At 43.3% G+C, this 57,671-nt stretch carries 61 protein-coding genes (2 of these 61 running past the window's edge); 18 read left to right on the top strand and 43 right to left on the bottom strand.

The genetic code is table 11. The features are described from left to right. Window positions 1–103, bottom strand: partial view of a response regulator gene (locus NST94_RS08885; protein WP_076179645.1) — the beginning only. It extends 1,541 nt beyond the left edge of the window; 103 of the gene's 1,644 nt are visible here — the first part of the coding sequence; it begins with the start codon at window positions 101–103; its stop codon lies off the left edge, out of view. Beyond that, window positions 96–1,958 carry a histidine kinase gene (locus NST94_RS08880; RefSeq protein ID WP_076184355.1) on the bottom strand — a complete coding sequence of 621 codons (1,863 nt, stop codon included), beginning with the start codon at window positions 1,956–1,958 and terminating at the stop codon, window positions 96–98. The genes NST94_RS08885 and NST94_RS08880 overlap by 8 nt, the downstream gene beginning before the upstream one ends. A 197-nt stretch (window positions 1,959–2,155) precedes the next feature. On the opposite strand from NST94_RS08880, the gene NST94_RS08875 reads away from it, so the two are divergent. Both NST94_RS08875 and NST94_RS08870 read left to right on the top strand, forming a co-directional pair. Then, window positions 2,156–3,046, top strand: coding sequence for a sugar ABC transporter permease (locus tag NST94_RS08875; protein WP_036684044.1), 891 nt, complete (start codon window positions 2,156–2,158; stop codon window positions 3,044–3,046). Further along, a complete protein-coding gene (locus tag NST94_RS08870; protein WP_036684045.1) occupies window positions 3,046–3,879 on the top strand; it encodes a carbohydrate ABC transporter permease in 834 nt (277 codons plus the stop codon). Before NST94_RS08875 ends, NST94_RS08870 begins: the two co-directional genes overlap by 1 nt. 968 nt (window positions 3,880–4,847) lie before the next feature. On the opposite strand, the gene NST94_RS08865 is transcribed toward NST94_RS08870, so the two are convergent. The 5 genes from NST94_RS08865 to NST94_RS08845 all read right to left on the bottom strand — a co-directional run bounded on the left by NST94_RS08865 (window position 4,848) and on the right by NST94_RS08845 (window position 9,667). Further along, on the bottom strand, window positions 4,848–5,852 hold the full coding sequence (locus NST94_RS08865; protein ID WP_339281885.1) for a CapA family protein: 1,005 nt from the start codon (window positions 5,850–5,852) through the stop codon (window positions 4,848–4,850). 132 nt (window positions 5,853–5,984) lie between these two features. Beyond that, a complete protein-coding gene (locus NST94_RS08860) occupies window positions 5,985–6,644 on the bottom strand; it encodes a class I SAM-dependent methyltransferase (protein WP_076124835.1) in 660 nt (219 codons plus the stop codon). 153 nt (window positions 6,645–6,797) lie between these two features. Next, the gene (locus NST94_RS08855) at window positions 6,798–7,820 is read right to left on the bottom strand and encodes an SDR family oxidoreductase (protein ID WP_339172700.1); all 1,023 of its coding nucleotides are present in this window, start codon (window positions 7,818–7,820) and stop codon (window positions 6,798–6,800) included. Window positions 7,821–7,854: 34 nt separating this feature from the next. After that, window positions 7,855–8,703 carry an NAD(P)-dependent oxidoreductase gene (locus NST94_RS08850; RefSeq protein WP_339172697.1) on the bottom strand — a complete coding sequence of 283 codons (849 nt, stop codon included), beginning with the start codon at window positions 8,701–8,703 and terminating at the stop codon, window positions 7,855–7,857. Between the two features lie 31 nt (window positions 8,704–8,734). Then, the gene (locus NST94_RS08845; RefSeq protein ID WP_038569620.1) at window positions 8,735–9,667 is read right to left on the bottom strand and encodes an aldo/keto reductase family protein; all 933 of its coding nucleotides are present in this window, start codon (window positions 9,665–9,667) and stop codon (window positions 8,735–8,737) included. Window positions 9,668–9,841: 174 nt separating this feature from the next. Between NST94_RS08845 and NST94_RS08840 the strand changes: the two genes are divergently transcribed. Then, window positions 9,842–10,186 (top strand): helix-turn-helix domain-containing protein, encoded by a 345-nt coding sequence (locus NST94_RS08840; RefSeq protein WP_036684053.1) that lies wholly within the window; start codon window positions 9,842–9,844, stop codon window positions 10,184–10,186. 752 nt (window positions 10,187–10,938) lie between these two features. Here NST94_RS08840 and NST94_RS08835 read toward each other — a convergent pair. The 9 genes from NST94_RS08835 to NST94_RS08795 all read right to left on the bottom strand — a co-directional run bounded on the left by NST94_RS08835 (window position 10,939) and on the right by NST94_RS08795 (window position 18,663). Next, on the bottom strand, window positions 10,939–11,940 hold the full coding sequence (locus tag NST94_RS08835; protein ID WP_076309816.1) for an anti sigma factor C-terminal domain-containing protein: 1,002 nt from the start codon (window positions 11,938–11,940) through the stop codon (window positions 10,939–10,941). Further along, window positions 11,937–12,428, bottom strand: coding sequence for an RNA polymerase sigma factor (locus NST94_RS08830; RefSeq protein ID WP_036684055.1), 492 nt, complete (start codon window positions 12,426–12,428; stop codon window positions 11,937–11,939). The genes NST94_RS08835 and NST94_RS08830 overlap by 4 nt, the downstream gene beginning before the upstream one ends. Before the next feature lie 143 nt (window positions 12,429–12,571). Next, the gene (locus NST94_RS08825; RefSeq protein ID WP_339281884.1) at window positions 12,572–13,786 is read right to left on the bottom strand and encodes an S-layer homology domain-containing protein; all 1,215 of its coding nucleotides are present in this window, start codon (window positions 13,784–13,786) and stop codon (window positions 12,572–12,574) included. A 200-nt stretch (window positions 13,787–13,986) separates the two neighbouring features. Continuing rightward, the gene (locus NST94_RS08820; protein WP_339281883.1) at window positions 13,987–15,123 is read right to left on the bottom strand and encodes a hypothetical protein; all 1,137 of its coding nucleotides are present in this window, start codon (window positions 15,121–15,123) and stop codon (window positions 13,987–13,989) included. A 5-nt stretch (window positions 15,124–15,128) separates the two neighbouring features. Further along, window positions 15,129–15,992 (bottom strand): ABC transporter ATP-binding protein, encoded by an 864-nt coding sequence (locus NST94_RS08815; protein ID WP_076187118.1) that lies wholly within the window; start codon window positions 15,990–15,992, stop codon window positions 15,129–15,131. Further along, window positions 15,982–16,806, bottom strand: a complete 825-nt coding sequence (locus NST94_RS08810) for a hypothetical protein (protein ID WP_076187116.1) — start codon at window positions 16,804–16,806, stop codon at window positions 15,982–15,984. Before NST94_RS08810 ends, NST94_RS08815 begins: the two co-directional genes overlap by 11 nt. Continuing rightward, complete coding sequence (locus NST94_RS08805; RefSeq protein ID WP_076187114.1) at window positions 16,803–17,333, bottom strand: RNA polymerase sigma factor; 531 nt, start codon at window positions 17,331–17,333, stop codon at window positions 16,803–16,805. The genes NST94_RS08810 and NST94_RS08805 overlap by 4 nt, the downstream gene beginning before the upstream one ends. A 449-nt stretch (window positions 17,334–17,782) precedes the next feature. Beyond that, complete coding sequence (locus NST94_RS08800; RefSeq protein ID WP_076187112.1) at window positions 17,783–18,418, bottom strand: sigma factor-like helix-turn-helix DNA-binding protein; 636 nt, start codon at window positions 18,416–18,418, stop codon at window positions 17,783–17,785. 83 nt (window positions 18,419–18,501) lie between these two features. Continuing rightward, window positions 18,502–18,663 carry a hypothetical protein gene (locus NST94_RS08795; protein WP_254857120.1) on the bottom strand — a complete coding sequence of 54 codons (162 nt, stop codon included), beginning with the start codon at window positions 18,661–18,663 and terminating at the stop codon, window positions 18,502–18,504. 255 nt (window positions 18,664–18,918) lie between these two features. On the opposite strand from NST94_RS08795, the gene NST94_RS08790 reads away from it, so the two are divergent. The 3 genes from NST94_RS08790 (at window position 18,919) to NST94_RS08780 (ending at window position 21,796) form a co-directional block, all read left to right on the top strand. Next, a complete protein-coding gene (locus tag NST94_RS08790; RefSeq protein WP_081390522.1) occupies window positions 18,919–19,875 on the top strand; it encodes an ROK family protein in 957 nt (318 codons plus the stop codon). A gap of 37 nt (window positions 19,876–19,912) precedes the next feature. Further along, the gene (locus NST94_RS08785; protein ID WP_076187110.1) at window positions 19,913–20,530 is read left to right on the top strand and encodes a sugar O-acetyltransferase; all 618 of its coding nucleotides are present in this window, start codon (window positions 19,913–19,915) and stop codon (window positions 20,528–20,530) included. Window positions 20,531–20,596: 66 nt separating this feature from the next. Then, a complete protein-coding gene (locus tag NST94_RS08780; RefSeq protein WP_076104606.1) occupies window positions 20,597–21,796 on the top strand; it encodes an MFS transporter in 1,200 nt (399 codons plus the stop codon). Between the two features lie 312 nt (window positions 21,797–22,108). On the opposite strand, the gene NST94_RS08775 is transcribed toward NST94_RS08780, so the two are convergent. Next, on the bottom strand, window positions 22,109–22,861 hold the full coding sequence (locus NST94_RS08775) for an HAD-IIB family hydrolase (RefSeq protein WP_339247559.1): 753 nt from the start codon (window positions 22,859–22,861) through the stop codon (window positions 22,109–22,111). Between the two features lie 80 nt (window positions 22,862–22,941). On the opposite strand from NST94_RS08775, the gene NST94_RS08770 reads away from it, so the two are divergent. Beyond that, window positions 22,942–23,631: a Crp/Fnr family transcriptional regulator gene (locus NST94_RS08770; RefSeq protein ID WP_339281882.1), complete on the top strand. Its 690-nt coding sequence runs from the start codon at window positions 22,942–22,944 to the stop codon at window positions 23,629–23,631. 16 nt (window positions 23,632–23,647) lie between these two features. Here NST94_RS08770 and NST94_RS08765 read toward each other — a convergent pair whose 3' ends face one another. After that, window positions 23,648–23,986: a hypothetical protein gene (locus NST94_RS08765; protein ID WP_339281881.1), complete on the bottom strand. Its 339-nt coding sequence runs from the start codon at window positions 23,984–23,986 to the stop codon at window positions 23,648–23,650. Window positions 23,987–24,204: 218 nt separating this feature from the next. Here NST94_RS08765 and NST94_RS08760 point away from each other — a divergent pair, with 218 nt between their 5' ends. Together NST94_RS08760 and NST94_RS08755 are read left to right on the top strand one after the other, a co-directional pair. Continuing rightward, the gene (locus tag NST94_RS08760; RefSeq protein ID WP_076124810.1) at window positions 24,205–24,540 is read left to right on the top strand and encodes a potassium channel family protein; all 336 of its coding nucleotides are present in this window, start codon (window positions 24,205–24,207) and stop codon (window positions 24,538–24,540) included. A gap of 350 nt (window positions 24,541–24,890) precedes the next feature. After that, complete coding sequence (locus NST94_RS08755; protein ID WP_339281880.1) at window positions 24,891–25,520, top strand: LysE family transporter; 630 nt, start codon at window positions 24,891–24,893, stop codon at window positions 25,518–25,520. 61 nt (window positions 25,521–25,581) lie between these two features. Here the strand turns inward: NST94_RS08755 and NST94_RS08750 are convergent, their stop codons facing one another. The 13 genes from NST94_RS08750 to NST94_RS08690 all read right to left on the bottom strand — a co-directional run bounded on the left by NST94_RS08750 (window position 25,582) and on the right by NST94_RS08690 (window position 37,971). Continuing rightward, window positions 25,582–26,151, bottom strand: coding sequence for a manganese catalase family protein (locus NST94_RS08750; RefSeq protein ID WP_036684067.1), 570 nt, complete (start codon window positions 26,149–26,151; stop codon window positions 25,582–25,584). A 50-nt stretch (window positions 26,152–26,201) separates the two neighbouring features. Beyond that, window positions 26,202–26,468, bottom strand: a complete 267-nt coding sequence (locus NST94_RS08745; RefSeq protein ID WP_036684069.1) for a spore coat protein CotJB — start codon at window positions 26,466–26,468, stop codon at window positions 26,202–26,204. Window positions 26,469–26,471: 3 nt separating this feature from the next. Then, window positions 26,472–26,690, bottom strand: a complete 219-nt coding sequence (locus NST94_RS08740) for a spore coat associated protein CotJA (protein ID WP_036684070.1) — start codon at window positions 26,688–26,690, stop codon at window positions 26,472–26,474. A gap of 208 nt (window positions 26,691–26,898) precedes the next feature. After that, on the bottom strand, window positions 26,899–27,924 hold the full coding sequence (locus NST94_RS08735; RefSeq protein ID WP_076187099.1) for an AI-2E family transporter: 1,026 nt from the start codon (window positions 27,922–27,924) through the stop codon (window positions 26,899–26,901). Window positions 27,925–27,971: 47 nt separating this feature from the next. After that, the gene (locus NST94_RS08730) at window positions 27,972–28,466 is read right to left on the bottom strand and encodes a DedA family protein (RefSeq protein WP_076100017.1); all 495 of its coding nucleotides are present in this window, start codon (window positions 28,464–28,466) and stop codon (window positions 27,972–27,974) included. 7 nt (window positions 28,467–28,473) lie between these two features. After that, a complete protein-coding gene (gene pssA, locus NST94_RS08725) occupies window positions 28,474–28,998 on the bottom strand; it encodes a CDP-diacylglycerol--serine O-phosphatidyltransferase (RefSeq protein ID WP_036684073.1) in 525 nt (174 codons plus the stop codon). A gap of 42 nt (window positions 28,999–29,040) precedes the next feature. After that, a complete protein-coding gene (locus tag NST94_RS08720) occupies window positions 29,041–30,795 on the bottom strand; it encodes a HAMP domain-containing sensor histidine kinase (protein WP_076124801.1) in 1,755 nt (584 codons plus the stop codon). After that, complete coding sequence (locus NST94_RS08715) at window positions 30,792–31,472, bottom strand: response regulator transcription factor (protein WP_339172677.1); 681 nt, start codon at window positions 31,470–31,472, stop codon at window positions 30,792–30,794. The genes NST94_RS08720 and NST94_RS08715 overlap by 4 nt, the downstream gene beginning before the upstream one ends. Window positions 31,473–31,636: 164 nt before the next feature. Further along, entirely contained in the window at window positions 31,637–32,995 is a 1,359-nt protein-coding gene (locus NST94_RS08710) for a hemolysin family protein (RefSeq protein ID WP_076135925.1), read from the bottom strand. A 20-nt stretch (window positions 32,996–33,015) separates the two neighbouring features. Then, the gene (yfkAB, locus tag NST94_RS08705) at window positions 33,016–34,152 is read right to left on the bottom strand and encodes a radical SAM/CxCxxxxC motif protein YfkAB (RefSeq protein WP_076124796.1); all 1,137 of its coding nucleotides are present in this window, start codon (window positions 34,150–34,152) and stop codon (window positions 33,016–33,018) included. A 221-nt stretch (window positions 34,153–34,373) separates the two neighbouring features. Beyond that, on the bottom strand, window positions 34,374–35,486 hold the full coding sequence (locus NST94_RS08700) for an HD-GYP domain-containing protein (protein ID WP_076187093.1): 1,113 nt from the start codon (window positions 35,484–35,486) through the stop codon (window positions 34,374–34,376). A 144-nt stretch (window positions 35,487–35,630) separates the two neighbouring features. Further along, entirely contained in the window at window positions 35,631–36,458 is an 828-nt protein-coding gene (locus tag NST94_RS08695) for an undecaprenyl-diphosphate phosphatase (RefSeq protein ID WP_076124791.1), read from the bottom strand. 73 nt (window positions 36,459–36,531) lie between these two features. Continuing rightward, the gene (locus NST94_RS08690; protein ID WP_076187091.1) at window positions 36,532–37,971 is read right to left on the bottom strand and encodes a bifunctional UDP-sugar hydrolase/5'-nucleotidase; all 1,440 of its coding nucleotides are present in this window, start codon (window positions 37,969–37,971) and stop codon (window positions 36,532–36,534) included. A 137-nt stretch (window positions 37,972–38,108) separates the two neighbouring features. Between NST94_RS08690 and NST94_RS08685 the strand changes: the two genes are divergently transcribed. The 3 genes from NST94_RS08685 to NST94_RS08675 all read left to right on the top strand — a co-directional run bounded on the left by NST94_RS08685 (window position 38,109) and on the right by NST94_RS08675 (window position 40,727). Beyond that, on the top strand, window positions 38,109–38,822 hold the full coding sequence (locus NST94_RS08685) for a molybdenum cofactor biosynthesis protein MoaE (RefSeq protein ID WP_076187089.1): 714 nt from the start codon (window positions 38,109–38,111) through the stop codon (window positions 38,820–38,822). 77 nt (window positions 38,823–38,899) lie between these two features. Further along, window positions 38,900–39,940, top strand: coding sequence for an HD-GYP domain-containing protein (locus NST94_RS08680; RefSeq protein ID WP_076219643.1), 1,041 nt, complete (start codon window positions 38,900–38,902; stop codon window positions 39,938–39,940). Between the two features lie 538 nt (window positions 39,941–40,478). Beyond that, window positions 40,479–40,727, top strand: coding sequence for a hypothetical protein (locus tag NST94_RS08675; RefSeq protein WP_076124783.1), 249 nt, complete (start codon window positions 40,479–40,481; stop codon window positions 40,725–40,727). A 26-nt stretch (window positions 40,728–40,753) separates the two neighbouring features. Here the strand turns inward: NST94_RS08675 and NST94_RS08670 are convergent, their stop codons facing one another. The 3 genes from NST94_RS08670 to NST94_RS08660 all read right to left on the bottom strand — a co-directional run bounded on the left by NST94_RS08670 (window position 40,754) and on the right by NST94_RS08660 (window position 44,689). After that, entirely contained in the window at window positions 40,754–40,960 is a 207-nt protein-coding gene (locus NST94_RS08670; RefSeq protein ID WP_143766385.1) for a hypothetical protein, read from the bottom strand. A 103-nt stretch (window positions 40,961–41,063) separates the two neighbouring features. Next, complete coding sequence (locus NST94_RS08665) at window positions 41,064–42,902, bottom strand: ABC transporter ATP-binding protein (RefSeq protein WP_248547955.1); 1,839 nt, start codon at window positions 42,900–42,902, stop codon at window positions 41,064–41,066. Window positions 42,903–42,928: 26 nt separating this feature from the next. Further along, window positions 42,929–44,689, bottom strand: coding sequence for an ABC transporter ATP-binding protein (locus tag NST94_RS08660; RefSeq protein WP_036684103.1), 1,761 nt, complete (start codon window positions 44,687–44,689; stop codon window positions 42,929–42,931). A gap of 452 nt (window positions 44,690–45,141) precedes the next feature. Here NST94_RS08660 and NST94_RS08655 point away from each other — a divergent pair, with 452 nt between their 5' ends. Both NST94_RS08655 and NST94_RS08650 read left to right on the top strand, forming a co-directional pair. Continuing rightward, the gene (locus tag NST94_RS08655) at window positions 45,142–45,687 is read left to right on the top strand and encodes a hypothetical protein (protein WP_076277536.1); all 546 of its coding nucleotides are present in this window, start codon (window positions 45,142–45,144) and stop codon (window positions 45,685–45,687) included. A gap of 99 nt (window positions 45,688–45,786) precedes the next feature. Then, on the top strand, window positions 45,787–46,227 hold the full coding sequence (locus NST94_RS08650; RefSeq protein ID WP_076124776.1) for a hypothetical protein: 441 nt from the start codon (window positions 45,787–45,789) through the stop codon (window positions 46,225–46,227). Window positions 46,228–46,372: 145 nt separating this feature from the next. Here the strand turns inward: NST94_RS08650 and sufB are convergent, their stop codons facing one another. The 7 genes from sufB to NST94_RS08615 all read right to left on the bottom strand — a co-directional run bounded on the left by sufB (window position 46,373) and on the right by NST94_RS08615 (window position 52,829). Continuing rightward, the gene (sufB, locus tag NST94_RS08645; protein WP_036684335.1) at window positions 46,373–47,770 is read right to left on the bottom strand and encodes a Fe-S cluster assembly protein SufB; all 1,398 of its coding nucleotides are present in this window, start codon (window positions 47,768–47,770) and stop codon (window positions 46,373–46,375) included. A 24-nt stretch (window positions 47,771–47,794) separates the two neighbouring features. After that, window positions 47,795–48,226 carry a Fe-S cluster assembly sulfur transfer protein SufU gene (sufU, locus tag NST94_RS08640; RefSeq protein ID WP_036684339.1) on the bottom strand — a complete coding sequence of 144 codons (432 nt, stop codon included), beginning with the start codon at window positions 48,224–48,226 and terminating at the stop codon, window positions 47,795–47,797. Beyond that, window positions 48,213–49,439 (bottom strand): cysteine desulfurase, encoded by a 1,227-nt coding sequence (locus NST94_RS08635; protein ID WP_076301338.1) that lies wholly within the window; start codon window positions 49,437–49,439, stop codon window positions 48,213–48,215. Before NST94_RS08635 ends, sufU begins: the two co-directional genes overlap by 14 nt. After that, on the bottom strand, window positions 49,436–50,737 hold the full coding sequence (gene sufD, locus NST94_RS08630; RefSeq protein WP_036684344.1) for a Fe-S cluster assembly protein SufD: 1,302 nt from the start codon (window positions 50,735–50,737) through the stop codon (window positions 49,436–49,438). Before sufD ends, NST94_RS08635 begins: the two co-directional genes overlap by 4 nt. A gap of 26 nt (window positions 50,738–50,763) precedes the next feature. Then, window positions 50,764–51,546, bottom strand: coding sequence for a Fe-S cluster assembly ATPase SufC (gene sufC / locus NST94_RS08625; RefSeq protein ID WP_036684347.1), 783 nt, complete (start codon window positions 51,544–51,546; stop codon window positions 50,764–50,766). A gap of 279 nt (window positions 51,547–51,825) precedes the next feature. Beyond that, on the bottom strand, window positions 51,826–52,287 hold the full coding sequence (locus NST94_RS08620) for a DNA starvation/stationary phase protection protein (RefSeq protein ID WP_076135846.1): 462 nt from the start codon (window positions 52,285–52,287) through the stop codon (window positions 51,826–51,828). Window positions 52,288–52,526: 239 nt separating this feature from the next. Then, window positions 52,527–52,829: a DUF1805 domain-containing protein gene (locus NST94_RS08615; protein ID WP_036684352.1), complete on the bottom strand. Its 303-nt coding sequence runs from the start codon at window positions 52,827–52,829 to the stop codon at window positions 52,527–52,529. Window positions 52,830–53,043: 214 nt separating this feature from the next. Between NST94_RS08615 and NST94_RS08610 the strand changes: the two genes are divergently transcribed. Then, complete coding sequence (locus NST94_RS08610; protein WP_036684355.1) at window positions 53,044–53,571, top strand: hypothetical protein; 528 nt, start codon at window positions 53,044–53,046, stop codon at window positions 53,569–53,571. 76 nt (window positions 53,572–53,647) lie between these two features. On the opposite strand, the gene NST94_RS08605 is transcribed toward NST94_RS08610, so the two are convergent. After that, window positions 53,648–54,031 carry a DUF423 domain-containing protein gene (locus tag NST94_RS08605; protein ID WP_036684358.1) on the bottom strand — a complete coding sequence of 128 codons (384 nt, stop codon included), beginning with the start codon at window positions 54,029–54,031 and terminating at the stop codon, window positions 53,648–53,650. A gap of 170 nt (window positions 54,032–54,201) precedes the next feature. Between NST94_RS08605 and NST94_RS08600 the strand changes: the two genes are divergently transcribed. Next, complete coding sequence (locus tag NST94_RS08600; protein ID WP_076301339.1) at window positions 54,202–54,663, top strand: hypothetical protein; 462 nt, start codon at window positions 54,202–54,204, stop codon at window positions 54,661–54,663. A gap of 1,051 nt (window positions 54,664–55,714) precedes the next feature. On the opposite strand, the gene NST94_RS08595 is transcribed toward NST94_RS08600, so the two are convergent. Then, entirely contained in the window at window positions 55,715–56,203 is a 489-nt protein-coding gene (locus NST94_RS08595) for a hypothetical protein (protein WP_036684361.1), read from the bottom strand. A gap of 200 nt (window positions 56,204–56,403) precedes the next feature. Here NST94_RS08595 and NST94_RS08590 point away from each other — a divergent pair, with 200 nt between their 5' ends. Both NST94_RS08590 and NST94_RS08585 read left to right on the top strand, forming a co-directional pair. Further along, window positions 56,404–57,048: a methyltransferase domain-containing protein gene (locus NST94_RS08590; RefSeq protein ID WP_076195236.1), complete on the top strand. Its 645-nt coding sequence runs from the start codon at window positions 56,404–56,406 to the stop codon at window positions 57,046–57,048. 118 nt (window positions 57,049–57,166) lie between these two features. Continuing rightward, window positions 57,167–57,671, top strand: the 5' end (the start) of a protein-coding gene (locus NST94_RS08585; RefSeq protein ID WP_339281879.1) for a hypothetical protein. The gene runs 6,233 nt beyond the window's last position; the window shows 505 of its 6,738 coding nt (coding positions 1–505); the start codon lies at window positions 57,167–57,169; the stop codon falls past the right edge of the window.

Below are 57,671 nucleotides of genomic sequence, written 5' to 3'. Positions count from 1 at the left end.
TAGCCTCCAGTACCTGATCGACACCTAGTCCTTTCCAGTCTCCCAGGATGTTGATCGCCTCACGCAACGGTTCCTCATCATCTATAATCAGTACTTTATACATGGTTAATCCCTCCCCGCGGTAACCGCATGTCCATCTTTGTTCCGCCAGCATCACTGGTAATGGCCAAACCCGCAGCCTCACCATACAAAAGCTTCAGCCGCGTGTTCAAATTTTTCAGTCCGATGCTTTCCGTGTCACTTTCTACAGCGTCTTCTCCGCCCTGATCCTCCCACTGGATTTGAAGAGAATTTCTCACTTGCTCCAGCCGCTCCCCGCTAAACCCCGGTCCATCATCCGTCACTGAAATAACAGTATGGCTAGGCGTCACATGCGCTTCAATGGTAATTGTGATCGTTGTGGATACTTTTTCCAGCGCATGCTTGATGCAGTTTTCTACCAAGGTCTGAATGGACAGCTTCGGAATCTCCAGCTCCAGCAAAGGGTCTTCCCACTGGTAGGCCACCTGCATTCTATTTCCGAAACGGGCCTTCTGCAGCGCTAAATAACGTTCAATATGCTTTAATTCCTCTCTGGCATGGACCACATCTTTGCCACTAATGCAGTATCTCAGCGTCATAGCAAGATTATCGACCATATCAACAATATCATCATTGTTGTTTTTCAGCGCCTTGGTGGAAATGGCTTGCAGGGCATTATATAAGAAATGCGGATTGATCTCAGCTTCCAGTGCTTTGAGTACAGCATTTTTCTCGACAATTTTCATTTTGTACCGTTCATTGATCAGCTCATTCGTCTTTTCCACCATCTTATTGAAGTGGCGAGACAGATAGGCAATTTCATCCTTTCCTTCAACCTGTGCTTCAGCGTCAAAGCTGCCTGTACTGAACCGCTTCATCTGCAGCGACAGATTCTTTAGCGGGTTTGTTATTTTGTTCGAAATAAAGCTGACCAAGATGACCGAAACGATTAAAAATAACAGTCCTATGAAATAGTTCAATTTGCGTGTTGTTGTGGCCGCTTCATAAATTTCTTTGTAGGGAATCGGCTTAATCAGCTTCCAGCCTTCTTTTTTGCTGATGTCATAAATCACTAGATACTTCTCTTCTTTATCCGACCACGTCACGCGTCCTCCTGAGGCTGGTGTCAGCTCCTTAAGCAGTCCCGCTTGTTCGCTCTGTTGATAAAACCCGGGGTCATCCACCACAAAAGGTTCATTATCGGGACTGACATACATTAGGTGCTGCCCTTTACTGAAGGGAATATCCTTCATAATCTCGTCCGTAACCGAGGAGTTGAAATAAAGGGAGAGTACCGCCTGCGGCTCCCTGGAGACTATGGAGCGCAGCAATCGATGGTAGCCCATGAAGCTTTTATCCTTATTTATGGGGTAGTCGGAGCTATTGATCATCGAGGATTGGTTTTTTACAAAAGACTGGTAAGAACGGTTAAACGGGCTGGCCAGCGCTTTTTTATACCAGGAAAGATTCTCAATCGACGGATGCTCGGCGACCCGCACGGTAATATTGTAGTTCTCTTTGGTGACATAATAATACTTGTGCTCCTTGATCACATACAGGTAGATAGCTTCCAGATCATTGCGGGAGAAGTAAAGGTTCTTCAAGTAGTCCTCCACATACATCTTCGAGGCATAATCCTCCGATTCATGCAAAATCGCATAGGTGATCTCGTCATAAGATATTTGCGGCAGGGATAATTGCTCGATGCCGTCCAAATAACTCTCCAGATTCCGGCCGACAAGCAACAGATTGTTGCTCGTACTGGCGATGCTGTTATCCACCGATTCTTTTCGCAGCATGCCGTATGAAATGAACGTCAGTGAGGTCACCACCAAAATAATGATGATTGTAAACAGCAAAATAAGCTTGTTCGCCAACCTGCGTGAGACAAGCTCCAGCACGGGTTCAAACCGCTTTATGATCCACTTTTTAATAATAACCGGCAACCTCCCCCACGATTTACAGGCTTAATTATAAATATTTCAGTTCACCTTTTTACCCCTAACTGTACTCTTAAATCCATTTTTGAGTATAGGGTACTGCTCTATAATACACAATATAGACTAACCGGAATGGTTATGTGTGGCAAGCCTAGTCGATATTACCACCCAACAAATCAAGAAGAGGTGCATCCATGTTAAAATCACTCGGCAAAAGATGGCGCGAGAAAACAGAATTCGGATTATTCACTCTCCCAGTCCTCATCTGTATCGCTGTAGCATTCTACATTCCGTTTGCCATGACTATCCGCTATTCGATGACCAAATGGAACGGAATTTCGAAACACCCTAAGTTTGTCGGACTAGATAATTTCAAACAAATCTTTATGGGCGACACCAACTTCGCCAATTCAGCCTGGTTCACCATAAAGTATGCGATTCTGTACATTGTTCTCGTTAACGTGCTGGCCATTCTGCTCGCACTGGTTCTGGACATGAAGCTGAAGAGCACCCCTTGGCTGAGAGCCGCTTTCTTTATTCCTTATATCCTCAGTCTTGTCATTGTCGGTTTTATCTGGAAATTTATCTTTATGCAAGGTTTCAACTCACTCGGAGAAAGTACAGGCTGGTCCATATTTGGTCTAAGCTGGCTAGGGACGCCGGGACTTGCTTTCGTCTCCATACTGGCCGTCTCCATCTGGCAGTCGATTGGTTTTTATCTGGTCATTTATATTGCCGGTCTGCAATCTGTACCTGAGGATCTCAAAGAAGCAGCCACAGTTGACGGCGCTGGTCCCATGAGAAAATTCTTCAGTATTACACTGCCGCTGCTCGCTCCATCCATTACGATTTCTGTGTTCATGGCACTGACCAATTCGATCAAGGTGTTCGATGTCATCCTGTCATTAACCGGGGGCGGACCTGGCGGAACTACCTACAGTATCGCTTACGATATCTACCGGGATACCTTCCAGAACAATCTGTATGGATACGGTACAGCGAAAGCGCTTATCCTGTTCCTAGCCGTCTTGGTGGTAACCATTCTCCAGTTAGCATTCTTCAAACGAAGAGAGGTTGAGGCATAATGAATACAAACCGCAAAGCAGGACGAATCATTCTAGAGGTTGTTATGGTCATCCTCTCTCTTCTATTTCTATATCCGCTATTTCTGACGATTATCAACTCGTTAAAAAGCTTTAGCGAAGTCATGACGGATGTCATCGCCCTGCCGAAACATCTGGTCTTCGGCAACTATTCCTACGTGTGGAAGTTTATCAACTATCCGAAGCTGTTCCTGAACAACTTTGTCATTACCGGTGTAGGTCTTCTGGGTATTGTGTTCATTTCATCCATAGCAGCCTACAAGCTGGCACGGACGAAATCCAGACTGAGCGGGGTGATTTATTTCCTCTGCATTATGCCGATGCTGATTCCGTTCCAATCGATCATGCTGACCGTTCTGCAAACGGCTAAGACTTTAAATCTCTCTGAGAGTACTTGGGGACTTGGGTTGTTATATTGGGGTTTCGGTGCTCCACTCGCCGTGTTTATCTACCATGGATTCGTCAAGGGTATTCCGGTTGAAATTGATGAGAGTGCCACGATTGATGGAGCATCCGGCTTCCGCCTGTTCTTCAGTGTCATCTTCCCACTCCTGAAATCAGTCACAACAACCATTGTCATTATCGACGTAATGTGGATCTGGAATGACTTCCTGCTCCCGCTGCTCATGGTCAACGGCTCCCCAGATACCAAAACGCTGACACTGGCTGCCTACACCTTCGTGGGCCAATATACCTCAGATTGGCAATATGCGATGACAGCTATGGTCATGGCGGTGCTGCCATCGATCGTGGTATTCATCTTCTTGCAAAAGTACATCGTTAAGGGTGTTGTTGCGGGGGCGGTGAAGGGCTGATTATCTAATTCCAAACTTAGCTTCTGCATAAAAAGGGGGAGATCCATATGGATCTCCCCCTTTTTGCAGACATTCCAATACTTTGCATACTGCTGCGGTCAGCTTTTGATGCAGACGTTCCAATACTAACTAGTAGTTTAACTGTATTTTGTACAACTATAATTCTGCAACTCGCTCGGCTGATGGATATAACTGTATTTCGTGCAACTATTCTGTTGATATATTGCCCTCTAGGTCGATTCTCTAGTTTTTAGTTGTATAGAATACACTTAAAAGCAGAATGGTCCGTTTTACATATAAAATAGGTGTATAGAATACAGTTATTTCACAAACACAACGGTGATACTTTATAGGCACTCCATACGGACTCCATTGGTACTCCATTGGTACTCTCTGCATACTGCTACAGTCAGCTTTTGATGCAGACGCTCCAATACTCTACATACTGCTGCAGTCTGCTTTTGATGCAGACGTTCCAATACTCTACATACTGCTGCGGTCAGCTTTTGATGCAGACATTCCAATACTAACTAGTAGTTTAACTGTATTTTGTACAACTATAACTCTGCAACTCGCTCGGCCGATGGATATAGCTGTATTTCGTGCAACTATTCTGTTGATTTATTGCCCTCTAGGTCGATTCTCTAGTTTTTAGTTGTATAGAATACACTTAAAAGCAGAATGGTCCGTTTTACATATAAAATAGGTGTATAGAATACAGTTATTTCACAAACACAACGGTGATACTTTATAGGCACTCCATAGGTATTCCATACGCCACATCATACGTACTCCATAGGTACTTGATACGCCACATCATACGACTCCATACATACTCCATACGTGCTCCATACGTACTTCATGCCACCCCATACGGACTCCACAGTTACTCCATAAGTACTCCACACATTTCGCATTCTAACGAGATCGAGCGCGATCCGTGAATAGCTAATCAGAGTTTGTATTTATTAAAGCTGCTTTTCCGTGACCCTGCCATTAGCGTCTATGTTGGCATTAAAAGATAGGGTGTTCAGGAGCTTAATCGTTTTCCTATTGTAGGAATCATCCATAAAATTAGGCTGTCCGCCAATGATTTTGACAGGGGTAATCTTGCTGGTCATCTTGGAGTCCTTAATCTCAACGTTCAATAGCATAGAATTAAGTGTTTTTTCCCCACCACGTGTGGAGCGATTAAACACAAAATTCCCAAGTGAATAATAAATGGGCTTGTGCTTATAGTATTCGATGCCCATAAGGCAGTGACTGTGTGCGCCAAGAATTAAATCTGCCCCGCTATCAATCATCTGTTTAGCTAGTATGCGAGCGTACTTTTCAGGGAAATCCTTAAACTCTTCATTCCAGTGAATATATACGATCGTGTAATCATTTTCCTTGGACATCTTCTGAATGGCGCTAAGCATAGGCTGCGAGGTGTAAGCTGAAGCGGCTCCCGGTTTGTTTTTGCCGGCATACCACGAAGGATTTGAAAGCACACGGCTAACGCCGAGGATGGCGATCTTTTTCCCTTTTACCGTCTTAGTATAAGGCTTGAACGCTTCATCTTCATCTTTGCCAGCGCCTGTATGGCCAATCTTGTTTCGATCCAAATGGATCAGCGTGTCGAGCATAGCGTCTTTTCCATAATCCAAAATATGATTATTCGCCAAGGACACTCCATCAATCCCGGCATAGGTTAAGCCGCCTAACGTTGCTGGTTTGGATCTGAAGGCAAAGGTTTTCTCTGCCGCTTTCCCTCGGATAGACACAGGCGTCTCCAGATTGGCGAAGGTGATGTCAGCCTTTTGCAGCGTAGGTGCGACCTTTACAAACGGAAAATTCACCCCATATTTAGCAATCTGATCGCCAACAAAACCGTCCAAAAGGATATCACCCGCAAAAGCAAGCTTTATAGGATCTGAAGATAGTGAAGCTGCACTGGAAGCAGATGTCACAGGAACTATTAGTGATAACATAAGTGTAATGAATGCTATTCTACGCAAAACCTTCGATCCTAATCTCAAAAAATACAGCCTCCTCTCATCTTTTGTTAGCTATGATCCTAGCATACTGGAAAGAGGTTACTAAAATAAGAGTAGAAAGACCTGTTATTCCTTTGCTTTTTTCAGAACGGCTCTAAAACAATTTAATCCACCCCATGCATCCGTATGCACAGCATCCGCAGGCAATTCAAAATCTGTCTCCCCCCAATACTGAAATCCAGTTTGTAGCAGCAGGTCATTCATAAGACTCAGATTTACCGTTGGATAATCAAATGTCAATACCAATAATCCTTCTTCGTTCAACGTCCGGTGAAATTCCCGTAAAGTACCGACCGTATCCTCAAAGCTCAAATGCTCCAATACCGATATGCAAAAAACAGTGTCAAAGCTTTCATCCTCATAAGGCAGATCCGTCAGATTAGCTTGAGCGAAATGCAGGTTGTTTGTTCTTCTAGCGATAACCTGCTTCGCCGCTTTTTCCCCAATCTCATTCTCAATACATTCTTGGATAGCTTTTGGGTAAATAACCCTACTGTCCATATCGCAGGCATAGACCTCTGCACAAACCCCTGCCAAATAAAACTTTAAGGGATGAGGAATCCCACAGGCTGCATCCAGCACAACACCATGCGGAGAAATAAAGTTAATACACCACTCATATTCAAAGGGACGGCTCCACCATGATTCCGGCAGATCATAAATTAACTTCTCACGACGTGCATCTGAATTTACGAAAAAACGCGAGACAAAGGGATGGGTTGGCATGGCCAGGACTCCTTTTTCAACGGAATTTTAGGTAGTGAGAGTATATTCATGATTTGCTGATTCATTCCATAACCTTACATTGAACGAGACAAACCAAAAAAAAACGGCTGCTCCCTTAGGAACAGACCGTCTTTAAATATAACTGTATAAACCTTATGCGTAGAATGAAAGAGGTTTGGCCTCAATTCCATGTCTCTCGATCAACTTATCAAGTAACGCAGACCATTCCGCATCGACCGTACATTGCTCAGGATGAGCCTCGAACCAAGCAACCGACTGCTTGATCCCTTCGGAGAAAGGCACAGTAGCCTGGAAGTCAGGCACGAAACGTTTGATTTTGCTATTATCAAAAACACTGCTTACCGCTTGATCACCGACCAAACCATCCGCTGTCCCTGGAGGGGAAAAGGCTGTGATAAAGTCTGTGGAGATATGCACCACTTTAGGTTCCACACCTGCCGCTTGTCCGATGGCCGCATAGATCTGATTCCAATTTAATACCTCGTCGGAAGTTATATGAATGGCCTCGCCTATCGCTTCCGGATGTCCAAGCAATCCAACGAAACCTTTGGCAAAATCCGAATTATGTGTCAGTGTCCACAAAGAGGTTCCATCTCCATGTATGACTAAAGGTAAGCCACGGCGGATACGATCGATCAGTGACCAAGGATGCTGGCCACTCGTGAGTGCCGCAGGGATGGCTGTATTTCCATAGGTATGGGAAGGACGAACAATCGTAACCGGGAATCCGTTCGCCTTGTAAGCTTCCATCAACAGCTGCTCACACGCAATTTTATTCCTCGAGTACTCCCAATAAGGATTCTCCAGCGGTGTCTCTTCTGTGATTACATAATTACGCTGCGGTTTCTGATAAGCAGAGGCTGAGCTGATAAAAATGTACTGCTTCGTTTTACCTGTGAACAGGTCAATGTCTGCCTGCACATGTTCCGGTGTAAAAGCAATCCAGTCTACCACTACATCAAATTCGTAATCTCGTAATACTAATGCGGCTTCTGCCGGATTACGAATGTCTCCTTTAATTACTTTTGCACCTTCTGGAACGAATTCATCCCGCTGTCCTCTGTTGAACAAATACAGCTCGATTCCTTGATCTACAGCCAACGGGGATACAGCCTGACTAATTAATCCCGTACCTCCGATAAATAAGACCTTCATTTTGCACGCTCCTTATAGTGAATCCGCTCGTTATTTACTGGTTAACAAAATTTCGCCATACGTGCTTCGGCTGCCAATTTAGCAGCTTTTTGGCCTTCTCATTACTGAGTAGCGACTCGTGACCCTCCAGTGGCTGGCGGAAATCCGTCACCTCTGGATAACGTGCGGCCATTAGCTCTCTGCTAGGAACAGCCATGCTGGTCTCATCTGCACATATATTAAGAGCAACCGCTCCCAATCCATCCGTTTCGATTGCCAATTGGCAAGCTGTTGCTACATCCCGTGTATCTATATAACTCCATAGAATCCGATCGCGCTGCGCTGGATCATGAATGAAGGAAGGGAAACGTTCATACGCCGATGGATCAATAACATTTCCGATTCGTAGGGAAACGACCTGTATACCCTTTCTGCGATAGAACATCTCAGCGGTTTGCTCATTCACAACCTTAGACAGACCGTAGCTGTCTTCAGGTAACTGTGGATGCTCCTCATCCATAGGCACATACTTCGGCCCCAAAGGATTAACCGCAAAACAGATTCCGTAAGAGGATTCACTGGAAGCAATCACTGCTTTCCGAATCCCGAGACCCGCTGCAGCCTCCAAAATGTTATAGGTAGATACTACATTATTTTGAAAGGTAACCTCACTTGTCTTTATATTTGCAGCTGGGATCGCAGCCAAATGTACAACTGCATCAGCGCCTGCAAGCACACCATATACTTCACCCAAATTATTCAAATCAGCAATCATCGTTGGGCACAAAGAATCTGCGGATTTTTGCGTATCTACATTCACAACCTCATACCCTTGCTCTACAAAATGCCGGACCACCCATCTGCCCAACATCCCACTGCCGCCTGTAACAACTACTTTCGCCATGAGTGTGTCTCCTTTTTTATGAAGCTAACAACTACTCCAGAATCTCCTCAATCTGCTTCAAAATCTCTTCCGAAAGCTCAATACCTGAAGCCTTAACATTCTCTTCGACCTGCTGCGGACGGCTGGCACCCACCAGCGCACTAGCTACATTAGGTTGACGCAAAATCCAAGCCAAAGCCAAATTCCCAACAGAAATATTCAGCTCCGTGGCGATCCCACTCAATTGGCGGACTTTTTCAATCTTTTCTTCTGTAATCGAATCTTTTAATCGATCCAGCTTAGCAGCACGGCTATCCTCAGGGATGTCCGTGTTATACTTTCCAGTTAACAGCCCTTGAGCCAGTGGAGAAAATACTACCTGTCCAATCCCACGGCGCTCGCCAAGCGGAATAATCTCTTTCTCAATATAACGGTTAAACATATTATAAATCGGCTGATTAACAACAATATGATCTAGCAAATAGCGGTCTGCTACAGCTAACGCATCGGTCATTTGCGCCGCCGTCCACTCACTAACACCGACATAATATACCTTGCCTTGCCGAACCAGATCATCTAGCGCACGTAAGGTCTCTTCAATTGGAGTTTCCGGATCAAAACGGTGGCAATACATAATATCCACGTATTCTACTCCGAGACGTTTCAAGCTAGCATGACACTGTTCCGTGATATGTTTGCGGGATAGTCCACGGTCGTTAGGCCCCGAGCCCATTTCCCCGTATACTTTAGTAGCTAATACATAGGACTCACGAGAGTAGTTACGTAAAGTCTCACCTAGTACTTTCTCGGCAGCACCTTTTTCATAAACATTTGCAGTATCAAAAAAATTCACGCCTAAGTCGTAAGCGGTTTCAATGGCATTAACAGCATTATCTCTTTCCACATAGCCTCCGTATGTCAGCCAGCTTCCCAAACTAATCTCACTGACTTTTAAACCGGTTCCACCTAATCTGCGATATTTCATAATAACTGCTCCTCTCCATAGTTCCGTGTTTGATTTTGGCAGGTTGCTTAGCACTCATATTCATTCTAGAATAGTTTGTATATAATAGAAAGAAGTGAAAATTAGTTTATTATATGATCTCTAGTGTAGTTACTATACTAGAGTATAGTAACTTCACAAACAGGAGGAGATACCTTGAAGACAGCTAAATCTACTAATAATTATATCCCCAAAACCCCTGTTACTATTGAATGTAATGTTGAAAAAACACTTGAAGTATTAGGTGGAAAATGGGCCTTTCTTGTCCTCAGAGAGCTATTCGACGGCACGCAGCGTTTTGGTGCACTGCAACGAAAAATCACTAATGTTTCTCCCCGCGCATTAACCACTACGTTGCGCCATCTGGAGGAACATGGTGTGCTTGAACGTCACGTATTTCCGACTGTTCCTGTTACGGTAGAATATTCGCTTACTCCCAAAGGTGAGGATTTACATCAAATTTTGAAGGAAATGAAGCTGTGGTCCGCGAAATGGACTTAGCTTGAGCAGATTGTGACCGATGAAAAAAGAAGCTGTCCAAAAAGTAGAGAATTCTACTTATAGGGCAGCTTCTTTTTTATAAATAGGCTATACAATGGATGGATTCTTACTTAACCCATGGGATATGTGCGGTGTGCGGCGTGCGGTGGCGGTGTGCGGTGTGCGGTGTGCGATGTGCGATGTATGATGTGCGATGTATGATGTGCGATGTATGATGTACGCTTTAGTGTAATTGGGGAAAAACTCCCTAAAAATAGCCGAAATTCGTTAAAAAAGAGCATAATGAGGGAATTTCTCCCTAAAAATCGAGGTGATTCCTTTATTTTTCACCAAATCAGGTAAATTACAGGGAGGTTTTCCCTAATTATAAGTTAGATGACCATATATCTAAGAATTATAGGGAGAAATCCCCTAATTATAGAGTCGGAAGCGTATTTGGACAACTGAAAACAACCGGAGATACCAGCGATTTCTGCGATTTCTGCGATTTCTGCGATTTCTGCGATTTCTGCGATTTCTGCGATCACGTCATAGACAAATTACCACTTGAGGTCAGCAGGCTTTGCCTTGCCTTCAATCTACTACTGAAGCAGATCGCGGATAATCAAAAACGCAGAGCAGCGAAGATCCAATAGGAGGAATGAATCGCTGCTCTTTTGACCCTTGCATTTATGAAAATGAAGGAGAGGTCGTCTCTTTTCGTAGAAAATCCACATATAGAATAACCCCTCCAGCATTTTTACTATATTGATCTAATATTTATCCACAATCGCGCCGAGAACTGCCGTATTTACATAGGGTTTTCCTTTGAGGCTTTGCAGCTCTTTCGCAGTTCCAGTAACGACAACTCCCAATAGCTGTACATCACTGGCGTCCGGCGCCGCTTTATCCTTTTTCAAGTAATTCGAGATTCGCTCAAACTCTCCGTAATGCTTGCCCTTCATCTGAAGCCCATAGGTTAAGGATTGTAAAAAATCCTCTGGTTTCGGCTTAAATAACCCTTCCCATTCCCCACCGTAGCCATATACTTGTCTAGCAGATTCCGGTAAGGCATATTTATTCGGGCTGCTGTCATTCCTAATAAACTCAAGGTTCTTTTTATTGTCATACGTATCTACCCAATACCAAGTCTGTGTCAAACCCGCCGGCAGCATCTTCTCTACCTCTACCTGAGTGTAGCTTTTATCAAAAGAAACAGCCATTTCTACGAGCTTGCCAGGTTCCATTTGTTCGAGTGAAGGCAGGTCATTCAGCACTTTTTCGTTATAATTCACTCCAGGCACATAAAACATCATTTCCCGCTGACCATTTTGACTGTTATATCCTCGGTAGTATTCATAATTTTGCTGTGTCATTACCGGGTCAGGAACATTTATACTAGAGTATCCCCTATTAAGCAGAGAAAACCGGCTGCCCATATCGAAATACAGTTTTTTAGTATCCCATACGATGGGCACACCCTCAACAACTTTGTAAGTGCTCAGTTCAACTTTACCCGATAGAAACCCTAAATCAAGCTCAGTTCTCAACTCCTGAAGGTTAGGACTGCTAATCTTCATCATGATCCTCTCTTCATCCAAACCACGCATCGCCAACCAGCTTGTCAGATGGGCGTTACCCAGCATCCCGCCGAATAATACTATAACCGTCACCACTAGAGAAATGATTGTGTTTCGAATCATTGTTTTTCGTTTTGCCTTCTTAATTACTTTTGAAAGGTTCTGATCATCCTTTTGTTCCCATGGAGCTGTCATTCCGCTTCACCTCTATACTTTTTTTGAAATTGCTTGCGGGCACGAAACAATGCCGATTTGACTGTATCTGTCGTAATTCCCAGAAGCTCAGCTATCTCCTGATAGGACAGCTCCAGCTCATACTTCATAATAATGAGTTGTTTATGGAGCGGTAGAAGCTCATCCAACACTCTTTCGATGTCTTCCCGTTTCTCTTTTAACAGCACATGATCCTCTGGCAATTCCATATCCGGCACATCTACATAGTCAATAGGAATGACTATCCGCTTGCGGCGGCGGCACAGATCATAGTAGCGATTGATCGCTACTTTATATAACCATGCACTGAATTTGTTCTCATCAATGGAATCAATATACAAAAGAGCCTTATACACCGTATCCTGTACGATATCTTCAGCGTCGGCTGCAGGTGCCCCGAGACGAATCAAGTATTTTTGAATTTCTAACATTTTAGGTTGAAGTATCTGATGTAGCTGCCCGGGCTTCATCCTGCACCTCCCTTCGTATGTATAACGATAAAGTTCTCGGAATGTTAGCTTATGAGGTGAAAAAAATTATAAAACAAAAGACGGCTGCCTCAGAAAGACATGCCGTCACATTTTAAAGAATGAATAAGGTTCCAGTACAATTCCTATATATCCGTAGGATTCATTGCCTGCTGAGCTGTAGATATGAGTATGGTTTGAACTTTCAGAGATTGTATGTCAATAATGAAGCCTATATAGAACCCACCCTCCATATTATCCATTTCAAAAGGTGACAATCGGGGCTCATACACTCCACCCTTGTTCTCAAACCAGTAACTCACTATAATCCCGTATTCGTTATCCACTGCAACGTATGTACCGTATGCCTTTAGCACATCTTCCAATGTACTTACCCCAGGTCGAATATTGTTCAATGTACCTATGTGGATTGGATCAATGCGCTCATTATCTTTGTCTATTTTCCAAGCGTTCAGCCGACCTTCGGTATCATAATGTACAGATACTTCTTTATACATTTCATTATTGAATACATCTTGACCTGTTGAATCCCCGTAATGTTCCTCTATTAACATTCTTGAACTCCCAAAATCAATAAAAAGATTACGTCCACTATCCGCTATTCCGAAATCACGATCAGTTACCGGAACCGCTATAAAATCCTTCAAGCCTGTACCCTGTTCCGGTAATGACGGTAAGTGACTCCGATCCGATCGTTCTTCTGGACGAGAAATTACAGTATATATTCCCTTAAGCTTGAGCATTCTCATCCATTGTATAGCCTCTGCTCTTGTAAGCGGGAGATTTCCTTTGAAACCTACTAGCGTTGGCTCTCCGGGAAGTGGAAGTAGAGAGTTACCCAGCAAATAAACCACGGAATCCGTGTCGTTGTAATTCATCCCTAGACCAGATACAACTAACCTTGCGGCGGCCATTCTGGTGATTGGAGCCGATCTTGCCACTGGATATTGTAGTCCAGTAACTGGATGATTCCACCACTTAGCCATTCTATACGGTGCTGCTGTCCATTCTTCGCCTATGCTAGTAGCCTTTGGATAGCCGAAAGAAAGATAAAATAATTTCAAAAATTCTGCTTCCGTAATCGACTGATCCGGTCGAAAGCTCCCATCATCATAACCAACCATCAATTGGTTGCCCAACGCCCAGCGCACCCAAGGCTCGGACCAGTGACCTTGAATGTCAGTGAACAGTGAATATGCCGGATCCTCCTCACCGTCCTCTTCCACTTCTTCATATGTCCCTGTATTCTCGTACGTTGTCGTGTCAGCATGAACTCTATAACTCACGTTGCCGCATGTTACAATTGTCCCTGAGATAAGACCTAGTACCAATAGCTTCATTATCTTCAATTTAATAATCCCTTTCGTTCTTATCGGTAAGGGGTTCCTGCTCTCTTTGTCAGGTTTATCGTGATTAACCCTTTATCTTAACTATCGGGTAAAAAGTCTGATTCGTAAATATACTGCTCTCCTTTTTCACAAGAAAAGCCAAAAAAGATCGCTCCCCTTCATAGCGGGAACGATCTTAACCTACCTACTACTTAGACCTTTAATCGACGTTCGAAAGCTTTGGGGATAAGCATTATAGCAATTATACCTATAATTATCACCGAAAGGATTGACAAGGGTAGATGTAATATAGGGATGCCAAAAATGTTATAGGATACATATTTTTCGATTAAGGATCTGCTAACCATTACACCTGACGGCAAAAAAGAGATTATTTTGCCCAACATTCCAGGCAAAGAGAAAAGGGGAAGAATAACTAAGAATGCTGCCAGTCCAAGACTGCTTAAGCTACTCCGACACAAAGCGGATATCAGCGCTGTCAATAACAAAAGACCACATGCAGCCAGCAAGGTTACAGCATATTTCACGGCAAATCCCTGCAGCTGGGTTAAGGCATATGGAGTCTCATCAAAATAAAAGTAACTATTCAGCGGGGCATTCCAACCCACGAAGCCGAACGGTAAACAGGCCAGCAATGTGCAAATCCCGTAAAAAAGAGTAACCCAGCTAAACGTAACTATAAATCCAGCTAATAGTTTTGCCGCAACAATCTTCAACCTTCCGTATTTACTAGATAGAATAAGTGCATCCATTCTATAGTTTTCCTCGCCGGAGAACAGGGAGGCCAGTGCAAATACTAGAATAAGACCGATAAAAAGATCCCCGACGCCAGGCGAGCTCGAAAAAAATATATGTAATAAGTCCCAGTCCTCAGTTACATAAAACCCCCGTGGTTTTCCCTCCTCCAGCATGGAGAGCTTTTTAGTAACATCTCTTAGCGCATAAGATCCTGGTTCTTGCCTCTCCATTAAAACCTTCTGCTCTCTCAGCTCTGTTAAATTTCTGTTGAATTGATCTACCATATAAGCTGTACCAGCATAGTGTTGCTCCAGAATTCGTTTCATCTTCTCCTCTTTGGGCCAAGCGCTGTCTTCAGCATATTCTTCTTTGAGTCTAGGTGCGTATTTCAAAGCTAAATCTGGTTGAATCGGTCCTAGATGAGCGGCGATAGCTTCAGGCTTTTCCTTGTTTACAACCAATAGACTATCCGTACCGGATGGGTAGAAACTAACAAAACAAAAAATGGCTAATGCAATACTTCCAGCTATAGAAATCCAGACTCTGGGAATCATAATTTTACGTAATTCAAACATCACCAGACGTTTCATGTGTGTCATCCCCTCCGAAAATAATGCATATATACATCTTCTAATGAAGGATTCACCATCAGTGCATTCTCAACTGGCAAAGTCTTGCTGACTACCCGAACCACTAGTCCAGTATCTGTCTGCTGCACATTCACTACAGTTCCATTCTCTTCGATTTGAGCCAGCAACCGCCCGGGGACATGTGCCTCCCAAACCTCTCCTTGCAATTCATTGGTCAACTCCTTAATTGTTCCTTGACGAAGTAACTCTCCTCGCCCCATCAGTAGCACCTGTTTAGCTATATGATCAACATCAGAAACGATATGAGTAGACAAAATAACGATGCGCTCATTTGATATTTCAGAAATTAAATTTCGAAATCTTACGCGTTCCGAGGGGTCAAGTCCTGCTGTGGGCTCATCCAGAATGAGGATGCCCGGATTATTAAGCAATGCTTGAGCGATACCGAGTCTACGTTTCATTCCGCCGGAATACTTACCACATTTTTTATCCATTTCTCCGGATAGATTAACCATTTGAGCAAGAACCTCTATACGATCACTCGCCTCCTTCTTGGTCAACCCCTTTAGGGCAGCAACATAATACAAGAAATCGCGAGCTGAAAAATGATTGTACATCCCCAGTTCCTGCGGTAAATAACCTATCTGAGCCCGGTACTGATCCCCCATATCATCCTTGTTTTGTCCATCTAAAAGTACATTTCCACGAGTCGGATACAGAATATCTGCAACAATACGCATCAATGTCGTTTTTCCTGTTCCGTTAGGTCCTAGAAGACCATACACACCAGGTGACATAGAAAGGTTGATCGTATTTAAAATTCGCTTTTTGCCGAAATCATGTACAATATTACATAGTTTAAGCTCCAATCAGAAACCCTCCCCTGCTCAATATTCTGGATTGAAACCTCATGGCTAGGCTAAATACCACTGCCGACAGAACGCCCAGTCCCATTAACCAAAATAACTCGACCGACATCGTCCATCTCACTGCAAATTCTCCGGAAAATAAAATCATCCAAAAGAGAGGCAACATGAAGAGTACGGTCGTTAATTGTCTAAAATTACGTATCAGCGTGGATAATACTAACGCTACCGCCGCATTGTTTAGGATCGGGATGCACCATAGCAGGGTCATACGCAGCATAAACTCCGTTCCCCCTACCGGGGTTACCATAGCAGTTACACTAACGTTAATCAGTAGTGAGATCACCCCTGCCATAAGGAACCGAGCTTGCACATACCGATGCAACGGAATTCTAAAACTACGTGCGAGTTCTCCCATTCCACAGAGCGTATTCCGAGCCGTATGAGAGACGACCACCAGTAAAGGAATACAACCCACGATGGACAGAATGAACATAGGGCTAACAATCTCCATAACACTCAGCACCAAATATCCTACTACAAACAAGATCACACCAAGCACAACCTCTTTCCACCATCCCTGTGAAAAAAGAATCCTCAGCTGTTGCCGTGCAAATAGAGGAACGGGTGGTACTGGCGCAGGTAAAGCCCGCTTGGATTTTCTCCACCTGCTCATGGCTTCTTCTGCAAAACCGTCAAGGCGTGGCGGTTCAGGAATGCACCTGATATAATTCACGATCTCCTCTACAGACTCTGCTGTCATCTCATCCTGTAAATTCAGATTGAGGTAATCTTGATGGTTACGTTTAACCCTCATTTTCCTGCTCCTTTCTTTAGGGGTTGGGATATGTCCTCTTGCTTGGAATAGCTTAGTAAATCACGTAATTTAATCAGCGATCGGCTTACCCTTGACTTCACAGTAGATTCAGGTTCATCAGTTACGGCAGCTATTTCTGTAAACGTAAATTCATATTTATACCTTAACAAGAGCGCATCCCTCTGTTCCTCTGGCAGTGAGTAAATCGCGGCGTATACCTGCTTAACCTCTTCACGAATTAATATTCCTTCAAGAAAATCTCCTTCGACTGTGATTTCATCAGATAAGCTTTGATTCAACTCTGCTTGCCGAGCACCTTTGCTGCGAAAATAGTCAATGCAGACATTTTGCGCGATCGCCATCAACCAAGCTCGAAAACTCCCCTGTTTATTTTGATAGCTGTCAAGCTTGGCCCATGCTTTTTCATACACCGTCTGTGCAAGATCCCAGGCCAATTCGTCATTATGTATTTTCCATCTGATGAATCGATAAATATCACTATAGGTATGCCGAATTAATAATTCCACCGCTGCCTCATTGCCCTGCTGCGCTTCTGTGACCCATTTGTCCTCCCCGATTTAATTCCCCTCCAATCTACCAATCTACCAATCTACCAATCTACCAATCTACTAAATATAACGAAATCGCCTACGAAGTAGACGCATCACATTAAAAAGACCAACCAGAAGGTTCTGGCTGGCCGAATATAAATTTTCCCTAGATTATGTCCCCGGTTCAAATTGTGAGTGAACATTTTTAGCTTGTATCTTAGTGAATTATATAACATTGATTCTATTAATTTCCATGGTGCACACTCATTACAAGTGGTCTTTTTGTGAAAATCTTCGTAAATGGTGGATTATTGTTCGATGAAACAAATGATGCTGTATATTCTTTTAATAGTTTCTAGCCCGACAATTAAGAGGGTCACAATAGCCTCAAATACATGGTAAATGTGACCCTTTTATAATAAAAACTATAATTCAACGATTAAATAAGAGAACTGAAAGCCATTCATCGTTTCGAAATCCCAACCCTCGGAATTTAATTCTTGAAAAGTAGGAATAACAAGATTATGAATTTGCTCTGAAGTCGAATTTTTAATGAACTCATCAGGCATTTGTTTTACTTCGTATCCTGCAATCCCTTGACATAGCCATTTAGGAGCAAGTGGATTAATGTCACCGATTAACCACATTGTAAACAAGTGCAGCGTGGATTTAAGAATAGTTTCATACGTATGCTTTGGCCCTGGATCTAAAGGAGAAACAATTTTCAATTTGTTTCCCTCAAAAGTGCCAATGAACCAATTAGGAGCGTCTACTTCACCAACAGCTTGATGAAAAGTTGGGAGATCATTAAATAAGTCACGGTGTACCTTCTCCATACTATCATTCGTGACGATCGTATCGCTTTTGCTAACAATAGATATCCTATCTTGAATAGACATAATTGTAATGTCACCCCATTCTTTAAGTTCACTTCTTAATTTCTCTAATGCTCGGTACAATCGTTTCTTAACCGCACTTTCTCGCATTCCAACAATCTTAGAGATCTCTAACAAGGTGCAGTCTACAAAAAAGCGCAATGAAATAAAAGCCCCAATATTCATTTTTCACAATATTCTGTGCGATTTTGAAGATCCAAGTGAATAAGCTCGAATTCCTTTAAATGTATGAATTTTTTCCAAGGCCTTTAAGAAAACTGTTGCGTTAAGTCTTCCGTGCTACCCGAATTTACTTTCAACGAAAGATATTTATGGATTCTTTCGCGATATTGATTATAAGTGATTTCAAAGCTTTGCTTGTCTCCCTGTTCATCCGGATAAACAGTGGATTTGTCATGAGCTCCAGACATTGTAAGAACCTCCTCTTGACCTTACATTTAATTAGACACCGCAGGTTGATTAAAAGCCACATGTCCGTTCAAAAAAATCCATAATAAAAAACTGTCGATTGCTAGACAATTATATAGAGCCAAGTTATAGTATTGATAATACTTTTAATAACCATTTTCAAAAGTCTAGAGGTGAATAAAATAAACCAAATCGCAAACAATTCTATTCGTGTTAAACAGATAAATCAGGAGCTTATCAAGCAGGCCTTGAAATCGATGAAGGAAGGAACCAAATCCACGATTGCAAGTGCCACCGGATTAAGTATTGCTACCTGCGGAAATATCCTGAATGAACTTCTGGAGACTGGTGAAGTCATTGAGACTGAACTGGAGGCTTCAAATGGAGGCCGACCGGCCAGACGATTTATCTATAACGCTGATTTCTCCTATATTGCATGTATCTATGCCAAAATTGAGGATGGCCAGAAATCCATAACCTATGCGGTGACCAATTCAGTTGGTGATCGTGTGGATCATGGATGGATGGAATTAGAGTACGTAGATGCTGCAGCCATCGACCATCTGCTGGATACGCTTATCCAACAATATAACAACATCAAGGCAGTAGGGATTGGGATTCCCGGCCTTGCTCACCAAGGTGTCATTAATATCTGTGACATTAAAGAGTTAATTAATGCTCCCTTAGAATCACTACTCAGAGAAAAATACGAGCTTGAAGTCACGATTGAAAATGATATGAATCTGACCGTTTACGGGTTCTATAAACAGCAGGATTATGAAGAGGATAAAACTATTGTCGTGGTGACCTTTATCAAAGGAGCTTTTCCAGGCGCCGGGATGATGATCGACGGGCATATCCACAAAGGTAATACCAGATTTGCTGGTGAAGTCTCTTTTTTACCGTTTGGAATCTCGCGTGAACAGCAATTGAGTAGCTTGGACCACACGGATACCTTCATCCCTTTGGCGGCTCACACTATATCGTCCCTGATTGCAATTATTAATCCAGAGACCATAGCTCTCACAGGAGAGCAAGTCAAACAAGAGAATGTGCGGCCGATTTATCAACGTTGTCTGGAAGTGATTCCAGAGGAGCATATGCCTCACTTAATTGTGCTGGATCAACCTGATGATCATTACATGAACGGATTAATTGCGATCACACTGGAAAGCTTAACCTACTCGTTGCAGCTGGTTGAGAAGCGCCGGTAAAACATAAAACTAACATACACTTCAGGAGGAACTACGAATGGCAACAAACAAAGAAAACATGATTGCAGGAAAGCTATATATGGCAGGCGGTGAAGAATTAGCAAAGGATAACAAAAGATCCAGAATGCTCACTCGTTTATTTAACAATACGACGGAAGAACAAGGTGAATATAGAGTAGAACTACTCAAGCAATTATTTGAGTCTACAGGAGAGTCATTATATGTTGAACCTCCTTTCCGTTGTGATTACGGCAGTAATATTACCGTTGGCAATAACTTCTACGCTAATTTTGACTGCATTATCCTTGATGTAGCTAAAGTAACGATTGGTAACAATGTTCTCTTTGGACCTAGAGTAGGTGTATATACTGCTGGTCACCCCATAGATGCGGACGTGCGTATTAGTATGCTTGAATTCGGTACACCGATTACCATTGGAAACAACGTGTGGGTTGGTGGAAACGCAGTAATTAATCCTGGGGTAAAAATCGGCAACAATGTAATCATCGGTGCAGGTTCAGTCGTGACTAAGGATATCCCTGACAATGTAATTGCGGTGGGGAACCCATGCAAGGTATTAAGAGCAATCACCGACGACGATAAGCAACACTGGGAAAAACTTAAAGAAGAGTATTACAGAGACATTGAGCAATAAAGTAACCCGTTCTGGGAGGATCTCAATTTGAAAAAGCGCTTCGGGGGATTTAACAAGATTTACGCCATGCAATTGGCAACCATCTTTTTAGGATTTATAGTGTTTGGCATATCGGAAAATATTAAAGGACCTGCCATTCCGCGAATCCAATTCGACTTTAATCTGGACGAGAAACAGCTCGGCACCCTTTTATCCCTAAATGCATTAGGTTATTTGATCGCCTGCTCCTTTACAGCTGTATTGGTTCGGAAGTGGGGGATCAAGGCTGTCAGTATCATTGCTTTTGCATCCATGATATTCTCAGGAGTGTTAATCTATATCTCCCACAGCTATCCCTTCTTCTCAGCTTCTTATTTCCTGATGTACATCGGAAACGGAATGCTGGAGATTGGTCTTGCCATTTTGGGAGCACGCATCTTCGTAAAAAATACCGGGACGATGATGAACTTATCCCATTTTTTCTACGGATTTAGTTCAACCTTAGCTCCACTGCTGGCAACAGGACTCATGTCGGTAAGTATATTTGGCCATCCACTCGACTGGCGCGGAATGTATCTGATTATGCTAAGCTTATCTTTACTGCCTATTCTATCTGCCTTGCGCAGTACATTTCCGGGTGACGATCTTCCGCAAGAGGACCGGATCCCATTAAAAACACTGGTCCGCGATCCCGCTTTATGGCTGATGGTGCTTATTCTTTCTTTCGGTGTAGTGTCAGAGCTTGCAGTAGGTGGATGGCTAGTGAATTTTTTGGAAAAAGCATACTTGTGGGATACAGTTACAGCTTCTGGTATGTTGTCCACCTTTTTTCTCTGCTTCTCGCTAGCAAGGCTCCTGCTGGGGCCGGTTACAGATAAGATTGGTTTCAATCTATCGCTTATCATCTTTTCAGCCTTCTCTGCCTTATGTACGTTTGCTGCTATTTTGGGTGGGGAACAGCTCGCGTTTCTATTCGCAGCAGCAGGCATAGGTATCGCTATGATTTATCCGACCGTCATGGCGTTTATCGCAAAAAGGTATCCGCATGGCAGTGACACTGCCATCACCTTTACAGTTACACTAATGGGAGTCGGTAGCGTGATTGGCAACTATGCCATAGGTGCAGTAATCGAAGGTGTAAAGAGGCTTTACGGAGCAGAAACACAAACTGGCTTGCTACGTGGTCTTCAAGCTGGGTATGGTTTTATCGGCTTATGTGCAGCTATATGCGCGATATCCGGTTGTGTTTTATATCGTTATTTAAATCGCCGCCAAGAACTTATCTAGAATAGTTATCGCACTTATTTCTGCTCATCCACGCAAAAAAACCTGCTGATTTTATGGCAGGTTTTTTGTTGCAAATAGCGACCAACCTCCTACCATCGGACTCAAATGTCCTTATTGGCTTCGAAATAGACAGAAATGAGGTTTTTCGGACCCCAGAGTCGTTATTGAGTTGTTTGTGTGCAAAAACCGCTGTCTTCTGACTAGATAACGCCTCCTGAGTCCGAACACTCCGCCTAATGAAGCTAAATCCTGAAATAGCGACTATACAGTCCGCAACAATGACCTCTGAGCTGGTGATCACCATCCCAACAATTATCGCAGACCTCGCACCAGCTCCATTATTTTTCTAACAATCTGCTCTTCACCGCTACTAACCTTTTCCGTTGCAACTTCTCCCAAGGTTATATGATCGCCAACACAAACCGAATGTGCGGAATGTCTAAACATTTCTATATCATTAGCATCGTTACCAAAAGCAATAAATTGCTGCGGTTCTATGCCTAATCTCTTTAGTCCTGTCCATTTGTTCACACCTTGTGGACTTATATCCATAATATCTTCTTGTCCATGCTGGTAGATCACAATCGGCAGATTTTGCAGCTTATGTATAAGTTGTTCCCCGTTCAGACTGCTCAAAATAACTACCTTCACAATCTCATCCAGCTCTGATGGAGTTACATTTTTGGCGCGTTGTTCTGGATCTACATTTCTCCGGATGGGATGGTTCGCAGAACCCGAATATGCATAGTCCCAATGACTATCAATCAAATAAGTTGCATCAAATTCTTCAATCAAATTCAGGATGTTATCCGCAGTCTGTGGGTCAAAATGTATCGTCGAAATAACCTCCCCACCCTTTGCAATAAACGCGCCATTCCCGCCAACCATAGAAAAATGATGCATACGAGCAGGCAACACAGGCAATAAATCACGAATAGGCCGGGCTGACGCAAAAATAACCTCATGTCCTTTTTCAATTAGAGAATCCAAGGCTTGTACAATAAATTCACTCAAAGGTTTGCCGTTAAAACAAATCGTCCCATCTAAATCAAAAATAAATTTCACAGTTAATAACCTCCCCTTTTTCTCTATATTAACGAGTTCAGATATAATGGAAAGGACCGATGTCCAAAAAGGAGTAAACGATGAAATCTATTCACGATCCAAATCTGATATCACATTACATTACACAATTTAATCTAGACCAAGTATTCACAACGTCAACACATGCTTTAATCCAGTTACTTGTCTATGAGCAGGATGAAATCATTTTGCGTGAGGGGGATGAGCTGGACGGAATTTATTTTCAAGTGGAGGGGCGTACCAAGGTTTCTTCTAGTGTGGGGACGGGAAAATCCTTGTTATTACGTTTCTGCTCACCCTTGTCATTATTCGGGGATATTGAATACGTGCAGGAAGTTGTGATCCAATCCCAAGTTGAAGCGGTACAACAAACCAGCCTCTTATTTATCCCGAAACAAAAGGTTGAGTCTGACCTAATGGATAACCACAGGTTTAAAGACTTGTTGCTGAAACATCTCTCCTACAAGCTTCTAACCTGCACATCCGCATCCCGAACGAACTTGCTGGGCTCTGTAGAGGAAAGGTTTGCAAGTTATTTATTGACCATTCAACTCCAACGTGAGTTTGGAAAAGAAATTCAGACACCCTATATCCCAGATATAGCTTCGTTAATTGGGACTACTCCCCGCCATTTAAACCGTGTCATTCAGCGGCTCACCGACATGGGAATTTTATATAAAGTTAAGCAAGAAATTGTTGTACTCGACTGGGAGCGTCTGGATGAATTATCTAACGGAATAAGATTTGAATAGCCTAAAAACCCCTCATTTAATTGAGGATAAAATGATCGATGTCATCATAACGGATATCGATCTTTTCTCCGCTTCTTTTGACAAGATTTATATACAGAGGAGCTGCATCAACACTTCCGCCACCCACCAGCACATGGTAGTTTTCATTAATTTCATATTTACGGATGTACAAACCTGAACCAACGTCTTCAAAGGGATGACCTTCAAAATCCTTCCACGACAACGCCTCGCCTTGCTGAGCTAGATCCCGTATTTCATCCATGGATAATATTGCAGCTTTTTTATCATTACATGCTGAAAGTATAATCGTCAAAGCAAACAATAACAGCATTATCAAGTTACGCTTACTTTTCATTCTTAAACCTCCAAACTCTATAATTTGTTATTTATAGGAAAATATAAGGTAATAATAACATAGCTTAGACTAGCTTTGAATGGAGTGTGACCAGTTTCAGCTCTGAATGTTAGAAATTTAAGTTCTCCACAACCTCCTCAGTTTCTTCCTGCAAATCTATTTTAAATTTGACGTTAATTTGTTATGTATGCTCTAATATAAATGAAGGGTGGAGCTGCATGTTATCATTTTTACTAACTTTAAAACGTTTATTCTCGGGCTTATGGAAAGCGCTCAAACGTAAAAATTTCCAAGCATTATTCTTATTAGTTTTGATGACGCTGTTGTCTGGAACCATTTTTTATGTCAAACAGGAAGGTTTGTCTGTCCTGGATGCTATTTATTTCTGCGTTGCAACGCTTAGTACATTAGGTCATCCAACATTTGTTCCCCAGACAGCACTCGGAAAAATATTTACGATCGTTTACATTATTGCAGGCACAGGGTTGTTCTTGGGAATGATCGGGTATATCGCTTATGAACTGATCAAACAAACCGATAAAGATAACAATTAAATAATGAAATCCAAACTCGTGACAGTATCAAGAGCCTTTAGCCGAAGCTAATGAGGCTCTTTTTTTCAAATAATCGCTTATATACTAACTTTCACCTAACTAAATCACATTTTTCATCTCATGTCACCCTTTAATTTTCGAGCAATAATTCATCGGTAAAGAAAATCGAGACCATTAATATTCATCTCTGGCGATCCTCAAATAAATAAAAAAGACCGTCTCTATTAGAGCGGTCGAAAATTTTAGAGCAAATTTGTAATAGATAAATTCACTCAAAAGAATTGCCCCCTATTACTTCATGGTGTAAAATATACTTTCGTTTAATTTGATAAAGGGGGCTTTTAATTTTAATGGCTTTATTTCTTACATACGTTTTGCTCGGCTTTTCCATCGCTCTCCCCGTAGGTACCATTACCATTGAAATGACCAAACAAGGCTTGAAAAATGGCTTTATGCATGGTTGGATTGTTGGCCTCGGGGGAATGACTATCGACCTCTTCCTAATTCTAGGCTTATACCTGGGTCTAGCCTCAATTCTTTCCATGCCTATCATACAAGTAATCATGTGGTTAGTTGGAGCTCTCTTCCTATGCTACGTTGGATATGACAGCATCAAGAATGCAGATCATGATATTTCCCTTGGAGGAGAGAAGACGTCCAAATCGCTGTTCTCTTCTTACAAAAATGGTTTGCTAGTGGCGATCTCACCAGGAAACCTGGTATTTTGGGTTAGTGTCTTTGGTACCGTATTGTCCGACTCCTTTGACCGTACTAATACGGGCAGCTTTTTGCTAGTGGGATTAGGTATCCTGATTGGTATCCTGCTCCATGATATTGGCCTGATGACGATTGTATCCACCACACGAAAAGCAATGAACCGGACGGCTATTAAATGGGTGACTATCAGCGCAGGTGTTGTATTAATCGGCTTTGGGGGGTATTTCTTCTCTCAATTCCTACGGAGCCTCCACATTTTATAACGTAAAAAAGCCGTTCTCTTATAAAAGAGAACGGCTTTTTATGTTATTCTCACAGAAATCCTTAGAACACCCGCTTCTGATTCCGATCATCAATAATAATCTGCACCGCTTCCTTAAACCGTAATGCATGCACAATCTCCCGCTCCCGCAGGAACTTAAGGCTATCCTGCAGATCCACGTCATCCGTCATGTCAATCAGCCACTGATATGTAGCCCGGGCTTTTTCCTCAGCCGCAATGTCTTCATAAAGGTCTGCCAGCGGATCTCCCTTAGCTTGAATATAGGCTGCGGTGAATGGAACTCCGCTAGCATCCGTGTAGAACAGGGCATGATCATGCGCTACAAAATGTGGCCCTAATCCCGCTTCCTCTAATTCACATACCGAAGCATCCTTCGTCAGCTTGTAGATCATCGTGGCAATCATCTCAAGGTGAGCGAATTCTTCTGTAGAAATATCGTTCAACACGCCAATAACTTTATCTGGAATCGTGTATCTTTGATTCATATAGCGTAGTGCAGCGGCGAGCTCGCCATCTGCGCCTCCGTATTGCTCACTCAAATAACGCGCCATCCGGACATCACATTTACCCACCCGTACCGGATATTGCAGTTTTTTTTCGTATATCCACATTCGGGAACTTCCCTCCTCTAGAAAAATAGTTCCTTACGGTTATACTCCTCTTACACCTGCCAAGGCCAAGGGGGTTGATTCCATTCCCATGGACATTTAGAATAAGCGCGGCCAAAATTCTGCAGCGGACCATATAACTCCTGAAAATGATTCGCTAGCTTAGTTCGTTCCAGCGTAAGCTGATTAAATTGTTCAATACTTCTCAGATCGTCAGGATGCGTATTTAGGTATAAGTTCAACTCCACTAAGGCAAAATCAAGGGTCTGCAACTGTTCAAGCAATTCATAATAACGTTGGTCGCAAGGATTTGCCTCCATAGTCTATTTTCCTCCTCCTTTGCACTTGGATTCATACGGACTAAATAGTGCTGGCCAGAGCGTTCCATACTTCAGAGCCTCCTGCAAACTAAACTGTGGCAAATCGGGCGGCTGAAAGGTGATAAATTGATTGGGTGGAACTACATACGTCTTGAACGGCACCGGTGGGCAAGGATCAAACGGGCCCCTAAAGGGGGTATACCTCCGCAGCTGTGATTCCATCTTTTTTGTACCTCCTTTGTTCCTGTTCCTTCTTTAAAGACTCTGAACATTACTCCCTTAGCTAACTTATGACAGCAGGACACAATATAAAACGTTATTCACAAAAAAAGCCCATTAGCAATTTTTTTTGTGCAATGTGCATGACAAATAAGCTGTCTCCGGAAAAGTACCGAAAACAGCTTATAACTTGGGTTTTTTAGTATTCAGCTTAGGGCTTCGCTCTTTTGAACGAATCTTCGTGGGTAATCTCAAGGATATCCAACATAAATACAAAGATAGGAATACCAAGAATAAGTCCCCAGACACCCATATAATGCTCAGAGAACAACAACACGCTAAAGGTGAAAAACATCGGCAAATTCATTTTTGTGGACATCAACTTAGGATTCAAGAAATAGCCTTCGATAAAATGCAACACCGCAATAATCGCCAGCACATATGTAACTGTTATCAGACCGCCGATGTTGTAACCAATTATTAAAAGCGGAATGAGCGAAATCAAAAAACCAACCAGCGGAATGAGACTGAGCAGAAAAATCAAAATCGCTAGGGCAAATAAATACGGGAAGTTAAGCAGCCACAAGCCAATAACAGTAAGACAGGTATTGAACATGGCAATGAGAATTTGCGCTTCAATTACTTTTCCAAAGGAAACGATGAATTTTCGGCTGAAATACTCCAGATCTATATAAAACCAGGCAATCCTGCTCTCTCTCATCCTAGAAGTGAAACTGACGACCCGGTTCTTCTCCAGAATAAACACAAAGCTTAAAATGGTTGATAGAACGAAAGTTGCACCCCAGTTGCTAACCTGCAGCACATAATCGATGCCTCTTTTGATATAGGACTGATAGTTAAGGTCCCTGAGCATATCATACAAATATAATGTAATCTTGTTCTGCGGAAGATCCTCTGATTTGAGATTGGTGAGGAAGATAGCTAATTGCTTAATCTGCTCCAATACTTTAGGAAGATATCTTGCAAGGGCCAGTACAATCAATGCGATTAAAGCAAGGTATAAAATGACAATAATCACCTTACTGTTGACCTTCATGAATTTACCAATTCGTTTACTGAGCACAATCTGAAAGCTGTTCATGACAAAAGCAATCAGAAACGTCAGCAGCACCAGATTAAGCATCCCTCGAACCATGTACAGCAGCAACCCGATAAGTGCGAGAATAAAAAAGCGTCTGGTAGTACTATTCGCGTAGAATCGCTTGAATACATTCATTGATCTTGCTCCATTCAATTGCGATTAATAATGTTAAGCTTCAATGGCTATAAAAAGGAAAACTTAGCCCCCACAAAAAAGCCGATGGAAACAAAAAGGAGTGACCAGGTTAGCGCTCCTGCAGTCGTTATGAGTATATACTTTTTGAAAGACATAGCACTGATTCCAGAGATATAGCTCGATACATGCCTCAGACCTGGAATAAAATAAGCAATGAAAATCGCCCAGTTTCCGAACCGCAAAAACCATCTTTTCATACTGGCAAAACGCTTGGGTGTAAGGCCAACCCACTTGCCGAATTTAGCTACCACAGGTTGTCCTAGCCTTAAGCCAATGGTATAGCTGATAAGCATTCCTGTGATGGATCCCATAAAACAAACCAATACGGAAAGTGAAAAATCCAAAACCATAACGGAGGATAAATAGCCTACAAACAGCATTAACACCTCATCAGGCACAGGAAGTCCGATAATCCCAAGTGCCATAAGGCCAAATATGGCTAAATATCCGTATTGTGAAATGAACTCTATAATCCAAGGCATGGGTGTATCACTTCCTGTTGAAGGATTTTTTAAGGGACGGAAATGGGATACGGCTGATCATCATTACGGACAGCAATGCCATTAATCCGATGACCAGTCCTGGTTTCATCCGTTCATCTAATAAAGAAATCATCGACAGAATGACTCCAGCAGCAGTAATGGGCATCCCCACGAACCCTTTGGAAGGCGCCGACAGATTAAATCTGGCCAAACGAAGTGCGCCACAGATCAAAAAGAAAACTGCAGCTGCAGGTCCAATCCAGTGGGCATCTTCTAACCTATACAACAAGATAAGGAAGGTAGGCGCTAAACCAAATGATATAATATCCGCCAATGAGTCCAATTGTTTACCGAATTCACTAGTACATTGCAATATTCTTGCCAGTAATCCATCCAGTACATCACATATTGCCGCGAGCAATATCATTAATAAAGCTAGGCTATATCGTTCTTGAATCGTAAAATACAAGGATAGTGATCCTAATCCCAAATTTCCGAGTGTGCACGTTGAAGGCAACCAGTTCAATTTCATACAATTTCACCCCTTTCATAGCAGTATTTCTGTTGATTCGGTTTAACCTTCAAAGGTCACTGTAAAGCTGACACCGTTCTCCGTATTTTTCACTGTATAAAGACAAGCGTGCATATCCAGTATTCGCTTCGCGATGGAAAGCCCAAGACCCGTACCGCCTGTCATTCGACTGCGGGATGGCTCAGACCGATAGAACCGTTCCCAGATCTGCTCCAGCTGATCTTCTGGGATTGATTCTCCTATATTTTGAATAGTGAATACAATAGTCTGGGCATGACTCTCAATATTGACGGTGATAGAACTTCTTTCTTCCGCATGCCTGATAGCATTGGTCATAAAATTTAGCATAACTTGTTCGATCCAGTTCACATCCGCATAGACCGGTAATTCATTCGCAGGAATAATGATGACCTCCAAATGTTTTTCACTCAGCAAGTGGACCAGCTTGTCTGTCACCTTTTCCGTCAGTTCACTTAACATAAAGGAAGATTTCCGTAGTTTAATCGTACCCGACTCCAACCGCGCTAGATCTAGCATATTTTTAACAAGAAACTCCATTTTATCGGCTTCCTCAATAATCACCTTAATGTAGTGATCCTGCTTGCCGGCACTAACGCCGTCTTCCAAGCCTTCAGCAAAACCTTTGATAATACTGAGGGGTGTCTTCAATTCATGGGAGGCGTTGGCAAAAAAGTCCTGCTGCATGATCTCCATTCTTTGCTTCTGTTCCATATCCTCAACTAGCTGCTGATTGGCCTCTCTTAACTCCCCTAAAGCAGAGTCCAGACTTAGTGATAAGGTGAACATGCTGTTAGAAAGGCTGCCTAGCTCATCCTTCTGCCGAATCGATGTGTCCCCTGTAAAGTCCAGAGAAACCATCCGTTTTGCTATCTTGTTTAACTTAATTAGCGGACGCGTTACCATTTTCGAGAAAAAGAGAGAAAGCACCAGAATCAGGACAAAGCCACCCATTCCCAGATATAAAAAGAACCAACGTAAGGCATCGTTCGAATCCTTAACTTCCTGTAATGAAGTGACTGTGAATAGTAATTCAATTTCTCCGTTACTTTGCTTCAGGGGCAGAATAACCACAGAATTGCGACTCCCACTCCAGGGAGCAACCCAGTCTTGCTTCTGTATTTTCAAATTTTTAAAGTCTTCTATCTGCGCTGGTGTCAAAGGAAACCATTCCTCAAGAGCCTCAAACAATATTCCCTGGCGGGGATTCCATATTTTTAAATCAGGCAGTACAACTTCTGCAACAGTACCAGATGCATGAATCGTCCCAGTCTCTCCCGTCTCCCCTATGGTTCCGCCCCCTTTTTTTGTAATGCTTATGGGGTAGAGTATAACGGGTGAAGCACTGTCTTCATCCAGAAGTTCGCCTTCCACGCTCAACTGATCATCTACTTTAATGTTTGCTGCTCTCAGTGAATCTCCGTACTGATTCATGAATAGGGATAAAGAAACAACCATACTCTTCCCGTCATCATCGATTAGCTTTATATGAAATGGATCTTCTGAATTCATCCTTCCATCCAGCTTCAAAATAACCATTTGTGTTTTATTCCGCAGCATAAACCGGACAAGCTCCTGAGAGGTTCTAGTGCTTCCCCATGGTTCGCTAATATATCTTGCCGCAAAACTCTTAAGGTGTTTCTCCACACGGTGCTCTTTTTGCTTCTGATAGAAATTGTCAAACAACAGCAATTGGCTTAGAATCACCATGCCATAGAAGCAAAGGAAAAAGATAACGGTCATCACAAACAGTTTAAAAGTAATTCCCCGTCTTCTCATGCCTCTTCCTCGAACATGTATCCTGTGCCAATTACCGTACGAATAAAACGTGATTCATAACCCAATTTACTTCGCAGCTTTTTGATATGACTGTCCACAACTCTGGAATCTCCTTCAAATTCAATTCCCCAGATCCGACTGAGGATCGTATCCCTTGAAATAACAATCCCTTTATTTCGTATTAAAAGCCATAAAAGATCATATTCCTTAGGGGTAAGCTCCACTTCCGCATCTTCTACCTCCAACCGATGAGCCAAGGGATTGAACATCGCGGAACCAAATTTTATTATGCTAGACTCAGGCTGATGGGTGCCTTCAACCCGTTTCATAAGTGCATTTGCCCGGGCTACTAGCACCTTTGGACTAAATGGTTTTGTAACATAATCATCGGCTCCTAATTCAAAACCGTAGATTTTGTCGTCATCTGTAGACTTGGCCGTTAACAAAATGATGGGTACCGCTGATTTTTCACGAACTTCACGGCACACTTCAAAGCCATTCATAGCAGGCATCATGATATCCAAAATCAGCAGATCCGGCAGCAGTGAATCAAACCAAACCAATGCATCTCTTCCATTATCCGCCTCAAGTACCTCCCAATCATTCTGTAAGAAATAATCAGATACCAGTTCACGAATACGAATTTCATCCTCAACGAGAAGAAGTTTCTTTTTCAATCTAGACCCCGCTTTCAAACAATTAATAAACATTAGCATAGACGAGCGTTATGTCCTTTATGTGTCCACAAAAAACTCCCCCTGTCATGAGCCATACAGCTCTTGCAGGAGGAGTTCATTATATCCCTGATCAACCGGAACAATACGTTATAATTTTTAATAGGTTATTCTTTATCCTCATTCAGTTCTGATGAGGTTTCTTCGTCCTCGACACGTGGTTCCCGGTGGATATTAATTCTAGTGATACGCAATCTTGTTGATTCCTCGACTTCAAAAATAACATCTTCTACTTTGACACGTTTTCCTTTGGTTGGATTACCCTCCAGCTCCTTAAACAACCAGCCGCCGATGGAATCCACCTCATCGTCTTCAATCACAACACCCGTAAGATCGTTGACATCCTCAATCAGCATCCGGCCCTCAACAGAGATGTACTCCCCGTTATGTTCCACACTTGGACGCTCATCTTCGAACTCGTCATGCAGATCGCCTACGATTTCTTCCAGAATCTCTTCTGCTGTCAGCAAACCTGCCGTGCCGCCATATTCATCGACAACTAACGTCAGCTGAGCCTTATTCTTCTGCATAAAACGAAGAGTATGGCTGATTTCCATCGATTCCGGAACGTTAAGGATAGGCCGAACCAGAGTTGTAAGATCATTCTGTTGCTCCGGTGGAGCAAACAACAGGTCGGTAATATGAATAAAACCGATAATACGGTCCTTATCTTCCAGAGCAACCGGATAACGCGAATGTCTCGTTTCGGTAATAATCTTCATATTTTCTTCTAACGAAAGATTGCTGTAAAGCACATCCATATCTGTACGAGGCAGCATGACTTCACGTGCAAGCAGATCTGAGAATTCAAAGATATTATCCATTAGTTTCATTTCATCTTTGTCAATGACACCACTCTTGGCGCTCTGATTCATCAGAATACGTATTTCCTCTTCCGAGTGTGCTGCTTCACTTTCGTTTGCAGGCTCCACACCGACTAACCGAAGCAACGCGTTGGCTGAAGCGTTCAGCACCCAGATAAAAGGCATGAACACATTATAGAAGAACATCAGGGGTGCAGATAACAACAGTGCCGAACCTTCTGTTCTTTGAATCGCGAGCGATTTAGGAGCAAGCTCCCCAAGTACAATATGTAAAAATGTAATGATCGAAAATCCAATAATCACAGATACGGTAGAAATCAGGGTATGATCGGTGATCCCCATCTGGTACATTAAAGGTTCGACCAACAGCTCAGAAATCGCGGGCTCTCCAACCCAACCTAAGCCCAGCGACGCAAGTGTTATCCCAAACTGAGTGGCGGATAAATAGGAATCCAGTCTCTTATTTACTTTCAGAGCATATCCAGCCATTTTATTACCTTCACTGACAAGTTGGGTCAGGCGGGACTGCCTGACCTTAACTAATGAAAATTCCGCTGCTACAAAAATACCGTTCAATAATACGAGCACCAGAACCAGCAAAAGATTAAGCAATAATCTCCCTACTTCAAATTCCGTATGCACCACTTAACAACGCCTCATTTCTACAGATTGATCGCTTTTCTAGTTTTGAAGTCAACTTCCGGATAATACATATCAGCCACTAACAGATTAGGTCCGCAGCAGCCTGCTGCATCGCAGTGGCAGTTCACCTTTTGGTTCAGCGGGTGTTTAGTCTGCCAATCGATAAATATATCATCCAGCTTTTGGTTCTCGATGTTGCCAAAGGCTGCGATATCAGCGAAATCTGTAACAAAAACATCGCCAGTAAACATGTTTACGTTCACTCGGTTCCGGCCATCCGGATCATTGCGAAGGGTAACATTCTTCTCGCCGCGCATTCTGCTTATCAGCTTCTGATCTTCTTCCAGGAAGCTGCAAGCAAAAAACGGAAGGGTCCCAAACAGCATCCAAATCTCCGGATCACGGGTATCCAGTAGTTTATGGATTGCCGTCCGCATTTCATTCAAGGACAACACTGGCAAAGCCGAAGCAAAACTGGAGTTGTACATAGGATGTACCTCATGCCGTTTGGCGCCCATATCGAGAATCAACTTATGAATTTCAGGCAGCTTAGTATGTGTACGGTAATTAATCATAGTTTCCGCAGAAATTAGCATACCATCCTCACTTAGCCGTCGAGAATTCTCAATCATTGCATTATATAACCGATATGCACTTTCTTTTGAAACTGCATGCCCGCTGTTGGCAAAACCAACTTCATGAAAATCGTCTCCGTTCACATAATTAAAAGAAATATGCATAACGTCCAAATACGGAAGCAGCTTTTCATATCGAGCATACGGCATCGTCAGATTAGAATTAATTTGCGATCTAATCCCCCGCTCTTTGGCATACTTTAAGAGCGGCACTATGATATTATCCACCGTTCCAGCCAAGAACATAGGCTCTCCGCCGGTAATACTAATCGTCTCCAGATGCTCTACTTCATCTAAACGGTCCAACATATTTTTAAGCGGCAGCATATCCCCTTCTCTAGAGGTTAAACTATCACCTACCGCACAGTGTTCACACCGCATATTACATAAATTGGTTACTGTGAATTCCACACTCGTTAGCACATGGCGTCCATGCTTACGTAAAGAAGTAATGGGATCCCACGGATCGTAGCTTGGCGACAGCTCCTTCGGTGAAGATGTTAATGGTCTTAAAACATTCATTTGTACTAGCTCCTTTAAATCTTATTCCTATTATTAACCCATAATCATGAAGATTGAACGGTGTCTTATCCTATATCATACCACGTTAGTCAGAAAAACTGCACTTCGGATGTCTTTCAGACTGACCTTACAAGCTTTTTCACTGTAAAAAATAATAGCAGCGAGACGAAAAATAGGCTTCCGCGAGTTATGCGGACAAGCCTAATCTTCTCTCTTCGCTGCTATGATAAATATTTTGGCGTTCCCACAGAATCGCCTTGATCTGCGACGTCAACGATAACAACGGAGAGGGCTTTTCCTAGATCCCTTTCGAACGGTACGACTTTCTCTCCTTCAGGCCCTGTAAGCACACGTACAATCGGTCTGTGAGGCGTACTTGGGTCTATTTTGACAACAACTCCACTTTCACCCGTACTGAGCTTCACCGTAAGACCAAGAGGATAGATAGCCACACGATCTCTAAATAACTCTAGCTGCTTCTGCTCATACAATGTACCAGAACCTACATAAAGCGCCTCAACGGCTTGATGTGGCAGCATAGCCTTTTTGTAGACCCGGTTGGAGGTCATGGCATCGTAGGAATCAGCCACGCCCAACCATTTGGCATATTCATGAATTTGAGGCCCTTTTAATCCCCGCGGATATCCGGATCCGTCAATGCGTTCATGATGCTGAAGCGCACAATGAGCCGCGAGCAGCGGGATATTCGGTTCTTCCTTGAGAATCTGATACCCGATCTCGGTGTGTGCCTGCATATGGCGAAATTCATCTTCACTGAGCTTACCGGGTTTTTGAATGATTTTTATCGGGACTTGGGTCTTGCCAATATCATGCAGCAGCGCACCCAGACCAATCACTCGAAGCTCCTCTTTGCTGTACCCATGCGCAATGCCAAGCACCAAAGTGTACAAGCAGACATTCAGGGAATGGACGTACAAGTAGTTATCAGCGGTATGCATATCAAGCAGCATGATCATCGGATCTTCTTGTAAAGACAAATCATCCAGGATGCTATCCATGATCTTTGAGAATTTTTTATCCAGATGGTAGAATCCCTTACTTATTCCTGAAGCGCCTGTCATTTGCTGAAACTGATTACGAATCACCTTCAGTGCCTGATTACGTGTCTCATCTTGAAGCATACCTATAATCTCAACATCGTCCGTGACAGAGTCCTCTATGTAAATATAACCGATGTCAATTCTTGAAAGCCTCTTGATCAATGCATCAGTAAGCTCCACCCCATCCGCGAGGAGAGTTAGACCTTCATCATTATATATTTTTTTACCTAATTTCATGCCTGCTTGAAGCTGATTCACGGATACTAAACGCACTTAGCTCACTCCTGCCTTTAACGGTAAAATGCTATTCTGTTTTGAAATCCTTGGGTCACACGCTTTGTCTATACCGTTTATGTAGAGATCAGACAGGTGCACCATGAAGAACATCGGGTGTGTCTAGGTCTTTGCCTATGGGCATTAACGCATAATAAACAACCAGAATATAGCAGCAAGAATAAATCTGTAGATCGCGAAATGCGTCAATCTAATCTTTTGAATCAATTTCATAAACAAAATAACCACTACATAAGCCACTACAAAAGAAATCAGAAATCCAATTACAAAATAGCCAATCGTCTCACTAGTGAAGTTCTTATAAGAATCCAACATTTCATATCCGGAAGCCGCACACATAATAGGAATGGCTATAAGGAAGGAGAAATCCGCAGACGCTTTATAACTAACCCCACTTAACATCCCTCCGGAGATCGTAGATCCCGAACGGGAAAATCCTGGCCACAGCACTGAAATAATCTGATACATCCCGATAGCCAGCGCCTGTCCGTAAGAAAGATCGTCCAGCTCATGCGCTGTAATTCTAATTTTGCGTCTGTTTACCCATTCTGCGATAATCATTAGAATCCCGCCGGCGACAAGCGCCCAAAGAACAGTCGTGGCTCCAAAGAGACTTTTTATAAAATCGCGGGCAAAAAATGCCACAGCTAGTGCTGGGGCAATCCCAAGTATTACATGGATTAAGTTCAAACGAGACGCCGGCATCACACCGCCTCTTCCTGAGTTCTTACGCCCAATGCCCAGCAAATTAAGCACACGCTCGCGGTAAACAAGCGCAATCGCCAATATTGCCCCTAGCTGAATAACGATTTCATAAGTCTTCATAATCGAATCCTGCTCATCAAAGCCCAGAAGCTTCGAGGTCAAGATCATGTGTCCTGTAGAAGAAACAGGAATAAATTCAGTGATCCCTTCGACAATTGCTAAAATAATAGCTGTAATCGTGTCCATAATCTCCTCCTATTTTTCGGGAATCTAGCACTGTTTAAATGGAATCAAAAAGTATATCTTGTGAGCTGCAGGTTTACTCAGACTTGATCTCCCACCGAGTGAGCATACATTCATCAAGACTGTCCGGACGCTGCAATTCCATCCCAAGCAGGTCGCGTAAAAAATGAGGCAGCAAAAATACAGGATCCTTCCCATTGGCGATCGTCTCATAGCCTGCACGGAAAGTAAACATGTCCAGCGTACCAACATTATACTCTTTATCATCCTCCAGCGGGTTTCCTTCGACAAAAACTGCAATATTGTTATCATACGGTATCTTCTGCGGATCGTACAAGATTTTTATCCCATCTACTGCTAAGCTGCCCAGATAATTCCCGCGAAAGCCATACCCAAAAATCACCTTATTATAAAATTCTTCAGTAAGACTCTGCTCCAAAGCTATGCGAATATCTAGGCCTTTCAGCTTGATTACGCAGGTGTTAATGGGAGAAGGACATAGGGCGTGCAGCATTCCCGCTGTAACCTCCCCTTCAGGCAAAGGTCCTAGAAGCTGACCTGTGTTAACTATCGACAAACTGGTGCCTGTAAATCTACGTACAGCTTGGGCTAAAAGATTGCCAAAAGGGGATTCTCCCTGCAAATTCAAAGGAAGCTCACGATCTGTGATCGCAACGGTCTGCTGAAGAGCCTCACGACCACGCTCCAAATGAATAGTAGCGGCAGGACCTACAATCTCTTCCTTCAGTCCTGGGTCAATCGGAATACATTCACCCGCCACCAGGCTAAATCCAGGTTGTCCCTCTCTCCGCTCAAATTGAAGCCGCCCGAGGTAACGCCCGAATTTCCCGGCTCCACATACAGCTGTTCCGTTAATCATGAGCGGTTCTTCCAGCATATGATGTGTATGTCCACCTAGAATAGCATGCACACCTTCCAGCCGCTCTGCCAGAATTCGATCTGCGGGAAGCCCCAAATGAGAAAGGATGATTAGAATGTCCACCTGAGGAGCTAGAAGAAGGCATTGTTCCCGAAGGGTTGTCTCGGGATCCAGAGCATCCCAGCCCAGCAAGGAATAAAACGAAGTAAATGCCGCTGTCGCTCCAGTCACTCCTATTCTGATTCCGTCCTTCTCCAAGATGGCATGACGCTTCATCCAGTGGGGAGGTTCCCCTGTTGCAGTCTCCACAAAATTACAGCATACCACTGGACACTGTAACCCGGAGAAAATAGAGGATAACATCTCCTGTGAGAATGTTAACCCCTCATTATTACCGATGGTTACAGCATCATATCCTGTTAAATTAAGTACATCAATGTTAGCCTGACCCATAGTTCCTTCTGTCTCGACGGCTGCACGATCCATATGATCGCCAATATCCAGCAGCAGCACAGGCTCTTCTCCCGCTGCAGCTCTTTGTCTCCCGATTTCTGCTGCCAATGGACTCACCATTTCGAAATGGCTATGTATATCATTGGTATGAAGTATGGTCAGTCTTTGCGGCACATGCCCCATTAGCAACATTCCTCCTACCTGTTGAGCCGCTCTTTAATGAAGCAGCCGATGCATGATCTTATAGAGCCTAGCATAACATTTTCAGGCTCATTATGGTATATTGTAGACATTACAACATATTTCAGAGGTGAATAAGTATGCATATCACAATCCGCCTGTTCGCGGGTTTGGCTGAGATTATCGGTTCATCTTCTCTGACCTTTCATGCGACGGAGAATCCCTTAACCGCTGGGAAGTTAAAAGAACTCCTTTCAACCTCTTATCCGGATGCAGCATCCCTAATTGGAACTTCTTTGGTCGCTATTGACCGGGAATATGCACCTGATGAAGCCCTCATCACCGAGTCTGCCGAAGTTGCATTAATCCCTCCCGTTTCCGGGGGAGAGAATGGTTCTTTATATGAGAGCACTCCTGACGGCCTCTATAGCATAACGGATCTGCCATTAAATGCTGAGAAGCTTCTGGATGCCGTTCTCGATGCCAATCATGGAGCATCCCTATTATTTGTAGGAACTACACGCGAAATGACCGGAGAACAACGCACAACAGCATTAGACTATGAAGCCTATATTCCTATGGCCTTAAATAAGCTGAAAGAAATTGGTGATGAGGTACAGAATCGCTGGAATGCACGCTGCGCGATTTCCCACCGCATTGGGCTTGTTGGTCTTAAGGAAGCAAGCGTTATCATTGCTGTCTCCACCCCTCATCGCGATACCTGTTACGAGGCTAGTCGTCGGGCCATTGAACTGCTGAAACAGACCGTCCCTATCTGGAAAAAAGACATCAATGAATCAGGCCAGCACTGGGTAGGCTCTGAACAAAAGGCTGCCGATTCCCTCCACAATTAATCTTCACTCCTTTTTCATTGAAAAATCTGCACTTTGTTGATATTCTGGATAAAATCGGATAAAAGGTGGCATAGGCATTGAGAGTACACGTCTCGGATCTAAAACCTGGTAATCACCTCAACTCAGACGCTTATAGTTCAAGAGGTCTGCATGTATTACCAAAGGGATCGCTGCTCCAGATAGATGATATCGCCAAGCTGATGCAGCATGGAGTTGATTATGTTGATATCCAGACGTTAGTGGAAGAACCTGCCCCATTAAGCAGACCTTCAATTATTCAGACGGTGACCACTAGTTTTGATACCATGATTGACGGCTTTGAGAATCTTTATATGGAAGCACTATTAAAAGGAAGCTTTAACCAATCCGTGGTTAACGACATTCTTCAGCCTTCACTTCAATCGTTGGACAAGCAAAAGGATGTAGTCTCCCTGCTGCTTCTGCTCGATCGCGAAGATAATTATACCTACAACCACTCTTTGCAGGTAGGTATGCTCTCTTATTATATTGCAATCTGGCTTGGGTATTCCAAACAAGAATGCTATGAGATTGGACGAGCTGGATATTTAATTGATATTGGAAAATGTAGAATCTCACCTGCTCTATTAAATAAACCTGGGAAATTAACCGCGGAAGAATTCGAAGAAGTTAAACTACATACTAAGTACGGCTACGAAATTATCCGCAATTCGATGGATGACTCACATACAGCTTTGGCAGCCCTACAGCATCATGAACGTGAGGACGGCTCTGGCTATCCTAATAAGCTAACCAAATCCGAGATTCATCCTTATGCGCAAATTGCTGCTGTAGCTGACATCTATAGTGCGATGACTTCTAAACGCGTCTATCAGTCCAAGCAAGAGCTTATTTCTGTCCTACGTGAACTAAATGACCTCAGCTTTGGTAAGCTGAACGGCAGAACGGTTCAAGCCTTTATACAACATTTAATGCCCAACTTTATCGGCAAGCGTGTGTTACTGAACACGGGTGATACAGGTGTGATTATCATGAACAATCCAGTTGATATTTTCCGTCCGCTGGTAAAGATCGATGGATTATTTGTCGATCTAGCCCGCGAACGTAACGTTACGATTGTGGAAATCTACATGGACTAGGGCGTTTCTTGAGGTCCTGCGTTGCTTAGCAGAAGGTTCAGAGCTGCTGTTTGTACACTAAATCCCCCGGTTTAACTACGGGGGATTTTTCAGTTGTATTTTGTGCAACAGAATCCACGTCTACCAGGCTGAATTCTGATTTAGTTGTACTTTGTGCAACAGAATCCATGTCTAGCGAGCTGAATTGTGATTTAGTTGTACTTTGTGCAATTAGAATTAAGGAAAATGCTCTTTATAAGCACATTTCTCGAAAATAGCTGCACAAAGTGCAATTAACAGTATTTTTATAACGAGAATGATGGTTTCTATTGTACAAACTGCAACTAAAGATTGGTTTCCAGATTACTCCTAAACATTCCTCGATTTTCACCTCTCTCACCTCTCTCACCTCTATTGTTTCCTTCTGACTTCGAAGATAGTTCCTCCTACCCTCAACATAGTAAGGCCCCTCAATTTAATTATCTGACGTAACGTTTGAATTCCTCTTCTAATGGCGAGACTAATATGTGGTTTTAAATTGCTATAGGAGGAAAAAAGCATGCTTCCTGTCCATGAACGCCTTGCCGAGTTGTTCACCCTGAGCCGTAGACGGCAGCTTACTGCTGCTGAGGAAACGGAGCAACAGCAGTGCCTGCAAATTAACGCTACCTACTGCTATGAGATGGCCCGATTGCAAAATGAAATCCTATTAGCGGAACAGACAGCTGATCTACAATGGCATCAAGATATTTGTGCACAAATGTTTGAGCTGCGTGTGACGGGCAGGGTATCCAAACGCCCCAAGTAACTGAATAGAAATATTACCCTGCTATATTATTTTCTGCCGTCCTGCTGTTCTGCCGTTCTGCCGTTCTTCCGTGCTTCCGTTCTTCCGTGCTTCCGTTCTTCCATTCTTCCGTTCTTCCGTTCTTCCGTTCTTCCGTTCTTCCGTTCTTCCGTTCTTCCGTTCTTCCGTTCTTCCGTTCTTCGGTTGCCTTGTCCCGTAATACCTCTGCCATATTCCACTCTACTCTGATCCACCAAGCCCCGACCACCTTAATCACTATATCCCTATAAAAAACAGCCCACCCCGCAGTTGCCTAAGCAACGGGAATGAGCTGTTGTTCTATTCCGTTCTGTCGGTCTATAGGAAGCGGAATTGCGCTTCGATCAGACCGTTGTATACCCCATCACGGGATGTCAACTCATGATGGTTTCCTTCTTCTTTAATCTCTCCGTGATCGAGGACGACTATTTTATCCGCATGACGGATGGTAGAGAGTCTGTGCGCTACGATAAAGGAGGTTCGGCCTTGAAGCAGGATTTTGAGTGCCTCCTGGATCTTCAGCTCCGTCTCCGTATCAATGCTGGCAGTTGCCTCATCCAGGATTAGTATCCGCGGATTTGCCAAAAGCGCCCGGGCGAAGGAGAGCAGCTGACGTTGTCCCATCGACAATGCGCTGCCGCGCTCTTCCACCTCAGTCTCATACCCTCCGGGCAGCTTCATGATAAAGTCATGGGCATCCACGGCTTTTGCGGCATTTTCCACTTCTTCATCTGTAGCCTCCAGACGGCCAAAACGGATATTATCCCGAATCGTTCCCGAGAAAATAAAGGTATCTTGCAGCACGATTCCGATCTGCCTTCGCAGGCTGTCTAACGTAACCCCGCGGATATCTTCACTGTCTATCGTGATTCGGCCGCTCTTAATATCATAGAACCGGCCAATCAGGTTAATGATCGTACTTTTACCAGAACCTGTATGACCTACGAGCGCGATCGACTGTCCTGCTTTTACATCCAGATCAATACCTTTTAGTGCAGCCCGGCCTTTTTCATATTCAAAAATGACCTTTTCAAAGTTAATATCCCCACGAATCGTTCCCATTGGCTTAGCACCAGGATTATCTTGCACCGCCGGTTGCTCATCCAAATATTCAAAGATCCGTTCCGAGGAAGCCATTGCCACAAGCAGCTGATTGTACATCTGCCCAAGGCGATTAATCGGGTCCCAGAAGTTGCTGACATAAGAACTGAATGCTACCAGCATACCTACTGTGAGTTCTCCAGATTGGATCAGATAAGCCCCCAGCCAAAAGAGGATCATTGTTCCAAAACCACCTGTGACCTCAATAATCGGACCGAACGCCTGGTTCATCGCAGAGGCTTTGTTCCAGGATTTTTTGCTGTCGGTATTCATAACATCGAAATAATTCATATTTTCTTGTTCTTGGGTGTAGGCTTGTGTGACTCTGATTCCCTGAATCGATTCATTTAAATGAGAATTAATTCTGGAGTTCTTCATCCGCACATCCTGCCAAGCGATCCGAATCTTTTGGCGCAGCTTAGTTGAAACAAAGAACATAATCGGAACCGTAACCATTACTGCAAGACCTAGCTTCCAGTTAATCACTAGCAGAATAATGGTAATCCCCATAAGCTGCACGCAGTCAATCATCAGATTGACAACCCCGTTTGTGAACAGATCCTGCAGAGAGTTGATATCATTGGTTACCCGTACTAATACCGAGCCTGCCGGACGTTTATCAAAGAAGTTAAAGGAGAGCTTCTGAATATGCTTGAACAAATCTGAGCGCAAATCATAAATCACTCTTTGGCCTATGATGTTCGTATATTTAATCCGGTACACTCCCGCAATCCATTGAATCAGATATAAGACGATTACCCCTGCTGTAAGCGAATAAAGCAGTGATAAGCTGGGATTCCCCACCTTTGGCGCAATCGCACGGTCAATCGCTAAACTTGTTAGGAACGGGACGGTCAACTTCGTGATGGTTCCCAGAATCATCATGATGGACACCAATGGAAGCATCTGCTTTGCATAAGGCTTCATGTACCCGAACAGTCTGGTGAATTGCTTCCAGTCAAAAGCCTTATCGATGACATCATCATCTTTATATACAAAACGTTCATCCAGTTCTTGCTGCTCGGCTGCTTTATTTTTTGCTCCCGTAGCGGTCATTGGTTTGGCTTCAAGTTTCATATGCCTCACTCCTCCCCTCTTCCGGTCGCTCTGGCCAGATAATCAGCATACTGTATCCGGTATACATCCTGATAAGGACCCGGCACTTCAATTAGCTCTTTATGGGTACCACGCTGCTGCACATGACCTTCGTTCATGACGATAATCTGATCCGCATGGCGCAAGGAGGAGATCCGATGGGCAATAATAAGTGTAGTGCGCCCCTTCATGACCTCTTGGAATCCGGCTTGAATCTCGTGCTCCGTCTCCATATCGACAGCGCTGGTCGCATCATCGAGGATAAGAATCCGCGGATTCTTAAGCAGGGCTCTAGCGATGGCAATCCGTTGCTTTTGTCCACCGGAAAGACCCATTCCGCGCTCACCCACCACAGTGTCATAACCGTCTTCCATCTCCATGATGAAATCATGGGCTTTGGCAAGTTGTGCAGCTCGGATAATTTCTTCCATGCTTACATTCTTCAACCCATAGGAGATGTTGTTGCGAATTGAGGAGGAGAACAGGAAGGTCTCCTGAAAGACCGTCGCGATCTGTGAACGCAAGCTGCGAACATTGTATTCTCTGATGTCCATCCCATCCAGTGTGATGCTGCCTTCATTAACGTCATAAGCACGCATCATCAGCTGTGTAATGGTCGATTTACCAGAGCCCGTACCTCCAAGGAACCCTATAACCGCACCAGATTTGGCCTCAAAATCAATGTCTGTAACCGCAGGCATTTTGTTCCCATAAGCAAATGTGACGTGATTAAACGCTACATCTCCTTTAACCTCAGAAGGTACCAGTTCACGGGCGTTCTCTTTATCCTTCACATCAATATTCTGATTAAGTACTTCCAATACACGTTCTCCCGATGCTTTGGACTGTGTATAGTTATTAATATGGAATCCAAGACCCCAAATCGGACCAATGATGTACCAAATTAAGCTGAAAAAAGCAACCAGTTCGCCTAGTGACATTTTCCCCTTAATAACTAACGTTCCACCTACTCCAAGCAGAATAGCTGCACTGATCGATGCTAAAAACTCCATCGCCGGAAAAAACTTACTCCATAGCTCAGCGGCAAAAATTTGGTTATTCTTATAACGTTCGTTGCGGTGTGAGAATTTCTCTACTTCATGAGCCTCTCTCGCAAATGATTTGACGGTGCGCACACCCGTGATATTCTCCTGTACAGCCGTTGTCAGAGAACTGAGTGCAAGACGCATCTCTTGAAAGGCCGGGTGAATCTTAGACTCGAATTTTAGCGCAATAAACGCCAGGATGGGCATCGTAATCAGAGTTACTAGAGTAAGCTGCCAATTGAGTGAGAACATCATAATCGAACCAAAAATGACCATAAAAAAGACATTCAGCAGCTGAGCAAAACCGAAACCGATAAAGTTACGAATCGCTTCCAAATCTCCGGTTAGCCGGGACATCAAATCTCCCGTTTTCGCGGTATCATAATAACGGAAAGATAGGAATTGTAGCTTCTCATAACAAGCATTACGCAGCCGGTATGCAAGAAAGTTACCTAGCCGTCCTCCAAAAAATCCATGTGCAAACTGCAGGCATGCTTTTACTATTACTACAGCTAACACGCTCAATGCGAGCACTGGCACCTCTGTAAACTTAAGTGGCACAATAACATCATCGATCAGCTTTCTTAACAAATTGGGGGTAATCAGCCCCACTGCAGTTGCAGCGGCCAAACATATAATCGAAAGAATCAGAAAATGCAGCTTCTCCCGATAATAACCGCGCAGTTGCCTGAGAACATCCATATCTCTCCTCCTTAAGGCTTACTTAGTAAGCAATTTTTTGTATAAAGCAAATGTTACATCGTAAGCTAGCTTTTTTTAGCGCTTACAATTTAGTGACTTTAAGCAGTGTATCATCCATAATTTAATGCGGCAAAGGGGAGAATTGCGCGTTTTTGCGGTTATTTCGGAAAAAAGCAGCATCTACATGATATAAAGGACCCTCGTTATCTTAAAATGCTCGTGTTTCCTCCTTAATCCTGATGAATTAAGAATCTACATGATTATTGTAATCATCGTGTAATATTAGGAGGACCTTTATTCGGTTTTTTGCATAATTATTGGAATTTATTCCGGGATACGAAGAGTTCACTTTTTCGCCGTCTTAAATTTGCTTCAGATGTAAAACTTTTACCACAATTTACCGTAATATAGTAATACAACACTTTTTACTTATATTATGGAGGGGAACTATATTGAAAAAGCAGCTTGTTTTATCTTGTATTATCGCCATTATCCTTCTTTCAGGGTGTAGCAATACAAATAACAATAACCCTACGGACGCAAACACAGCGATCAACGAATCTAAAAACTTGTTTAATTTCGGGGAAATCTCCTCAAAAACTGATACAGCACCCTCACCTGAAAAAATGCTAAGAGAAATAAGCAATTTTGTTATTGCTGACATTTGGAATGTTGGGTTTGTAGATGTTATCTCATACACTAGAAGTGGTACAAGCAGTACAGGAGCGAGCATGGACATTGACTTTACGATCGAACAGCTTGGCAAAGCCATGGAAGAGAAAAAAGAATACGATACATATATGAACGAGTTAGATATTAAGTATGATTCTATAAAAAAAATATGGGCCAAGCTTTCCCCAGAAATTGATCTTTTATATAAACAGATCCAGGAGACACCTCCAAAAGCAAACGATAACAGCTTAAAACTTGATGCAGGTAAATTTAATCAATATTCAGAGGCTTTTAGTAAAGAAGTGAATGATCTGGCAAAACAGTAGCCTTTACTATATATATAAAAAAACCGCCAATGATTTGGCGCCATTCTATTCTTTCTCTCATAAAATGTAAAATCAACAATGAGAGGTTAGGTGAATTGGATGAGTATACAGTTTCTTGATATGCGGATCTCACAGGACAGTACTATGGATTCACAAAGTCTTAATTTAGTTCGTTCAAGTGCAATTTTCGGTGACATTGGACTTCAGACAGTAAATGTTACCCCTGCCAATGCAGGTTTAGTGAGAGTCACATTGAATGCTTTTGCCAGACTTAGTGTTGATGTCAGCATTATAGTTCAGAATGATGTTACTTTTAGTATTTACCGCAATAATATATTAATTTTTAGTACAACCTACCCCGGAAACATTAATAATACAACGACCCAATATGAAATGGTTGGAATAACCGCTGTCGACTATCCGCCTTCGACCGATGTGCTTACCGGCCAGATCCAATACACCATTGTAGCATCAGCAATTAGAACGGCATCTCTGGGAGCCAGATCCTTCAGTGGAATTGCCGTTGCCGGAAATGGATAATTAAAAATATTAAAGGTGTGTCCCCGGAGCATTCGGGGATTTTTTCAATTGTGCCCATAAAAAAGCATCCGTAGAAAAATATCTACGGATGCTTTGAAGAAATATAAGCGTTGGGAGGACAAGCCTCCATTCATAAGCGCTCTTATTAACCGATTGAACCTTCCATTTCGAACTTGATCAGACGGTTCATTTCGACCGCATATTCCATCGGCAGTTCTTTTGTGAACGGCTCGATGAAGCCCATGATGATCATTTGAGTCGCTTCTGCTTCTGTGAGGCCACGGCTCATCAGGTAGAACAGTTGCTCCTCAGAAACTTTAGACACGGTTGCTTCATGCTCAAGAACGATGTTATCGTTCATGATTTCATTGTAAGGAATAGTATCCGAAGTGGACTCATTATCCAAAATCAGCGTATCACATTTAATGTTCGATTTCGCACCTTCTGCTTGACGGCCGAAGGAAGCTAGACCACGGTAAGTTACTTTACCGCCATGTTTACTGATGGATTTCGATACAATGGTGGATGTTGTATCTGGAGCCAAATGGATCATCTTGGCACCCGCATCCTGATGCTGGTCTTTACCTGCTACCGCGATGGATAGTACTGAACCTTTAGCACCACGGCCTTTAAGAACAACCGCAGGATATTTCATGGTCAGCTTGGAACCGATGTTACCATCGACCCATTCCATGGTAGCATTCTCTTCTGCAACCGCACGTTTCGTAACGAGGTTGTAGATGTTTGGAGCCCAGTTCTGGATTGTGGTATAACGAACGCGGGCGTTCTTCATACACAAGATTTCAACAACCGCACTGTGCAGAGAGTTCGTGCTATAGATTGGAGCAGTACATCCTTCTACGTAGTGCACGAAGCTGTCTTCATCAGCAAGGATCAAAGTACGTTCGAATTGTCCCATGTTCTCGGAGTTAATACGGAAGTAAGCCTGCAAAGGAACTTCACATTTCACACCTTTAGGAACATAGATGAAGCTGCCGCCTGACCAAACTGCACTGTTAAGTGCGGCAAATTTATTATCGGTTGGAGGGATGATCGTCCCGAAATATTTTTTCAGAAGCTCTGGGTGCTCACGCAATGCAGTGTCGGTATCTGTAAAAATAACCCCTTGATCTTCAAGGCTCTTCTGCATGCTGTGATAGACTACCTCAGATTCATATTGTGCCGAAACGCCGGCGAGGAACTTCTGTTCCGCTTCCGGAATCCCCAGCTTATCAAAGGTTTCTTTGATTTCGGAAGGAACTTCTTCCCAAGTCTTCCCTTGCTTCTCTGAAGGTCTTACATAGTATTGAATATCCTCGAAGTCCAAATCATCCATATTGCCGCCCCATGTTGGCATTGGCATTTTACGGAACTGCTCCAAAGATTTCAAGCGGAAGTCAAGCATCCACTGTGGTTCATTTTTGATTGCTGAAATTTCTTTAACAATTTCGGCCGTCAAACCTTTACCAGACTGGAATATCGATTTATGCTCATCACGGAACCCGTACTGGTATTCTTCCATATCAGGCGCTTTCTTAGCCATGGTGTCAGCCTCCTTGTTCTACTGTTATTTATGTTGCTCTTCTTCGTCAATTCCTTTACGAAGTGCGTTCCAAGCCAGTGTTGCGCATTTGATCCGCGCAGGGAATTTATTCACACCCGAAAGGGCTTCAATGTCTTCGTAATCTCCAAAATCCACGTCTTCACCCTTCATCAGTAAGGAGAAGTTATCAGCCAGTTCAAGCGCACGTTCAACCGTTTGTCCTTTGATCGCCTCAGTCATCATCGAAGCCGATGACATACTGATCGAACAGCCTTCACCATTATAACGGGCATCCTTTACGATTCCATCCTCTACCTTAAGCTGAAGAGTAATCCGGTCACCACAGGTTGGGTTATTCAGTTCAATTTTTAGAGCATCATCTTCAAATGAACCGCGATTTCGAGGACTTTTATAATGATCCATAATTACGCGTCTGTATAAGTCATCCAAGTTCATAGCTGAAGTACTCCTTTGTCTTGATTAAAGCGTCCACCAGTCGATCTACATCATGCTCGTTATTATACAGATAAAAGCTTGCACGTGCTGTAGAGCTGGCTTCCAGCCAGCGCATCAGCGGCTGACAGCAGTGATGCCCGGCGCGGATGGCAATGCCTTCCGCATCTAGCACTGTAGCGACATCATGCGGGTGAACGTCACCCAGATTAAAGGTGACAACGCCGACTTCTCGATTTCGAGGACCATAAATGTTCAGACCCTCGATCTCTGACAGACGTTGCTCTGCATACGCTGCAAGAGCTTTCTCATGGCGGTGTATCTCATCCAAACCGATTTCTTGTAAGAAATCAATGGCTGCACCTAGACCAACAGCACCAGCTATGATCGGCGTACCCCCTTCAAACTTCCAAGGCAGTTCTTTCCATGTGGATTCATAAAGACCCACATCATCGATCATCTCGCCACCGAATTCGACGGGCTCCATGGCTTCGAGAAGTGCTCTCTTGCCATACAAAGCGCCAATTCCGGTGGGTGCGAGCATTTTATGACCAGATAGTGCATAGAAATCACAATCCAGATCCTGCACATCGACCTTCATATGTGGTGTGCTTTGTGCACCATCTACGACAATTACTGCACCATGACGATGAGCAATAGCCGCAAGCTCTTTAATAGGATGAGTTACTCCCATAACGTTGGATACATAAGCGATAGCAACGATCTTGGTTTTATCCGTAATCGTCTGCTCGGCAGCTTCCAACGTAACCGTTCCATCAGGTTGCAACGGTATATATTTTAATGTAGCACCTGTCTTCTTAGCGAGCTGCTGCCATGGAATCAGATTACTATGATGCTCCATTAAGGTGATGACGATTTCGTCGCCTTCACCCACAGCAGAGGGTCCATAAGAAGAGGCCACAAGATTTAATGCTGTAGTTGTTCCGCGTGTAAAGATAATTTCTTTAGTGCTGCGGGCGTTAATAAACTTAGCTAGCTTCTCCCGGGCTCCCTCGTAGGCATCGGTTGCTCGGCTGCCTAAAGTATGGACGCCACGGTGTACGTTGGCGTTATCCCACTCATAATACGACTTGACCGCCTCAATTACTTTCCGAGGCTTCTGTGAAGTAGCAGCACTGTCCAGATAGACCAGTGGATGTCCGTTCACATTTTGGTTCAGTATGGGAAATTGCTCCCGGATGGCGTTGCTAATCATTGCACTAACTTCCTTTCCACAAGAGATTGGAGCTGATTGCGCAGTCCCTCCAGTGGAATTTGTGACACAACAGGAGCCAAGAAGCCGTAGATGATCAGAGTCTCTGCATCATGCCGTGTAATTCCGCGGGACATTAGGTAAAAGACTTGCTCGTGATTGACCTGTCCTACGGAAGCGGCATGGCCGGCTGTAACATCATCTTCATCAATAAGCAGGATCGGATTGGCGTCACCACGGGCTTTTGGACTCAGCATCAATACCTTTTCCGTTTGCTGGCCGTCCGCTCTAGTAGCACCTTTCTCAATCTTGGTGATTCCGTTGATGATAGAAGTAGCAGAATCACGCATAACTGCACGAGTGATCATGTCACTTGGTGTGCTTTTGCCAAAATGCTGAGCTTGAGTGGTGTAATTCAGTTTCTGTGATCCCGTACCTACTGCAATTACTTTAGCATCGGAGCTAGAACCGTTGCCTTTAAGCACAGACTTGGTATCACTCGCAGTATCTCCGTAGTTCATCTCACCAACGATCCATTCGATGACTCCGTCATTCTCAACAACAGCCCGGCGATAAGTTACATCTGTAGTATCTACACCAAGCTGATGCACTGTAGCATAACGAACTTTAGCGCCAGCGCCCACGAATACCTCTACCGCACCATTGTGTAGTCCAGCTTCTTCTTTATCCGATACGTAGTTGTCTACATAGGTTACGGAACTGTTAGTATCAGCTACGACCAGAATGTGTGGAACAAAAGTAGCTTCCGCATCATCCGTTAACAGCACTGCTTGAAGCGGAGTTTCAATAACAACATTCTTAGGAACATAGAGGAATACTCCACCATTCCACAATGCAGCATGAAGCGCTGCGATAGAATGTTCGTCTGGCTGAATGGCTTTATGCAAGTAACGTTGAACCAAATCTCCGTGTTCTTTAACAGCTGTCTGTAGATCAGTAAAAATAACACCCTGTTCTGCAAGCTCAGGAGCGATACGTGTATATACTGCACCAGAGTTGCGTTGAATAATCAGGCTGCCTTCCTCCTGATCCTTAATCAAGGAAGAAATAGATGCAGGTGCATCACTTAGCGAAGCAAAAGGTTCACTTGCTTTATAGCTACCATAATTATTGACATTCCAACGATCAATCCGTGTCTTCTCTAATTTAGGCAGTGTCAGAGTAGCTGCCAATTCTAGTGCCTTCAAGCGGCTTTCTTTCAGCCAACCCGGTTCGCCGCTGCTGTGCGATAATTCGCTCAAGCGTTCGGCATCCACCGGAAGAATGGTCTGTGTCGTCATAGTGGTCTCCTCCTTCCTGGCGTTTCTTACGCTTCTTGCCCTACAGTTTCATCTTCAATTCCGAGTTCTTCTTTAATCCATTCATAACCCTCTGCTTCCAGACGCTGTGCAAGCTCTGGACCACCGGATTTCACGATTCTACCTTGCATCATAACGTGAACGTAATCAGGTTTGATGTAGTTCAAAAGACGTTGATAGTGGGTAATAACTAAGAAGCCGCGTTCTTCGCTACGCATGGAGTTTACGCCTTCAGCTACAATTTTCAAAGCATCAATATCAAGACCGGAGTCAATTTCGTCCAAGATCACGATTTTTGGATCCAGCATCATCATTTGTAGAATTTCATTACGTTTCTTCTCACCACCGGAGAAGCCTTCGTTCAAGTAACGGTGTAAAAACTCAGGGTTCATATCTAGTTCTTTCATCTTTGCTTCCATTTGGCGAATAAAACGAATCAACGAGATTTCGCTTCCCTCTTCACGACGGGAATTAATGGCAGAACGCAAGAAGTCGGAGTTAGTTACTCCAGAGATTTCGCTTGGATATTGCATTGCAAGGAAAAGACCTGCACGTGCGCGTTCATCAACAGCCATCTCCAGAAGATCTTCACCATCAAGAGTTGCAGTTCCATCAGTTACTTCGTATTTAGGATGACCCATTAGCGCCGAAGCCAAAGTACTTTTACCTGTACCGTTTGGTCCCATGATGGCGTGAATTTCGCCACCTTTCATTTGAAGGTTAATCCCCTTCAAAATTTCTTTTCCCTCAATCGTCGCTTTAAGACCCTCAATGACAAATTCTGCTGCCATAATATTATTCCCTCCATTGATCGATTTGCGAAATCAAAAGTTGTATTGAAACAGGATAATCCTGATTCCCAGCACAATTAGATTTTCTATCACATTATAATTATTATAAATTGAATCACAATGATTATCAATGATTCTCACTAATTTTATATCAAACCTTGTTTTTTTACAAATTTCTCTTTAGCTAATCACTTGTGACTCAGAGAAGATTTTCATTAAACATAAGACTACGCAAAAATAAGACTTCCCGCAGGAAGCCTTATTCAAACTGCTTAATGATTAGCTAAGAAACGAACGTAGCATCCATTGGTGTTTCTCCAGATCACTACGGATTTTAATGAACATATCTGAGGTTGGCTGATCCTTGGTTTCTTCGGCAAGCTCGATGCCTTCTGTCAGCTCTTCAGAGATGGTGGCGAAGTCTTCAATCAGAGACTGAACCATTCCCCGTGTATCTTCCTTACCTGTAGCTTCTTGAATTGTAGCTAATTCCAAATATTCTTTCAATGTTGCTGCCGGACTGCCTTTGATGGTTAGCAAGCGTTCTGCTACTTCATCCATTTGAAGGGTTACTTCATTATATAATTCCTCAAATTTCACATGAAGGGAGAAAAATTGTTCTCCTTTGACATACCAATGAAAGTTATGAATTTTTACGTACAGGACATTTAAGTTAGCAACCTGACGATTCATGATCTGTTCCAGTGAAGTTGTATTTACTTTATTCGATGCTTTAGCCATGAGATGATCCCTACCTTATCCATTATATTTACCGGTTACTATTTCCTTCGTCCGGTAGTAACTTGTCTATTCTTAATTTACCCTTTTACCTGTAATACGAAACAAGGAGAAGCCTTCCATAACACCTTTATTTGTTCTAGCATTAGCAAAGACACACCCGATTATGCTTAAATGTGAATACTTGCACACAAACAAAAAGGGCCTAAGCCCCGTTTGTTTGGAATTGTTAAATTTTCCGGTCAGACCATAAGAAGTAACGCTTCCGCACCCGTCATACCTGGTACGATGCCAAGACTCTCTGCTTCTATCGTTACAGACTCCAACGGGGCAGCTAAAAGCTGGGCAAGCGTCCGTACACCCACCGCACGAGCTGCGATGATATGCCGATCACTAAGTGTTTCATTGAGGAGACCGACATCCAGTGCACCGCACATAATATAACCTCGGTTCGTGCTGATGGAGAGCAGTGTAGTTTTGGGAAGCTTAACCTCTACCCCGATCAGCGTATGTTCACCTACTGTAATAGGCTCCATAGTAACCAATAGCAGCACCTCCTTTTTTTCACTATCCACGTTGTATATGTATGCTAATTTTCCTGTGGGTGTGCTGACGGTAGTCCTATGCCTAGTATAAAATGCAGTATAATAGTCCCTATTCCAGTAGTCCTGGGTATATGAATATTGCATGTTTAATGTTATAGTTAATTACATTCCTGTAACCATTCAGAGATGTTCTAAACGAAAAGCTGGGGGATTTATGGACGAGAAACTACAACGCACAGACGGCAATTATTTATTTAACGTCGACATCCTGATTAATGCCCGTACCAACCCGCTTGCACTGCAATTTCTGCTCGAAATGTTGAACAATAATGACCATATCACAGATTTCAACATTAATTCCGGTCTTGAATTAGGGAGAACCATTGACAGCTTGCTACGCTCCGCTAAACTAGCTTTGAATCAAAACTCTGCTCCTCCCATTTCATTAAAGCTGCCTCCAAAATCTACGAAGAAGCAGCTGGATACACCGATAAAAAAACAGGCAGAAACGCCTGCACAGCAAACGGCCATTGAGACGCCAGCTGATGCATACGGGAAGATTCGTCAGTATATTCAGAATAATCAATTGGTACGTTTACGAGCGAACCGGTACGGGAAACAAGTGTCCATGCCCTGTCGTATTTTAAACTTTGATGAAGCAGCCAACTCTATAAGTGTCTACCATGTGGATGAGAAGCAGGTGTACAGCTTTAATCTAAATGAAATCGACGAGTTTCTGTAAGCGCATGCGTTACAAGCAAATAAGCACCCTCCCTCTTTGGGGAACAGGTGCTTATTGGTCTTTCTTTTTTTAACAACTAAGACGACGTTTTACGTGAAAATCCCTCTATCGCAAGGCATAACCAGCCAATTATAAAGCATACCCCACCGATAGGTGTAATCGCTCCTAGCACCTTAATTCCGGAGATACTCAGAACATACAAACTGCCAGAGAACAAAATGGTACCTGCAATTAACAATCGGCCCGCCCAACGTAATCGGGCACTTTCGCCCCATTGGCCCACAGCCAGTGCGATGAGAATTACCCCCAGCGCATGTACCAAGTGATACTGCACACCAGTCTCATATACCTTCATATAGTCTTCACTGATCACTGGTTTTAGTAGATGGGCACCGAAAGCACCAATTCCTACTGCCAGCATTGCTAGCACAGCCCCCCAGGCCATAAATTTCCGTTGCAAATGATTACACCCCCTTAATTTTAGACTCATTCTATCATAACGTAATGCCAGTTCCTATTTCCAGCAGTCATTTTTTATTTTGCCTCATTCAGGGGTTGCTTTTTTAGCATCAATATGAAAAAGTGGATATTAACAACATTTTCATTCTAATCTCTCAAGGAGTGCAAACCATGGACTTAAATTCTCTGTCAAAATCAGACGTACCTGCGGCAGAGGTGGGAAATCCCAACCCTCATCCGGTTTACCCAAGCGCTGATTTATCATCTACGCATCAAAAAGTAGAACATGATCTTCAACATTCTGGACCTGGTATTGCTTCGTTCATTATCTGTCTCGTGTCGATCATCGGCTATGCAGCCATCTTTATCTCTATTATAATGAAGTCTTCTTCATTGGTTAATGAGAATTCCGAACTATTAAGCCAGTCCTCGCAATTCATAATGCTTCTAGGATTAACGGTTATTATTCTGGCTGCTCTTAATGTAATCGGTGTAGTCATCGGCATCATTGGGCTTTCCATTCGGAAACGCCGCAAGGTGTTTGGCATTATTGGCACGATAGTCAATGGTGTTATTATCTTACTCTTTATGCTGCTTATTACAACCTTCCTAGTCAATGCTGGAACGCTTTAAGCTTCTTTTAAACATGCTAACTTCATTAAAAAGGGTATCCCAACAACTTTGAGCGGGTTGTGAGGATACCTTTATTTATGTATGAATCTAAAATCTGCATTGGGGAGTCCTCATCTTCATCCGCGGCTCACGGACTCAGATGACGTTATTTACGGATTTTCGCCCTTTGGAGCATAGTTTCGGACCCCAGTGACGCTATTGCATCGAAAAAGGATCATATTGAGCGATTTTTATGGCAATAGCTGCTATGGGGTCCGATAGCGAATCAAATGTGAATAAAAGCTGCGTTTAAGAGCTGCTGGGTCCGATAATACTGATTCCGATGATGATAATTCCGATAATGCTGGATCCTATCCCTCATCCGCGGCTTGCGGACTCAGATGACGTTATTTACGTTTTTTTCGCCTTTGGAGCACAGTTTCGGACCCCAGTGACGCTATTGCATCGAAAAAGGATCCTATTGGGCGGTTTTTATGGCCATAGCTGCTATGGGGTCCGATAGCGAATCAAAAGTGGGGAAAAGCTGCGTTTAAGGGCTGCTGGGTCCGATAATGCTGAGTTTTCCCCGTCATCCGCGGCTCACGGACTCAGATGACGTTATTTACGTTTTTTTCGCCTTTGGAGCACAGTTTCGGACCCCAGTGACGCTATTGCATTAAAAAAGGATCATATTGAGCGATTTTCATAGAAATAACTGCTATGGGGTCCGATAGCGAATTAAATGTAGGGAAAAGCTGCGTTTAAGGGCTGCTGGGTCCGATAATGCTGAGTCCAATATAGAGGTTACTAGATCCGTTAGTGGGGCTACTAGGTGCTGCTAGATCCGTTAGTGTGCTGCTATATCCATAGTGGTGCTACTAGTTCCGTTAGTGGTGCTGCTAGTTCCAATAGTGTGGCTCCTAATCCATAATGGTGCTAGGTATGCGGACTGTGATCGATCAAACAAAGTTTAGTGTTTTGAGCAAGAACTATGCTTAAAAAATACGAGGGTGTCCCAGCAACCACTATATGATTGCTGAGACACCCTCTATTTACAAATCAATACATTCAATTATTTTGCTAGAGCCAGCTTTGTTAGCACACGTTGCTTGACGGACGGATCGCCCTCCACTGCTTTTTCCACGTATTCAATAACTACGGAATCATCTGAATTCAAAGTATCAAGTATACTCTCCATTCCAGCTGAAATCTCAAAAGCGGTTGGGCCTTCTTTTGTCGCAATCTCAACGGAATGACTATCTATTTGTCCGATATAAACGGCCGTCATTTTTATTGTTTTACCTTCTGCTTTTGGAGTAGAACTAGGTTTAGCTGTGCTCGGATTTTCGGTTGGTGTGGCTGTACTTGGGTTCTCAGTGGGTACGGGAGTGCTTGGAGCTTCAGTAGGCTCAGCAGTGCTTGCGCTCTCGGTTGGTGTTGGAGAAGGTGTTGCAGTCGGTTCTCCTGAAGTCTGTGCCGAATTATTCCCACCGCAAGCGGTTAAGGCAAATGTTAAGGCAGCAATCGCTGCTATGGCGGGTAATGAACGTTGTTTTTTCATGTTGAGTGCCTCCTCTATGTGGCGATTATTTTCAAAGTCATCTTCATAAGTATACTCTTATAACGTTAACCACTCTATGAAAGTTTCATATGAAGTAATTTTAGATAACTTCCAGCCTCTATTAGGCATCCGTCGGATGCAGGCTACAGCGGTATTAATACAATAGTGTGAGCCTGATTTATCCCAAAGGAGTGAGCCCCTTGAAAATCGATATCGGCTGTGGATCTAATAAGGAAGCAGGTTATCTCGGGATCGATCGGATCGCGGGTCCTGTTGTAGATATTGTCTGCGATATTTGCCAAGAGATTCCTCTCCCTGACAATAGTGCTGAGTTTGTTATGGCTAGCCGTGTACTGCCTTATGTGGACAATTTATTCACAGCCATGGCGGAAATTCACAGAATTAGCATCCATAAAGCAGTTGTTTGCATTCTAGCACCCTATGCCCACAGCTTTGCCCATATGTCCAATCCTTCCTTTAAGCAGAAGTTTGACGAATATACCCCCCGGCATTTTACAGGATCCTTCTTCCAACCCCCATCCGGTCCAGTATGCCCAGCTATTCCAGACTACCCTGTACCCGCACCACCCTTCGATTATCGGTTGCTGCGGATGGAGTTATTCTATCAACACCCTTATGAAGATCCGCTTTACGAAACTGAAGAACTAGAAATACTAAAGACCCTTCAAGCAAATGTAGTGCATGAAATCATGTACCATTTTGTCGTAGTCAAGCACAATATCACTGATCAGGAGCTGGAGCTGATGAGCAGAAGTCATTATCCTGAACCTCATGTTCTTGTCGAACGAAGACTTAAATCACAAAACAGACATTTTTTTCTATAATTTTAAGATGGGACATACACTAATACCCATTTTGTATCATAGGCTAACATACAGGTATTAACTGTGCCGTCCTAACTATAGGACGGTTCACTTTTGGCCAAAATCAACCTCGAAGGAGGTGAGAATCATTCCACTAGTCGTACGGGCAACGATCAATGCGACCGGTGCTATCACATTTACCGGCAACACGCTTGGACTTAGCCGCTCCGATACGATCGGAGTGCCAGGGACACTAGACAGCATCGGTGGCTTTACTACTGTTAATACTTCATCGACATTTGGTTCCTATCCTAGCGGAACTACTAGTCTTTATACAAGCAACAGTTCAGCAGCCATACTGGTCCTACCATCTGGCAGCACAGTGCTGTATGCAGAACTGATATGGGGCGGTACCTATATTAACGGAACCGTTAACCTCAGTTCGGCCATTAACAATCCTGTCTCCCTAATAACTCCTGCTGGCACTACATTCAGCGTTACTCCCGATTCAGCAACGAGCAACGTAGTCGATTTGGGAGGTGGTGCATCAGCATATGTTCGTTCCGCCAACGTGACCAGCATTATCCAACAAGGCGGCGCCGGCACCTACACCACTGGCGGTGTAGTGGGTACGATTGTTATCC

It is taken from the genome of Paenibacillus sp. FSL H8-0282 (assembly GCF_037963825.1).
GTDB lineage: Bacteria > Bacillota > Bacilli > Paenibacillales > Paenibacillaceae > Paenibacillus_AQ > Paenibacillus_AQ odorifer.
Note: the sequence above shows the minus strand (reverse complement) of the source record. Positions and strands in the feature narration are given on the sequence as shown.

Coding starts and splice junctions, on each gene's coding strand:
- NST94_RS08875 (WP_036684044.1), top strand. CDS start 2,156: ATGTTAAAATCACTCGGCAAAAGATGGCGCGAGAAAACAGAATTCGGA.
- NST94_RS08870 (WP_036684045.1), top strand. CDS start 3,046: ATGAATACAAACCGCAAAGCAGGACGAATCATTCTAGAGGTTGTTATG.
- NST94_RS08865 (WP_339281885.1), bottom strand. CDS start 5,852: ATGTTATCACTAATAGTTCCTGTGACATCTGCTTCCAGTGCAGCTTCA.
- NST94_RS08860 (WP_076124835.1), bottom strand. CDS start 6,644: ATGCCAACCCATCCCTTTGTCTCGCGTTTTTTCGTAAATTCAGATGCA.
- NST94_RS08855 (WP_339172700.1), bottom strand. CDS start 7,820: ATGAAGGTCTTATTTATCGGAGGTACGGGATTAATTAGTCAGGCTGTA.
- NST94_RS08850 (WP_339172697.1), bottom strand. CDS start 8,703: ATGGCGAAAGTAGTTGTTACAGGCGGCAGTGGGATGTTGGGCAGATGG.
- NST94_RS08845 (WP_038569620.1), bottom strand. CDS start 9,667: ATGAAATATCGCAGATTAGGTGGAACCGGTTTAAAAGTCAGTGAGATT.
- NST94_RS08835 (WP_076309816.1), bottom strand. CDS start 11,940: ATGACAGCTCCATGGGAACAAAAGGATGATCAGAACCTTTCAAAAGTA.
- NST94_RS08830 (WP_036684055.1), bottom strand. CDS start 12,428: ATGAAGCCCGGGCAGCTACATCAGATACTTCAACCTAAAATGTTAGAA.
- NST94_RS08825 (WP_339281884.1), bottom strand. CDS start 13,786: ATGAAGCTATTGGTACTAGGTCTTATCTCAGGGACAATTGTAACATGC.
- NST94_RS08820 (WP_339281883.1), bottom strand. CDS start 15,123: ATGAAACGTCTGGTGATGTTTGAATTACGTAAAATTATGATTCCCAGA.
- NST94_RS08810 (WP_076187116.1), bottom strand. CDS start 16,806: ATGAGGGTTAAACGTAACCATCAAGATTACCTCAATCTGAATTTACAG.
- NST94_RS08800 (WP_076187112.1), bottom strand. CDS start 18,418: ATGAATATTGGGGCTTTTATTTCATTGCGCTTTTTTGTAGACTGCACC.
- NST94_RS08795 (WP_254857120.1), bottom strand. CDS start 18,663: ATGTCTGGAGCTCATGACAAATCCACTGTTTATCCGGATGAACAGGGA.
- NST94_RS08790 (WP_081390522.1), top strand. CDS start 18,919: ATGAAGGAAGGAACCAAATCCACGATTGCAAGTGCCACCGGATTAAGT.
- NST94_RS08785 (WP_076187110.1), top strand. CDS start 19,913: ATGGCAACAAACAAAGAAAACATGATTGCAGGAAAGCTATATATGGCA.
- NST94_RS08780 (WP_076104606.1), top strand. CDS start 20,597: ATGCAATTGGCAACCATCTTTTTAGGATTTATAGTGTTTGGCATATCG.
- NST94_RS08770 (WP_339281882.1), top strand. CDS start 22,942: ATGAAATCTATTCACGATCCAAATCTGATATCACATTACATTACACAA.
- NST94_RS08765 (WP_339281881.1), bottom strand. CDS start 23,986: ATGAAAAGTAAGCGTAACTTGATAATGCTGTTATTGTTTGCTTTGACG.
- NST94_RS08760 (WP_076124810.1), top strand. CDS start 24,205: ATGTTATCATTTTTACTAACTTTAAAACGTTTATTCTCGGGCTTATGG.
- NST94_RS08755 (WP_339281880.1), top strand. CDS start 24,891: ATGGCTTTATTTCTTACATACGTTTTGCTCGGCTTTTCCATCGCTCTC.
- NST94_RS08750 (WP_036684067.1), bottom strand. CDS start 26,151: ATGTGGATATACGAAAAAAAACTGCAATATCCGGTACGGGTGGGTAAA.
- NST94_RS08745 (WP_036684069.1), bottom strand. CDS start 26,468: ATGGAGGCAAATCCTTGCGACCAACGTTATTATGAATTGCTTGAACAG.
- NST94_RS08740 (WP_036684070.1), bottom strand. CDS start 26,690: ATGGAATCACAGCTGCGGAGGTATACCCCCTTTAGGGGCCCGTTTGAT.
- NST94_RS08735 (WP_076187099.1), bottom strand. CDS start 27,924: ATGAATGTATTCAAGCGATTCTACGCGAATAGTACTACCAGACGCTTT.
- NST94_RS08730 (WP_076100017.1), bottom strand. CDS start 28,466: ATGCCTTGGATTATAGAGTTCATTTCACAATACGGATATTTAGCCATA.
- pssA (WP_036684073.1), bottom strand. CDS start 28,998: ATGAAATTGAACTGGTTGCCTTCAACGTGCACACTCGGAAATTTGGGA.
- NST94_RS08720 (WP_076124801.1), bottom strand. CDS start 30,795: ATGAGAAGACGGGGAATTACTTTTAAACTGTTTGTGATGACCGTTATC.
- yfkAB (WP_076124796.1), bottom strand. CDS start 34,152: ATGAATGTTTTAAGACCATTAACATCTTCACCGAAGGAGCTGTCGCCA.
- NST94_RS08695 (WP_076124791.1), bottom strand. CDS start 36,458: ATGGACACGATTACAGCTATTATTTTAGCAATTGTCGAAGGGATCACT.
- NST94_RS08690 (WP_076187091.1), bottom strand. CDS start 37,971: ATGGGGCATGTGCCGCAAAGACTGACCATACTTCATACCAATGATATA.
- NST94_RS08685 (WP_076187089.1), top strand. CDS start 38,109: ATGCATATCACAATCCGCCTGTTCGCGGGTTTGGCTGAGATTATCGGT.
- NST94_RS08675 (WP_076124783.1), top strand. CDS start 40,479: ATGCTTCCTGTCCATGAACGCCTTGCCGAGTTGTTCACCCTGAGCCGT.
- NST94_RS08665 (WP_248547955.1), bottom strand. CDS start 42,902: ATGACCGCTACGGGAGCAAAAAATAAAGCAGCCGAGCAGCAAGAACTG.
- NST94_RS08660 (WP_036684103.1), bottom strand. CDS start 44,689: ATGGATGTTCTCAGGCAACTGCGCGGTTATTATCGGGAGAAGCTGCAT.
- NST94_RS08650 (WP_076124776.1), top strand. CDS start 45,787: ATGAGTATACAGTTTCTTGATATGCGGATCTCACAGGACAGTACTATG.
- sufB (WP_036684335.1), bottom strand. CDS start 47,770: ATGGCTAAGAAAGCGCCTGATATGGAAGAATACCAGTACGGGTTCCGT.
- sufU (WP_036684339.1), bottom strand. CDS start 48,226: ATGAACTTGGATGACTTATACAGACGCGTAATTATGGATCATTATAAA.
- NST94_RS08635 (WP_076301338.1), bottom strand. CDS start 49,439: ATGATTAGCAACGCCATCCGGGAGCAATTTCCCATACTGAACCAAAAT.
- sufD (WP_036684344.1), bottom strand. CDS start 50,737: ATGACGACACAGACCATTCTTCCGGTGGATGCCGAACGCTTGAGCGAA.
- sufC (WP_036684347.1), bottom strand. CDS start 51,546: ATGGCAGCAGAATTTGTCATTGAGGGTCTTAAAGCGACGATTGAGGGA.
- NST94_RS08620 (WP_076135846.1), bottom strand. CDS start 52,287: ATGGCTAAAGCATCGAATAAAGTAAATACAACTTCACTGGAACAGATC.
- NST94_RS08610 (WP_036684355.1), top strand. CDS start 53,044: ATGGACGAGAAACTACAACGCACAGACGGCAATTATTTATTTAACGTC.
- NST94_RS08600 (WP_076301339.1), top strand. CDS start 54,202: ATGGACTTAAATTCTCTGTCAAAATCAGACGTACCTGCGGCAGAGGTG.
- NST94_RS08595 (WP_036684361.1), bottom strand. CDS start 56,203: ATGAAAAAACAACGTTCATTACCCGCCATAGCAGCGATTGCTGCCTTA.